Below are 57,671 nucleotides of genomic sequence, written 5' to 3' on the forward strand. Positions count from 1 at the left end.
TTTGACCCAAATGGCCACCGTCTGGAATTGGCCTATGACGATGAAGCCGCCCCGGCCAAAATTGCCATGATTACCGAAGCCATGAAGCATGAAATGCTGGAGCAATGGTCACAAACCAAGCGCGCGCCCTCCCACACGCATTTCCTGCATGCGGCTGAACTGGACCAGCATGCCGGCGCGGCAAAGATAGGCGCTTAAGCCTTGGCTAAAACATGGAAGAATTTGAGTCATGAATAAAATTTTTGCAAGCGCGGATATGGCCTTGGCGGATATCGCGGCGGACAATCAAACGCTGGCGATTGGCGGTTTTGGCCTATGCGGGATTCCTGAGGCGCTCATCGAAGCGCTGAAAAATACCGGCGTGAAAGGCTTAACCTGCATTTCCAACAATGCCGGAGTCGATGATTTCGGTTTGGGCAAGCTGCTGCAAACCCGGCAGATCAAAAAAATGATTTCATCTTATGTCGGTGAAAATAAAGAATTTGAACGCCAGTATTTAAACGGCGAGCTGGAAGTCGAACTCACCCCGCAGGGCACACTGGCGGAAAAGCTGCGCTCAGGCGGCGCAGGCATCCCGGCTTTCTTTACTCAAACCGGCGTCGGCACATTGATTGCTGAAGGCAAAGAAGTGCGTGAATTTGACGGCAAGGAATACATTCTGGAGCCGTCACTCACGGCAGATATTGCATTAGTCAAAGCCTATAAGGCGGACAAAGCCGGCAATTTGGTCTTCCGCAAAACTGCGCGCAACTTTAACCCTGAATGCGCCATGGCGGGCAAAATTACCGTTGCGGAAGTTGAGCAGATTGTAGAGCTTGGCGAGATTGATCCGGATGATATCCATTTGCCGGGCATTTATGTCAGCCGCATCGTGGTGAATGCTTCGCCTGAAAAACGCATCGAACAAATGACTTTAAAGGCGGAGGCATAAAGCATGGCCTGGACACGCAATGAAATGGCGCAGCGCGCCGCCTTTGAACTGGAGGACGGCTTCTATGTCAATTTAGGCATTGGGCTGCCCACGCTGGTCGCAAACTATATTCCTGAACATATCAGCGTCTGGCTGCAGTCGGAAAATGGCTTGCTGGGCATTGATGAATTCCCCACCGCTGAAACTGTCGATGCCGACCTGATTAATGCCGGCAAACAAACGGTCACTGCCCGCAAAGGCGCTGCATTTTTTTCCAGCGCAGAATCTTTCGCCATGATCCGCGGCGGCCATGTCAACATTGCGATTTTAGGCGCAATGGAAGTATCGCAAACGGGCGACTTGGCGAACTGGATGATTCCGGGCAAGAAAGTCAAAGGCATGGGCGGCGCCATGGACTTGGTCGCAGGCGTACAGAAGGTTGTGGTGCTGATGGAGCATTGCGCCAAAGACGGCAGCCCTAAAATTGTCAGCCAATGCACCCTTCCCTTAACGGGAAAAGCTGCCGTAAACCGCATCATCACTGACTTAGGCGTGATGGATGTGACCGCGGAAGGCGTGAAATTGATTGAACTGGCAAAAGGCGTCAGCCTTGAGCAAATTCGAACAGCGACGGGCACAGCTTTAATTACCGCAGGCTTTGAAGCAGCTTTAGCCTCATGAGTTGGCAAGGGCGATTATTCTTAATTAAATTACGCATTAAGTAATTAAATTATGCATTGAATAATTTCAAAACCTTGCTATCATGAAGAAAGAATTATTTTTCCCGTTTTTATTATATCTTGAAGTCAAAGCGGAACGGGAAATGCAGAATTGGGCAAACGGATCTGTCATAGAAATTTTGTAATTTGATGCGGTTTTCCGTCTGTCTAAAATCAAGTTAATTTGAAAAAAACAAGCAATCGGATTGCTTAAAAAGAATGAGGATGTTGTATGAATGAGCTAGCCAACCCTTTGGAACTCTGCGGATTTGAGTTTATTGAATTTGTAGCTAAAGACAAGGAACTGGATGAAATTTTTCAAACGATAGGTTTCAGCAAAGTCGCCAAGCATAAATCCAAAAATGTGTATTTATGGCGCCAAGGCAATATTAATATTATTCTCAATTATCAGCCTGAATCCGCAGCCGCTTATTTTTTCAAAGAGCACGGCCCTTCCGCATGCGCAATGGGCTTTAGAACCAAAGATGCAGCCAAGGCATTTCATAAAGCGGTTGAATTGGGCGCAGAGCCTATTTACTCAAAAATCGGCCCTATGGAATTGAACATTCCTGCAATTAAAGGCATTGGCGGATCGCCGATTTACTTGGTCGACCGCGACATTTACCAAAGTGATTTCATTTTCTTTGATGATGCGCCTGCGCATCCAGCCGGAACTGGCTTAAAGGAAATCGACCACTTGACGCATAATGTCTACAGAGGGCGCATGCAGTATTGGGCAGACTTCTATGAAAAGATTTTCAATTTCCAGGAGATCCGCTATTTTGACATTAAGGGTGAATATACCGGCTTAACCTCAAAAGCCTTAACCGCGCCGGATGGCAAAATCCGCATTCCGCTGAATGAAGACTCAGAAAAAGGTAATGGTCAAATTGCCGAATTCCTAAACGATTTCAATGGTGAAGGCATCCAGCACATTGCATTCATTACCGATGACCTTATCGGCACATGGGATAAGCTGAAAGCGCTGGGCGCCAAATTTATGACGCCGCCGCCGAACACCTATTATGAAATGCTTTCAGAGCGCCTGCCCGGCCACGGCGAACCGACCGAAGAGCTGCAGAAGCGCGGCATTTTATTAGACGGCAATACACAAAATGAAGACAAGCGCTTGTTGCTGCAGATTTTTTCAGAAAATATGCTCGGCCCTGTATTCTTTGAATTCATTCAGCGCAAGGATGATGACGGCTTTGGCGAAGGAAACTTTAAAGCCCTATTTGAATCGATAGAGCGCGATCAAATTAAGCGCGGTGTTCTGAATATTTCAAATGCCTGACATTTAGGCCAGCATGATTTCTTATGCGCCTGAAGGCATGGGCGCATAAGAAATTTATAGATGATTTGAATCATTTTAATAAAATTTCTGATACTGCTCTGATCATTCAGCAGAATAAAAATAAAAAAGCATTGATCGCCATACAGGGCACTGTCTCAACATGGATGAAGATAGAAAATGCAGCAAATTGAACAAGGAAACCTCAAGAAAGGTTTAAGCAACCGCCATATCCAGCTGATTGCGCTGGGCGGCTCGATCGGCACAGGGCTGTTTCTCGGCATTGCGCAGACCATCAAACTCGCAGGCCCGTCTGTAATTCTCGGCTACGCCATTGCAGGGCTGATTGCTTTCTTAATGATGCGCCAATTAGGCGAAATGATTGTTGAAGAGCCTGTCAGCGGCTCATTCAGCCATTTTGCCTACAAATATTGGAGCAAATTTGCAGGCTTCATGTCCGGCTGGAATTACTGGGTATTAAACATTCTGGTCTGCATGGCGGAATTAAGCGCCATCGGCTTGTATATTCACTATTGGTGGCCCGAAATTCCAACCTGGGTTTCAGCATTGGGCTTTTTCATTTTCATTAACGTCATCAACCTTTTGCATGTAAAGCTGTTTGGTGAAATGGAATTTTGGCTCGCAATCATTAAAGTGCTGGCGATTATTGCCATGATTGCATTTGGCAGCTATTTATTGGCGAGCGGCAGCGGCGGTTCACAATCCAATATCCAAAACTTATGGGAATTAGGCGGGTTTTTTCCTAATGGCGTAATGGGCCTGGTCATGGCGATGGCAATGATCATGTTTGCTTTTGGCGGGATTGAACTGGTCGGCATCGCCGCCGCAGAAACCGATAATCCGCAGAAAACGCTGCCGAAAGCGATTAATCAGATTGTCTACCGCGTCTTATTATTCTACATCCTCAGCCTGGTGGTTATTTTATCGCTCTATCCATGGAATCAAATGGCGCAAGGCGGAAGCCCTTTCGTGCTTATTTTTGATTCTTTAGGAAGCCAAACCGTTGCGACTATTCTGAATTTTGTTGTATTGACCGCGGCCGTTTCTGTTTACAACAGCACCAACTACTGCACCAGCCGCATGCTGCTAGGCCTGGCTCAGCAAGGAAATGCGCCTAAATTTTTAAGCAAGATCAACCCGCGCGGAATTCCGGTAAATGCGGTTATGGTTTCGGCATTCTTTACCCTGCTATGCGTACTGATCAACTACCTCTTTCCTGAAAAAGCCTTCAGCCTGCTCATGATGCTGGTCGTCGCCGCAATCGTGATTAACTGGGTGGTCATCTCATACACCCATTTGAAATTTAAAAAGCATATGATTCAAATGAACGCTGCAACCCAGTTTCCAAGCATCTTCTACCCTTTCAGCAATTACTTATGCATTGTATTCATGTGCGGCATTTTAGTCATTATGAGCCAAACTCCCGGCATGCATATCGCTGTATTGATGATTCCGGTCTGGATTTCAGCGCTGCTGATTGCCTATTTCTTTAAGACTAGAAAAATAAGCGCCAATCAGTTAGTTTCAAAAGATAAAATCCGCTCCATACCGAAAGCTTGATTTAGGCACTATACAACAAAGGATATATTGATGTTTCAGCATGTTGACACTTATGCAGGTGATCCGATTCTTTCCTTAATGGAAGAGTTTGGCAAAGATGAACGGACACAGAAAGTCAATTTAAGCATTGGGCTTTACTACAATGAAGACAGCATTGTTCCTCAATTAAATGCCGTTAAAGCCGCCTACAAGCAGATTGAGCCGGCCAATGACAAGGTAAAGCTGTATCTGCCGATGGACGGCTTAAAGTCTTACAATCAGGCGACGCAGGCTTTGGTTTTAGGGCAAAACAGCGCAGCGCGCCATGCCGGCCGCGCGGTCACCATTCAGACTTTAGGCGGTTCCGGCGCGCTTAAAGTCGGCGCAGACTTCTTAAAAAAATATTTTCCCGAATCGGATATTTGGGTCAGCCAGCCGACTTGGGAAAATCATATTGCCATTTTTAATGGCGCGGGAATCAACTCCCACTTCTACCGCTATTTTGACGCAGCCACCAACGGCGTCGATATTGAAGGCATGCTGCAGGATTTAGAACAGCTGCCGGCCAAAGCGGTTGTTCTGCTTCATCCATGCTGCCACAACCCTACAGGCGCAGACTTAACGCCTGATGAATGGGATCAAGTGATTGCAGTCTTGAAACAGCGCGACCTGATTCCATTCCTGGACATCGCCTATCAAGGCTTTGGCCAAGGCTTGGAGCAAGACGCTTACGCGATTCGCGCTTTAGATCAATCAGGCATGAATTTCATTGTCAGCAATTCCTTCTCTAAAATTTTCTCGCTTTACGGCGAGCGGATTGGCGGATTGACCTTTGTCTGTGACGACCAAGCCACTGCGCAGAAAGTTTTAGGCCAGCTCAAGGCCACGGTACGCCGCATCTATTCCAGCCCGCCGACAACCGGGGCTTTAATTGTAGATCAGGTGTTAAATAATGCTGCATTGACTGAAACATGGCAGGCGGAATTGCAGGAAATGCGCGAACGCATTATTCGCATGCGCCAAATTTTAAATGAGAAATTAAGCCATGCAGTGCCTGAACGCGACTTCAGCTATCTGGTAAAGCAGCAGGGAATGTTCAGCTATACCGGCTTAAGCGCTGAACAGGTTGATATTCTGAAAGATCAGTATGCCATTTACCTGCTCCGCAGCGGCCGGATGTGCGCTGCCGGTTTAAATCTGAATAATATTGATTATGTTGCAGATTCAATTGCAGAAGTGATTAAAGCCACGGTTTAATCAGCGCCTATTGCCATTTTATGATGGCAATCAAATACAGAGATAAGCTAGGGCAATGGAGCTTTTGCAGTTCCGCTTTAGCTTATCATAATGCGCTGCAACTCTTCTAAAATGTGCTCAAGCAGGGCGAATGCACTATCAAATGAGGGACTTTAGCAGCAATACTAAAATCAGCATTGCTGCTAAAGCTCATCACGGCACTTGCACAATGAATATTCAAAAGAATATCTATTTTATTTTCGATAGTTCAGATCTTGGTGGTGTATCAAAAAGTATGCTAAAAAAAAGCAGGTTGAATTTTGATAAAATAGAGAAATGCAAATAACTCTAGAAATCAAATGTCCAACCTGCCTCAGTGACAGTATAAAGAAAAATGGCATCAAAGTAGATGGGAAACAAAACTACCAATGCAAAGACTGCAAACGTCAGTTTATTGGTGACCATGCTCTGAGCTATCTAGGATGTAATTCTGGCATTACTCGTAAAATATTACAGTTAATGGTCAGAGGCAGCGGTATACGAGATATCGCTGAAGTTGAGCGCATTAGTATCGGTAAAGTCTTACGGACTTTAACTGAATCGGCCTATCAAATTCAGCCTAAACAAAGTCATTATGAATCTCTCGAAGTAGATGAATTCTGGACTTTTGTTGGAAATAAAAATAATAAACAATGGCTTATTTACGCCTACCATCGAGAAACAGGTGAGATTGTTGCTTATGTTTGGGGTAAGAGAGATTTAGCTACAGTCCAAAGGTTGAAGACAAAGCTTAAACAATTAGGTATTCACTACACCCGAATTGCAAGTGATCATTGGGACAGTTTCATCACTGCTTTTAAAAACTGCAAGCAAAGTATTGGTAAGTTGTTTACTGTAGGAATTGAAGGTAATAATTGCAAAATAAGGCATCGAATAAGGCGTGGTTTTAGAAGAAGTTGCAATTTCTCCAAAAAGCTTGAAAACCATTTTAAAGCCTTCGACTTAACCTTCTTTTACATCAATAATGGCTTCATTTAATGTCAGCATACTTTTTAAAACACCACCCAGATCTTTTTTCAGCTTAAAGTCATGGAAATTGAACCCGTTTTGAATAAAGGATTCTTCTTTCTGAGTCGGCAAAGCCTCGGTAAAAAGGATTTTCTTATCAAAAACAGTACGATCACCGAAAGGTGCCCAGCTTCCAGTTAAAGCAACCATCGCAGAGCCCTCTTTTAAGCCCAGCATTTCATGATCATAGTACGGGCTATGAAAATATGTATTTCCTGCCTCTGCAATATATTTCTTTTTATTAATCTGCCATTCGGTTTTTCCGCCTAAAATATAATAAAACTCAGGCGTCGCGTGGGAATGGGTTACATATTTACCTCTTGGCCCAATCGATAAATATGACAGATTAAAATCATACAGCTTATTCGGGACAATTGCTCTAAACACCCCTTTCATACGGGCAATCTTATTCCATGTATGAAGTAATTCTTTATTTTTTTCTGCGTCTGCGGCAAAGAAAAAACCGCTGGAGGCTGTTAATTTACTGAAATCAATCCACTGTCTATCTTTTTCAAAAAGAAATGCTGGCGTGCCTGGATACAAAGGAAGCCCATGATTCGCCTTTTGCTGCAGGCTGTTCACAGCCAATAAATTCTGCTTATACACATTATCGCCAGCCGCAGTTTTTAGCTCTTTAAAAGGCAATACCTCATATTTCTTTCGCACAGCGTCATCCCACTGTTCAAAATTGTCCGGCATATTGGCTTGATAAGGCTGAATGTGAAAATTCGTCCCCGTAAGATAATAGCCATAATTCAAATATGCTTCCTGGCCATTCGGCGCCCAGCGGAACCAGAGCAGCTTTAAGGGTTCTTTGGACTTAACTTCAATTCTGCGCAGGCTCAAAGGCTCGAGTTTAATCGATGTTCCTGTATAGGCATGAACCGTGTTTTCACCGACAGTAATCTCTGCATCGCCCCCCAAAATATGAAAGGCGCCAGGCGCAGGATCAGAAAATTGCGGAAGGATTCCATTGGGGCCAATTGCAACTTCGATAATTCTCAGGTCAGGATGGTTCATAACCGTTTTCACTTTAACCGTTTTGGCAAGATCTTGAAGCTGCCGTTGAGAGGATTTATTCAAAGCCGGCCAATCGGCTGGAAATACATCTTCAAGCTTATTCCATGGCTTTTGAGAAGATATAAATTCTGGACTAATATTATTCAAACCTTCAAACTTTTTAGGAGAGTTCGGATCGCTTAAATCACGTTTCTTCTTGCTTCTCATCACTTCCAAAGCAGAATCCGCTCTGTCCATTTTTCTATTTTCTGCATTTTCATAATATATTTCTGGAGAAATATCTTTAAATGAAATATGGCTATAATCATGCTTATGTAAATCACTTGCAGAATATACATTTGCAGTCAAACTCATTAAAATTGAAATCTTCAAAATTTCACTAATATACTTACGTTTCATCCTAAAACACCTAAATATCCAAAAAATTAAAATAAATGCCATGAAATCTAAAACAGATTAGAAGAAGAACCTTCTTATTTTAAAATTCAGAACATTATCATTAGACTTAACTTTAAAGCCATCAATGCTTGTTTCATTTTCCTTATGGAAAAGCTCTACGATATACCACCATTTTTTATCCTGAGTTAACGTAGAACCAAATGTGAAGTTAATATTTTTTTGCTCATAATCCACACCATCTCCTTTTAATTTATAATATTCAGGATATACCATGACATATGAGCCTTTTTTGCCGATACCTTTCGATAAATATATAATAGACATAATGCCGTCAGGGTTGCATTCCCTGCGGCCCTTAAAATCAAAGGTAGACTGCAAATAGGCAATTTGAGGCGACAGCGTCACTTTCGAATTTTTCCCTAAAGGAATAGTCGATATAGAACCTATAGCGTGCATGTCTACATTCAGGCTATCGTTATCTTCTTCAAGGCGGAAATAATCATAAGAGAGTGCGGTTTTCGGAACATACTTAAAGCCGGTATTGGCTAAATTATAATATTGAAATCTGGCGCCCGAATATTTTTGATCCTCATTCCACTCACCTTCAGCCTTCAGCATATAGGAGAAAGTCGGGGTATAATTTCCCGAAATATCGGCACTTGCCTTTCCGCTGCCATCATCGTTAATTCCGAAGGTTAATGCAGTCCTTACATTTGCTACATTTACAGGGTCAGGCACGTTTTTGCTTTCTTCTGCATACAGAGAGCTGCTGATTGCTATCAGGCCCAATGCAGCCATATAACTTTTATTCATAATCTATATCCATATAATTCAGCTTAGGCATCATGCTTAAGCTTTCTTATTATTGGAAAAGATAGGAAATTTTCGCATTGGCAATCTTTTACATAGTCAATAAAATAATTTTATTGACAAAGCTCTAGGCGTTTAAAACAATGAGCTATGTTCCAATTTCAGGTTTCAATGATTTTTCTAATTCTTATTCAAAATAGGCCATTAAAAAAATTGAAATATGAGTAATTTACTTAACATACACGTCGTAATAAAATGATCTAGACCATTAACCAAATTCAATTTTATGAGCATGGAAGCTATTAAAATGATAAATGAATGGATTAAAAAAAATCACTTCCGTGAGCTGCACTGCCTAACTGAATACTGTCAAAAGGTAACTGAAGGCTTTCTATATAATTACCGCATTAGCTATAATGCATATATTATTCTCAACTTCATTCATGACCTGCCAGAAACAACCCAGCATGAAATCACAAAAAATACCTTATTCTCGGCACAAAGAGTTAACCAGTTAGTAAATACTCTTTATAAAGAAGGAATGATCAATAAAAGCTCCCGGGATATGAAACTGAAAAAACTTTCAATAACAGACTTAGGCCGATCTACTGTTGCAGAAATAGAAGCTAAACTCATTAATCACTTTATAAAACTAGGTATTACCGGAAATCAAATGAGCGATCTGGCAAAATCTTTAAAAGTTATAAACTTCCAAATTAGGCTAAGTGATCATTGAAATAACTGACTATTACAAAAATAGCCATATCAGCCTTCTTTTTATAATTTTCAGCAGAGGCTGGATAAGATTGGCTTTGTGAGAATCTGCTTGGATTTCCGGCAAGCCCACATATATTCGTAATTTATGCAATCCAATCCTAATTTTTATACAGGCGAATGCGCCCAGCAAAACAGCGGCAATAAAAAACCCCGATCAATGATCGGGGTTTTTCGTATCTGGCGGAAGCGGTGTCCGTCTAACAGTATTCCTAAGCAATCCTAGACAATATTATAAATATATATTTTTCAAATACTTAATAATTTAACCATCCTAAGCCATCTTGTTTAATCCAACCATTTCCAGTATCTTATGAGGGGTAGGTTGTGGGGTAAATAAAAGCATGCCGAAAAAATCTAAAGAGCTATCCGCACTCAGTGTAGCAAAAATTAAAGAGACTGGGCGATATTCCGTAGGTGGCGTTGATGGCTTGTGTTTGAATATCGAAGGTAATTCCCGTGTCTGGATTTTGCGTGCTGTCGTGGGAAAACGTCTGGGCAAAGATGGGAAATTGAAGCCTCATCGCCGTGATATTGGTCTTGGCCCCTACCCTGAAGTTTCTTTAGCTGAAGCTCGTGCTAAAGCGACTGAACTAAAATTGCAGATTCGAAATGGCATTGACCCAATTGCACATAAACAAGCAGAGCTCGAAAAGCTACATATTCAGAAACTTCGGGAAAAGACATTCCGTGAATGTGCAGAAGTCGTTATTGCCAATAAAACCCGTGAACTCAAAAATGAAAAACATATTGCCCAATGGGCATCAACATTGGAAACCTATATCTACCCGACTTTAGGTGGTCTTAGTATTGGCGGCATTACCAAGGTTGATATTGCCGAAGTTCTTAAACCTATCTGGATTGAGAAAAATGAAACTGCCAAACGTATTCGTGGCCGCATAGAAACCATTTTTGATTATTCTAAAGCCATGGGATATTTTGCAGGTGACAATCCTGCTGAATGGAAAGGGAATCTTGAACCTATATTAGGAAACTTAAAGCAGGAATCACGCCCCCATCCATCATTGCCTTATGAACAAGTTTCTGAATTTATTCAACACCTGAAACAGAAAAAAGGAATTTCCCCTAAGGCTCTGGAATTTGCAATTTTAACTGCGTGTCGATCTGGTGAAATTTTCGGGGCTAAATGGCAGGAAATTGATTTTAAGAATAAAATATGGATAATTCCTAAAGAACGAATGAAAGCGGATAAAGAACACCGTGTTCCTTTATCCCTGCAAGCCATTAGTTTGCTTGAATCTATTCAAGATCATACTCAGCTACAAGATTTCATCTTCCCTGCCCCACGCAATGGACAAATGCTTTCTGATATGTCTTTAACTACATTGATCAAACGCATGCATGAACAAAAGCTAAAAGAAAATGGCTTAGGCTATATTGATCCCAAACAAAACCGAGTGATTACAACACATGGTTTCCGCTCTACTTTCCGTGATTGGTCAGCTGATAAAACGGAATACCCTCGTGAGGTCTGTGAGCATGTTCTTGCTCATAAGTTACCAGATGAGGTTGAGGCAGCCTATTTACGTGGGGCTTATCTCAAAAAACGTAAAACATTAATGGCTGATTGGGCTAATTTTTGTAACGAGAAATATAATTGTTAATTTTCTTAAATTATAAATTGAAATCACACAAAATAATTTACAGACTCGTATCTGAATAAGTTTGATTGTGGCCTTGTTTGCCTTTAGGTTGTAAATACTATTGAGCAGCAAGATCAAACCAAATCGAAATATTTCACCGATTTATTAAGGTCCGATTATAAGAAGATCACTTCGTTGTGCAGTAAATTTTAGGTACAGACTTATTTATGTGAGAATTATATTACTGAGTAAGGCTTCTACAATAAGGTTTGCAATAAAGCTAGCTCATGCAAAAAGCTTTTTTTATGCAATACACTTCCTTGTTTCACACAAAATTCACTATTAAATGAATATTATCTAACTGAAAGTTTAATTCAGCGTATGTTATCTATTATCAAGATATAGGTGGATAGTCCAGTGGCTATAGAATTTGTTTCCAAATCAAAGTTACCTACTGCGTTTGGCGATTTTGAAATTATAGCGTTTCAAGACCAAAGTACTGGTGAAGAACATATCGCTCTTGCCAAAGGCATGGATACTATTTCTAATCAACCTGTACTCGTCAGAATTCATTCAGAATGCTTAACAGGTGATGCTTTTACTTCACTCAAATGTGACTGTGGTCCACAATTACATTCAACCATGAAAATGATTCATGATGCAGGTCAAGGTGTGATCTTATACCTGCGCCAAGAAGGCCGTGGCATAGGATTAACCAATAAAATTCGGGCCTATGCACTCCAAGACCAAGGACATGATACCCTTGATGCCAATTTATTATTAAATTTACCGGCAGACGCCCGTAAATATGACATGTGTACCATTATGTTAGATTATTTAAAAATAAAGAATGTAAAACTCATTACAAATAATCCGCTTAAAATTAAATCTTTAACTGATTTAGGAATTAATGTTGTTGAACGTATTCCTTTAAAAGTTGGCTTAAATATCGTTAACAAAGCTTATCTAGAGACAAAGCAAAAACGTATGTCACATCTGTATGATAATAGTGATTTTTAAAAAGCGATCACTTTCAGTAAAAAAATCCACATCCAAAGTTCCATCTCCCTTACGGGAGACGGTTTTATCACATATGGCTCTTGTAAAATTAACTTTAAAGGTACTGATTAAAAAACAGGATATTATTTATTTTCTTTAAGTATTTGCGAAAAAACTGTGACTTTTTCTAAAGTCGCATTCATCCCCTTATTAAAAAAAGTATCGACAAGCGCTGAACCGATAACAATAAGATCTACTTTATTGGCTAATGCTTTAACATGACTTTCATTTTTGATCCCAAAACCAATTGCAACTGGAATATTAAAAATAGGCTTGATTTCAGACATCTTTTTCTCAAGATTAGGTAGATTTAAGTCTCCCCCTGTTAAGCCATTTTCTGCAACATGATATAAAAAACCTGTCGCACGCGCTGAAATTTGTTCTAATCTTTCAACTGGGGTGGTCGGCGCTGTCATTGCAATTAAATGCATATTTTTTTCATTTAATTGCACTTCAAAGTTTTCTTGATACCCATATGGAGCATCTAAAATCAATATTCCGTCTATAAGATTTTCCGTTTCGGCGACAAGTGTTTCGAAACCATATTGCATAATCGGATTTAAATAAGTCATAAAAATTATTGGTGTCTTGTCATCATGCAGCCTGATTGCTTTTACCAACTCAATGGTTTTTTTTACCGTTTGACCTGAACTTAATGCTCTAAGATGTGCTGCCTGAATAATCTCTCCATCTGCTACTGGATCTGAAAATGGCATGCCAACTTCAATAATATCAGCCCCAGCTTGACCTAATTGGCTTAACAGATGACAACTTTCTGCGAAATTAGGATCTCCAGCAGTAAAATAACAGACCAGACCGCTTCGATTTTCCAGTTTTAATTGTTCTAATTTTTGATCTAGACGGTTCATGCTGTAGCTCCTGCAAGATATTTTTTTACCGTGTTTAAGTCTTTGTCACCTCTGCCACTTAAATTAACAATAATGATCTGTTCTGGCTGCATTTCTTGAGCAAGTTGAATCGCATATGCAATCGCATGAGAACTCTCAAGAGCAGGAATAATGCCCTCCTGTTGGCTTAAAAGCTGAAATGCATTTACGGCTTCTTGATCGGTTATAGCCGTATATGTCACACGTCGTGTTGCAAACAGAAGGCCATGTTCAGGGCCGACACCAGGATAATCTAAGCCAGCCGATATAGAGTGCCCCTCTAAAATCTGTCCATCTAAATCTTGTAATAAATAGGTTAAATTGCCATGCAGCACCCCGACTTGACCTTTGCAAATAGAGGCGGCATGTTCACCGTGATTTGTTCCTTTTCCCCCTGCCTCAACGCCAAACATTTTGACATTCAGGTCTTCTAGAAAAGGATGCATCAACCCTAATGCATTTGATCCACCACCAACGCAAGCAACCAAAGCATCAGGCAGTTTATTTTCTTTGAGGAGTATTTGGTTTCTGGCTTCTAGACCAATAATTTTTTGAAATTCTCTGACCATGATGGGATATGGATGAGGACCTGCACCAGTACCCAACAGATAATAGGTTGTATCAACATGACTAATCCAGTCACGTAATGCTTCGTTCATCGCATCTTTTAAAGTCCCACGACCTTTTTGAACACTTCTGACTTCAGCACCGAGTAATTTCATGCGTTCAACATTCACTTGTTGGCGCTGAATGTCTGTTTCTCCCATAAAAATGGTACATTTCATCTTAAACAGTGCACAAACAGTTGCTGTTGCAACACCATGTTGTCCAGCACCAGTTTCTGCAATGATTCTAGTTTTCCCCATAAATTTGGCTAATAAGATTTGCCCAACACAATTATTGATCTTATGCGCACCCGTATGGTTCAAATCTTCTCGCTTGAGATATATTCGAGCACCTCCCGCATAAGCTGTTAGGTTTTTTGCATAAAAAAGAGGACTAGGACGACCAACAAAGTCCGTTAAAATCTGCTGATATTCAGCCCAAAATTCAGGTTTGTGCCGAACAGTATTAAAGGCTTGCTCTAATTCTTGAAGTGCTGGCATTAAACTCTCTGGCATGTAACATCCGCCAAATTTACCAAAAAATCCCAAGTCATCAGGACCATTACCTGTATAAGGGGTTGTCATCTCATATCTCTTACTGTATCCATTTTTTTCATCTTAAAATATTTTCATTTTTCTGATAATTGATATATTTTGAGCTTATGGTGTTAGAAAATTTTACAACATGAAACGTAGAACACTCCCTCCCCTTAATGCTTTAAAAGCATTTGAAGCAGTCGCCAGAAATAAAAGTTTTAGCTTAGCTGCGGAAGAATTGTGTGTCACCCATAGCGCGATTAGCCATCAAATAAAGCAGTTAGAAGAATGGTTGGATAAAAAATTGTTTATTCGACATTCCTCTACCATCTCTCTGACAACGGATGCCGAAGAATTATCTCGAGTTTGTACGCATCTTTTTAATCATTTAGAACAATGCGTCTTTGAGTTAACAAATAAAACGTCAGAGGTAGAAGTGGTAATAGGCGCTTCTCATAGTTTTATGGCAAATTGGCTGATTCCCCGATTAGAAAAGCTCGAAGTCATTTATCCCAATATCCATATCAAATTAATGACATGTAATGACTTAAAATTGTTAGAAAAAGAGAAAGTTGACATATTTATCAATAGCATCAGTGAGAATCATATACTTCCCAACTTTTTGAATAAATATCTTTTATTTCCCGATAACATGGGGCCTGTTTGTAATCGTGAAATAAATCCTCTTCATACAGAACATGATCTTTTAAATTATCCATTACTTCATACCCACTCAAATAAAAATGCATGGCATACATGGTTTGATCAGTCCAAGATTCACTTTTCCCCAAAAGCGAATGATCGTTATTTTGATAGTCTCAATTTAATGATAGAGGCAGCTGTGTCAGGCTTAGGAATTGCGATAGCACCTCAAATTTTAGTAGAAAAAGAAATACTAAATGGAAGAGTCATTGCCCCTTTTGGTTTTATCTATTGTGACTATAATTTTTATGCCATAGTCAGAAAAAATAATGAGAATCCTGATGTCATGAATATCATTGATTGGTTAATGGCTGAGGAAAAAAGAGAAAGTGAAATTTAATCCTTGATCACCAAAATTCTATTCAATGCACGGTCTTTAGTGTCTATCTTCACATTCTGTTCACTCTAGCCTATCTAAAGTGTGAGGATAAACGCTGAAGATGGACAGTGAACATGAATCAACTCAAAACGTTAATGGTAGTTGCCTTATCCTTACCAGTGCTTTTCCTGTCAGGATGTAAAAGTGTTCCTCGTTATTCCTCTGATTATGCAAATGCCAGAGCGAGTATTCAGGGAGTACCCTTAGATGATGCAAAAGCACTAGAAATCGGCACTCGCTTCACTTCTGCATTTAATACCTTGGGCACCCCTCAATTCGTTGAAAACGCTGGAGCATTGTATGCAGATCAGCTTTTTATTAACGATACTCTGTCGCAATTTTCATCGCGTAAAAAACTGCTTGAACATTTTCAAAGTATGAACCAGCGGGTGAGTAATGTAACTGTCAGCCTATTAAATACTTCATATCATCAAGACTCTGCCTATGTGCATTGGCATATGGTTTATGATTTTAAAATGTTCGGCAAAACGCGAACGATGGATTCTTTTGGCATCAGTGAAATAAAGGTCAACCCAAACCATAAGATTATTTTCCAACAAGATTTCTGGGATCCTGCCAATGGTCTGTATCGTTCTTTGCCCTATGTAGGAGGAACCTATTCATGGGTACTGCCTTTCAAAAAGGAGCTATAGTCATTTGTGGTGTATGAGGGGAAAAGAGGGTGGCGTATCCTGTTGATTGTTTCCTCCAAGAAATAATTAACAGTAGAGCGATACGCCATGACAAATATTACCCTGAATGTTCTTTCACAACCAGATGAAACTGGCACTGATGTGCTAACTGCTTTATTGCGTAATGGTGCTCGTCAGCTCATTGCGCAAGCAGTTGAAGTAGAGCTGCAGCAACTGCTGCAAGCTCATGAAGAACTGCGTTTACCCGATGGCCGCAAAGCTGTGGTGCGTAACGGCTATTTGCCTGAGCGCAGCATCCAAACGGGCATTGGCGATGTTGATATCAAGGTGCCAAAAGTGCGTGATCGTAGCGGCTCTGGTATTCGTTTTACCAGCGCACTGCTACCGCCATACCTCAAGCGTGCCCGCAGCGTTGAAGAGTTATTACCGTGGCTGTATCTCAAAGGTATTTCCACTGGAGACTACCAAGAAGCCCTTGCAGCCTTGCTGGGTGAGAATGCCAAAGGTCTGTCAGCTAACACCATTTCCAGGCTCAAGGAACGCTGGATTGATGAGCACCGAGAGTGGCGACAGCGCGATTTGAGTGACAAGCGCTACGCGTACCTTTGGGTTGACGGTATTTACAGCAACGTCCGCCTCGATGACCGTTTGTGCTTGCTGGTGGTGATGGGCGTGACAGAGCATGGTCGCAAGGAGCTGATTGCCGTTGAGGAAGGCTATCGCGAGTCTGAAGCCAGCTGGCTTGAGCTGCTGAATGGCCTGGTTGCGCGTGGGCTTACGACCTGCCCAAAGCTGGCAATAGCTGACGGCGCCTTGGGCTTCTGGAAAGCCCTGAGTAAGGTCTATCCGCAGACCAAACAACAACGCTGTTGGGTGCATAAAACGGCCAATGTGCTCAACAAACTGCCCAAAGCAGTACAGCCCAAAGTAAAAGAAGCACTGCATGATATCTGGATGGCAGAGACGCGTGAGAAGGCTCATAAAGCCTTTGATATAGCGCTGGAAAGGTTTACTGCTAAGTACCCACGCGCAATGGAATGCTTAGCTAAAGACCGTGAGAGCATGTTGGCTTTCTACGATTTTCCAGCAGAACATTGGGTGAGTATACGCACCACCAACCCAATTGAATCTGCCTTCGCTACAGTACGTTTAAGAACCAGCAAAACCCGCAATTGCGGTTCAAGAAACACAACCCTAGCAATGGTTTATAAATTGCTGCAATCAGCGCAGAAGCGCTGGAACCGCCTGAAAGGATTTCAACTGCTAACCCTCGTGGTCAATAACGTTAAATTCCAAGACGGCGAACAAGTAATGGAGCAATCAGACAGGAAAACCGCCTGATGCTCGTACACCAGATTTGACCATAACTCTTCAAAAAGTAGCCATAACCACTGTACTGATGCTCGGGAGTTTTGGTTCTTGGGCTCATGCGCAGAGCTTAAATAAATGTGGTAATGGTCCACTAATGGTGGGACAAAAACAGGTCGGTGTGGCCAGTTACTTTGCACAAAACTGTAATCAGCCTTGGCAAGGCCAAAACATACAGATGGATTTTACCTATACACAGAATATTCCAGAATGGGCATTTAAACGTGCGGCCACACATCTACTCAAACGTAATATCAAAGATCAAAAAGTTCAGGCTGTTTTCAATCCAATCACCGATCTGTATCGTCCAGTGAACTCAGGAGATCTATACCAACTAAAATATAGCCATGCCACACACACATTAAGCCTATACTTAAACCAGAAAATGCAGGGACAACTCCAGAACCCATTGGCCCAGCAATATTTTAATATATGGCTAGGTCCTCAGCCATTTAGTGCTAAATTAAAACAGCAATTAATAAAGTAGTCCCTACAGTTATGTCTAAACATTTTATTTTGATGGTTGAAGATCATTATGAACTGGCATCTACCTTATGCGAGTTTCTAGAAGAGCATGGTTTTGTGGTCGATCATGCTCGAAATCTAAATGCTGCGCGCCAATTGCTCAAGCAGCAACGCTATCATATTTTACTTTTAGATATTAACTTGCCTGATGGCTCGGGTTATGAACTATGTGAATGGCTACGAAATAAAGAAGGTATGGACCTCCCTGTGCTGATGCTCACCGCACGCGATACGCTGAATGACAAACTCAAAGGTTTCAATTCAGGCACGGATGATTATCTAGTCAAGCCATTTGACTTTAATGAGCTGGTGGTTCGAGTCAAAGCTTTGATCAAGCGTTCACTGGGTGAAGTATCCTCTGGTCGTCTTCAAATTCATGATCTGATTCTGGATCCGGCAACACAGCAACTGACTCGTGCAGGACAAACCATTGAACTGCCCCCCATTCAGTTCAAACTGCTCAAACTACTGATGCGCCATTCGCCTAAAGTTCTGACTAAACAGGAAATTATGATAGAGCTTTGGGGGGATGAAGAGCCTGAAAGCGATGCCCTGCGTAGTCATATTTATAATTTGCGTAAAATGGTCGATAAGCCTTTTGAGCAAAAGCTAATTCATACCATATCTGGCGTAGGGTTAAAGATCACTTTAGAAGCTTAAGCTCTCGAAGCCCAGCCTTAATTTAAATACAAGACGACAATCAGTCCAGTCGTCATCGCTAGATCAACATCTTGGTGAGTATTGAGATAATACTGCCGATCAAACAACTCGACCCGCCAGCCAAGCTGCTTGCACAACTTCTGTACTAATTGCAGTCCAATGCCATGACCTTTGATCTCTAATTGCAATTGCTGCCCCGATAGTTCTTGCACCTTGGAGTTATTAGGTAAAGGAATGCCGACACCATTATCTGCAATCAATACTGTATTTTTTTGCAGAATGACATCAATTTCTGTGCCTTGTGAATAATTCAGTGCATTCCGCAAAATATTGCCGAATACCATTTTGGTCATTGACGGGTAAAGTTTACGTGGCTGTTCGTTTAGATCTTTTTGAAAATTTATCCGCATGCCTTTGTTATGGCTAACACTATCCAGATCCTGAACTAGATTTTCCAGACATTCTGAAAGCATAGTCGATTCAGCGGTTAAAGTATTGGTGGCATTGCGGGCAATAGCCAGTAGTGTGTCAACTAATAGTTGCATGTCTTCAATGGTGTTGTTCAAGCGAGTAAATGATTTATTGTCCCCATAGCGTGCCTGACACAACTGCACATTGCCTTTTAAGATGGTGAGTGGTGTGCGAAGCTCATGACTGACATCACCAGTAAATTCACGTTCACGCTGAATAAACTCGCTTAATACCTGATGATATTTTTCTAGCGCCTGCTTGAGATATTCCGCTTCCAGATTTGAATCAGTCCGGATGTCATGAAACGGTGAAGCCTGATTTTTATAATCTTCCCAATCAATATGTTCCAGTGCGTTGGCAAGTCTGGTAATTGGAGAAAAATAGCGCCGAGCACGGCGATTCCACCACCACAGCACACTATAAAGCACAAACAAGCTGACCATCAGTGGTGCCAGACCAAACAACCAGACCAGTTTATTGACATTGCTTTCGCCAAACACCAACAGCACATGCTGCCCGTCTTTTTCACCATACACGGTCATGCGTTCCTTACCATCAACAAAATGCCGATTCACCCCTTGCTCAAGCGGCATATGCTTAAATTGGGAGGGTGGCACAATGTTCCAGCGGTAACCATACAGGTTTTTGGTATCGGGCAATTCTGCGGCAGGATTGCGTTCCAGTCGCTGCCAGTAGTGTGACATTTCCTGTTCCAGCGCGGTTCTGAGCAAGGAACCTTTAATCACCCACGCACTGAAGCCAATCCCGATCACCACAGATAGGCCAATGAATCCGATTTGCAGCCAGTAGTAGCGGTTAAACACTTCACCCAGAGGATGATCGCGTTTGTCCCTAAAGAGCCTTAACATTGCTATATTCCCCGCTGGCCCACCCGATTCATCGTTCAATTATATGGCTTTTTTAAACAGAAAGTGGCCGATCACCCACTCACGTCCATGGTCATAACCGAACAGCTCTGCACAGGCCATAAAGAAAATCCGCCAGCGCTGCCACCAGATTGCCACATCTGCGCCATAGGTCTGTTCAAACAGGGGCTGCAGCTCGGCCTGCTTCTGGTCCATATTCTCCAGCCAGGCATTTGCAGTGCGTTCATATTGGGTGCCGGCCCATTGCCAGTGCTGTTCAAGCTGCAAATGCTGCTGAAAATGTAGGAAAGTTGAGGCTGCCGGCATCAAACCACCACTGAAGAAATATTGCGACATCCAGTCAAACTCATTTTTGACTTCAAACGGATAATGCAAGAAACGATGACAGAAAATATGACACCACAATAAGCCATCTGATTTGAGCCAAATACTGATATTTTCAAACAGTTTTTGATAGTTGCGTACATGCTCAAACATCTCCACCGAAACCACACGGTCAAATGACACAGGTTCAAGTTGCAACACATTGACATCACAAGTGATCACATTAAGGTTATCCAGTTTTTTTAAACGGGCTTTTTCCTGAATATGCTCGCGCTGCGTTGAAGAGTTTGACACGACCGTAATACGGGCAGTTGGATAATGCTCGGCCATATACAGACTTAAAGAGCCCCAACCGCAGCCAATTTCTAAAATATCCTGCCCGTCTTTCAGTTGCGCTCGCTGGCAATAGCAGGCAAGAGCAGCTTCTTCAGCTTGATCTAGCGTCGTATCGGCATGTTCAAAGAGACTCGCGCTGTATTTCAGGCGCTTACCGAGTACTGCCTGAAAAAATGCAGTCGGCAGTTCATAGTGCTGCTCATTGGCTTTGTCTGTCTCAATGGCAATTTCGCTGTTTTTCAGCATGGTCAGCACATCCATATAGCGCTGCGCTGCCAATGCGGGGTCAAACCGACCTTCTTGTGCCAAACGTTTTTTGCTCAAGATTTTAATACCAGCACGAATCACTGAGTCTGGCACCTTGCCATTTTCGATCAGTTCTAAAGATTTTTTAATCATAAAGTCCATGTATTTACCTACTCTTTGGGTGGCCACGGAAAAAATATTGAAGTTCGTCGTTGATAGTCTTTATAGTTGTCACCACGGTGAGTGAGCGCCTGTTTTTCACTAAATGGAATACCCGTAAGGTAGTACAGGAATAGCCACATCAGCAGCGGATAAATCCATAATTCATAGCATCCTGCGGCCAGACCGAGCACTGGATAGGCAAACCAATGCAGCCATTCAAAAAAATAATTCGGATGACGTGAGTATTTCCACAAGCCCTGATCCATGGTTTTACCTTGATTCTGTGAATCTAGCTTAAAACGGTAAAGTTGCTGATCGGCAGTGCTTTCGCCTATCAAAGCCGATAGCATGATCATGCCCGCCACAATCACAGTGACCAAAGTCCAGTCATTCCACTGCTGGGTCGGAAGACTCAACAACTTCAGCATTGGGTAAGAAAACAGTAGAGCCAAACCTGCCTGAAATATAAAAAACACCAGAAAACCAAGATGCTGATAATCCCCCATCGCTCGGCGCATGTTGGCATAACGCGTGTCTTCTTGGATTTCATTGGTATAGCGCCGTAACAGATGCCAAGTCAGCCGTGAAAACCAGATCCCACTCGCCAGTCCCAGAAATAACCGAACCAACATCGGTGCACTGTCAATCGCCCAAGCAGCAATAATCACATTAAGGGCAATACTGAAACTCCAAGCGACATCGACCAACCCTGCTCTGCGGTTATAGGTCACAAACACCCAGCTACAGAGCATGATGAAGACATTGAGCAAAAATAAATCTAGCAGCATGTCGCCCTCCTGTTTTATTTCTGCTTAGTAAGCACTGGCTTCAAACAGCAAATGGACATCACTGATCACACCTTCCCTAAAACCACCTTCGCAATAACACAGATAAAAATCCCACATGCGGATAAAACGCTCATCAAAATCAAGTTGCAGCACTTGATCACGCTGCTCCAGAAAACGCTGGCGCCAACACTTCAGGGTTTGTGCATAGCTTTGACCAATATCTTCCAGATGTTTGAGACGAAGTTTTTGCTCAGAAGCCGTTTGCGTCATCACACTGATACATGGAATAAAACTACCGGGGAAAATATAACGCTTAATGTAATCCACCGTATTTAAAGCTTTAACATAGCGTGCATCTTCAATCGTAATCGCCTGTATCAAGGCTAGACCATTCGGCTTGAGCAACTCGCGGCATTTTCGGAAATACGTTGGTAAATACTGCTCACCGACTGCTTCAATCATTTCAATGGACACCAATTTATCGTATTTACCTTCGAGTAAACGGTAGTCCTGAAGCTGTACAAACACCCGATGAGACAGTCCCGCTTCAGCAACTCGAGCGAGTGCTTCATCATACTGAGCCTTGGAAATGGTAATGGTGGTGACCTTACAGCCATAATGCTGAGCCGCATAAATGGCAAAGCCTCCCCAGCCACTACCAATTTCGACCAAATGGTCCATCGGTTTCAATTGAAGTTTCTGGCAGATCAATTCTTTTTTATAATCTGAAGCTTGTTCCAAGCTCATACAAGGGTCTTTAAAGACAGCACTGGAATACATCATGCTGGAATCTAAGAACAATTTAAAGAACTCATTGCTCAAGTCATAATGCTCAGCAATATTCTGACGACTTCCATCAATCGAATTCTTACGGGATTTATACCAAGCCTTGAGTACCAACTGGCTGGCTTTTGCCACTACATTTTGATTCATCCGGTCCAGTACATCGCGGTTACGTGCCAAAATGCGGATCACATCCACCAAATCTTCACTGCTCCAGTAACCGCGGATAAAACCTTCTGCCGCACCAAGTACACCATTACGGAATAACAATTCCATCAGACGGGTATTATGCACCTGAATCACGGCCTGCAGATCACTGTTTTCTCCGACCGCTCCATTCCAGACGCCTTTAAAAATCAGCTGACCATGGCGTAATTTAAGGAGGTGGCGCAGTAGCGCCGGCAGTGTGCTTTGCTCTCCCATTAACAGTGTTTTCATCGCAATGTGTTTCCTTTTTCTTTTTTAGGATGTCGGTAAAACGGAATTTTCTTTTTCCATAAACGGAAGGCATGCAGATAAATTCCGCTGACCATTCTGAAGGGTTCAAGAACTTTCAGCACAGCATAGCGATAATGCTGTGAAGGAACCGTGATGGCCTGTAGAGAAAATTTCAGGGTGGCATCAAATTGCAGCACGCCCTGCTCAAACAGCTGCATATGAATCACGTTCTGCTGATCAGAGAAGCTGAAGCGCCAGCGGTAATCCAGTGCCATCGGCATGAACGGTGATATATGAAAGGCCTTTTTAAAATCAAACTGGTGACTCTGGTACGGCGCATATTCAGTTGTATTGTGCCGGCAGTCATGGATATAGACCTGACGTTCATTCCACGGCGTATTGGTAATTTCACTCAGTACAAAGAGCAATTGGTCGGTGGCATCAAAGACTAGATAAAACACCACGGAATTGAAACGAAAGCCGAGTGTGCGTGGCAAGGCCAGAACCCGGATGGACGCGGCATGCGGTAACAGATAGTTTTCCCGCTTGATCAGCAGGCGTGCGACCTTCTGCCGAATCGAACCACATTCCATAGTCAGAAAATCACGCTCATCCAGGGTCAGGAAATTCCAGCGCTTGGAAGACCATAGCCAGGACTTTTGGGTAAAGCTTGAGAGTTGATCAGGATCAAACCATAGATAGGTCAGCTGAGTCTCAAAAGCATGGGCTTTGGGCAAATAACGGCGATGCCGGATTTTGGCAGCGGCGATCGCCAGTGGATACATCTGCATCATGCGCTCCTAGCTGCCTGCTCGGTCTGCTGCAATAGCTGATCGACTACCCATGAAGCGCTACGTGCCCCATCCTCATGAAAGCCCCAGCCCCAGTAAGCGCCACAGTAGGAGGTGCGGTTCTGAGCATTGACCTCGGCCCAGCGTTGTTGCGCCTCAATCGCGGCAGCATCAAACACCGGATGACGGTAATGCCGTTCTACCCAGACTTTTTTAGGATCTAAGGCAAAATTAGGATTCAGGGTGGCAAAGACCTGGGTTTTGCATTGCAGGTTTTGCAGCTGGTTCATCCAGTAACTGAAACCATAGTGCATACCACTGTGCTGGAACGGGGTCTGTTCAGTTGCCTGACTCGGGGTCACATGCACATGCCAGCTGGCCCACTGACTTCTGGATTTGGGCATGATGCGGGTATCGGAATGCACCACCATGCGGTTATCCTGATAGCGAAACTTGCCGAGTACTTCCAGCTCCTGCGCGGATGGGTCTTTCAGTAACTTTAGGCTGTCGTCAGCATGGCTGGCAAATACCACCCAGTCAAAACGTTCGCTGCCCTGGGTCGTTTCAACCAGCACATCATTGGCACTCCGCGAGACATGCAGAACGCCGGTCTTGCGGAAGATAATATTGGCCTGGGACTGAATGGCACGGACGTAGTGAGCTGATCCGCCCTTGACCGTGAGCCATAACGGCCGGTCTTTCAGTTGCAACATGCGATGGTGCTGGAAAAAGCTCACCACAAATTTATAGGGAATCTGTCCAGCTTGTTCCACCGGACAGGACCACAGCGCCCCACACATCGGATAGAGATGTTCCTGACGGAAGGCTTCAGAATAGCCATGCTGATTCAGATACTCATCAATACAGAGTTGTGCATCAACCTTCTCGACATCCAGATCTTTATTGGCGGTATAGAAACGGAACAGATCCGACAACATTGCGCGAAAATCAGCATTCAGAAAATTTTGTGGGCGAAACAGCAGCGAGAATTTTTTTGACGGATTGTACTGCAAGCCGCTGACCTGATTATTCACGGAAAAGCCCATGTCACTGCTTTGTGATTGAATTCCGAGTTCTTTTAGCATCGCGCAGAACAGCGGATAGTTATGCTCGTTAAACACAATAAAGCCACTGTCCACTGCAACCTGTTCGCCATCTATATTCAGCTGATGAGTATCGATATGGCCGCCAAAGTAATTATTCTTTTCAAACAGCGTGACCTCATGCACTTTGCTGAGTTTCCAGGCGGCATACAAACCGGAAATACCTGAACCAATAATCGCAATTTTCATGGTGATTCCTTCGATTGAATCGTGTGAGTGCCTGCCGTAGCGGCTTTTTTCTGTTTTCGAGCCTGGCTAATTTTACTGGCTTCATAGACCCGTGCCGGAATTGGCTTGAGTCCCCAGACCAGCCCGAGCCAGGACATGAGTTTCAGCAGGTAATAGGTGATATCAACCTGCCACCAGTAAAAGCCTTGCCGGGTACTGCCAGCATAATAATGATGGTTGTTATGCCAGCCTTCGCCCAAGGTAATAATGGACAGGAATAAGTTGTTGCGGCTTTGATCTTCAGTGTCAAAATCCCGGCTGCCGTAATGATGCGCCAGTGAATTGATACACAAGGTGGCATGGATCAATAACACGGTGGAAACCATAAATCCCCAGACCAGTAACTGCAGGCCCGAAGTGCCCAGTTGTGGCCAGGTGATTGCCAGCCATTCCCCTAGTGCATAAATTCCGCCCGCGGTCAGCAGCACCACAATTAAACTGAAACGATCCAGCCAGATCAGTTCCGGATATTTCAGCCAGTCCTTGATTACCTCTTTACGCGTAGCAAAGTTGTATTCATTTAAAAACCAGCCGACATGGCTATACCAAAAACCATGCGTCGAGGAATGCGGATCTTGCAAGGTATCGGTATAGCGGTGGTGATAGCGGTGATGTGCCGCCCACCACAGTGGGCCACGTTGTACACTCATGGTGCCAATCAGCACAAACAGGAACTGCAGCGGACGCGAGGTCTGAAAAGTTTTGTGTGACAGATAGCGATGGAAAAAAGCGGTGATGGAAAACATGCGGATCAGGTAGAACAGTAGCATAAAGCCCAGTGCAAACCAGGACACTCCCACCCAGAACACTGCTAGACAGGCCAAATGCAACAGAATAAACGGCAAAATCCTAAACCACTGAATCTTGCTGTTTTCAGCCGTCAGTGTTTCAGGCGCTGTGAGTGTAGACCAGCTGTCTATCCATCGTATCAGGCTTTTCAACATGGACTCATCCTACTTTTAAGCGATTGTCTTTATTCTATTTGATGAGTGTAATTAGTCAGATATCAATTTTATGTGAAGTGAAATAAAAAAAGCCGAACTGTAGAGAGACTTAGTAGTTCGGCAAAAGGGTAGCAGATTAATGTGGTAATTTGATTAGTTTTGTCACGTCATAACCATAGTGTTTCGCTGTATCTAAATAGGACTGATAAGTCGCTTCATCCAGTTGCGGTTCACGCGATAATATCCATAGATATTTATTACTCGGTTCTCCAACCAGTGCCACTTTATATTCCGGATCTACGCGTAATAACCAATAATGACCTTTGCTAAATGGTATCCATCTTAAACCTTGAGGTAAAAAACTGACTTTCAGTTTGCTATTGCCTTCATTTTGTGGATAGGCAACCCCTTCAGAACTAATCATTTCGCCATTGGCAATCCGGCAGCTATTCAAGACACGCATAGTCTGATCGGCATTGACACGATATTGTGCCATGATATCCGATATGCATTTACGCTGAAAATACATCGGTAAATGCGCGATTTCATACCACTTGCCCGCATACTGCTGAATATCAACCTGATCGACTGCCCGAGGTGCAACAGTTTCTGCTTGAGTCATTGTGCTGATGATGGCCAATGCTGTGGCTGCGAAAACAGACTTGAATAGTATCTTCATTTTTTAGCCTTGTTGGATTTCAGGCTTAAGATAACCCAGGTGGGTGTGAACAAAGCGTGAAGACAAAATTGTGAAATTCAGTATTTGGGATTGAATAATTTAAGCTCGATTAACCTTATTGTCCGTACAATAATTTTATGAGAAAAAAGTAGCTGTCCTATAAGCATCTTTGTATGCAGGTTTAGCTAACACAATCGCAAATGAATGGATTTAGTCCTAGCCGCTTGGTTCGGTGATTTTTTCCCTACATCCCATGATCATTAATAGATAGAGTCAAATTTGAAAGGTGATCTAAACTTAAGCTTTGTGCATATGTAAAAAATCATCATCCCTGAAATTAAAAACATCAATATTATTATTACAGAGCTATGTAATCACATTCATTTACTGTCAAATTTATTGGCTAAGTAGATTAACTATGTTTGGCTATAATTACAATAAAATATATAAATCAGTTAGATAACTAAATTTTTAATAAGATTATAAAATATACATATAAGAAAACTTGATTATTCTAGTTTTTAGGGTATAGTTAACTCAACTAGAAAAAGTCTTGTTTCACTAAATCTCTCTTAAGTATCGTCGTTTTATTCATAATTCTTCGTTTTTTTCAGATTTTAAGTTTCATTCTTTATTATTTCAAAGTTATAAGCAGTCAATAAAATGACTAAAAATTATTAAACAATCAGTAGGATTTATTATGTCAAACTCAAATGTTGTTAAAGGTACCGTTAAATGGTTCAATGAAACTAAAGGTTTTGGTTTTATTCAACAAGAATCAGGTCCAGATGTTTTTGCGCACTTCAGTGAAATTGCTAACTCAGGTTTTAAAACCTTATTTGAAGGCCAACAGGTTGAGTTTAGTGTTGCTCAAGGTCAAAAAGGCCCCAATGCAGTCAATATTGTTGCTATATAAGTACTAATACGAGTTGAAAAAGCACTACTCAGTGCTTTTTTAATTTTAAAGAAAAATTATTTTCTATATTGGAACAAACAAAATCATAAAAATAGGATACAAATTGTTAAAAGTTAATGAATTAATTGCAAAATCTCAAAATGGCACTGAAATTATCGTTTCTTTAATCCCCTTAAATAAAATGCAGAATACCCGTCAAGGTTTCAAACAGATTGAAGTCGGTAAAAAAATTCTGCTTGAATCTGGAATTGAGGTAGATTTGAATTTAGATGGTCGTACATTTTATACGTCTTTAAATAAACTATTTAAGCTAAATCAAAAAGTTACTTAAATAAAAAATACTTTATTAATAATCACTTAATTTAATTTACTCTCTGCCATCATCTTATTAAAGGTAAACTAATGTTTAAACAAAATCTAAATGTAAAAGATCAATTCGGTATTAAATATTCTATTCAGGCGACGGTTGAGCCCCATTTTAATGCTAGCCAGCCTTGTTCCCATGTTCAATATATTACCGTGGATGGTGAAGATATTCGGCCCAGCTTTGAAATGTTTTTTCAAAGTACTACTAGCGGAAAAATTTTCAAGATTATTTAAGTGTTCAAACCCTACTTGGAATTAGGCCTCTTCATAAGATTATATCAAATAAAGAGACTGCAAATTATCTATCCATTATTTTCCACTAAGAAATTATTCAGATATATCTATTTCAAAGCCATTCTTTGCTGTCATCTGCAACAGGTGTTCCATGCATCACATGCTGAATCATGGCGTAGGCGATACTGCCCTTGAACGGAATCTCTGGTAATTGATCAAACTTGAAAAATTGCGCATCGCTGAGTTCATTTTCCTGAATCTGAATTTCCCCTGCGTGATATTCTGCCTTGAAGGCCATCATCAGATTGCTGGGAAACGGCCACGGCTGACTGGCCAGATATTGAATATTTTTGATCTGCAGCCCTACTTCTTCCAGCGTTTCACGGCGGACTGCCTCTTCCAGGGTTTCCCCGACTTCAATAAAGCCTGCAATCAGGCTGTACATCTGGGTTTTGTTGCGAGCATTTTTTGCCAGCAGGATTTCATCTTTACCCCGGGTAATGATGGTAATCACACAGGGATTCACCCGCGGATACTGATTATAGCCACAGGATGGACAGACCATGGCATACTGGCTGGCGTGCTGTTGCGTAGCATGACCACATTTACTGCAAAAGCGGTGATTACGGCGCCACTCCAGTAACTGTACCGCACGGCTGGCCTGTTCAAACTGCGGCCTGCTCCAAACTTGTACCAGTTGTCTGATCGGTACCAGCTGATAGCCTTCCAGCACTGGCTCGTTTTCTTTCAGGTCACGGGCAATGACCTCGCCATTTTCCCTCAGGTTCAGGTCGTGCTGCAGTCTGGCTACCTGCGGTAACTGAAAATACTCATCCACCAGTAATTGCTGCTCTCTAAAAATATACGCTTTTGAATGCATGCTCATGACAATTCTCTGATTAAAAAAAATCCCATACAAAGGCGGGTATGGGACAAAACTAAGGAAGCTTACATAGAGCAACTTCTAGCCAGATACTAGGCGCAAGTTGCCTGGATTACAACCATAATAATTTGTATCTTTTTGATTAAAATCACATAATTTTCACACCACCTATGTATTAAGGAATCATGCTAAGTGATTTTCATCAACTGGCTTTGGCGTTATACAGATGAATAGTATTTTACTGCAGTACTCAAGATTCCTCTGCTATGTCAGAAGATCATCTGGCCAAGTTATATTGACTCAACATGCGGGTTGATCTTTATTTTCACAAAAAATTGAACTGTCTGGATTTACACTGCGCTATCTTTCATCGGGTCTGGAATGGCTATGCGTTTCGGTTTAATTCTGGGTGACCAGCTTCATCATCGGCTTGCTACGCTCAAAGCGCTGGACCGTACCCGGGATGTGATCCTGATGGCCGAAGTTGTTGAGGAAGCTACTTATGTCGCCCATCATCCGCAGAAAATTGCCCTGATTTTTAGCGCCATGCGTCATTTTGCCAAAGAACTCAAAGCAGAAGACTGGCGTGTACGTTACCATGCTTTTCAATCTGATAGTCCGATTCGTAGCTTGCTGGATTTCGTAGAGTCACAGCAACAACTCTTACCAGTCACAGAACTGGTCATTACGCACTGCGGGGAATATCGTTTACAGCAGCAGATTGAACAGCATTGGAGCAAGCAACTACAACTACCAGTACAGTGCCTGAATGATGAACGTTTTTTCTGCAGTCCGGAGCAGTTCCGGCACTGGGCCAGCCGCTACCAGACACTGCGTATGGAATATTTTTACCGGGAAATGCGCAAGCAGACCGGCTACTTGATGCAGAGACAGCAGCCGCTTGGACAACAGTGGAACTATGACAGCGCCAATCGCAAGGCCTGGGCTGGCAATCCCCCTTTGCCTGCACCACTTCACTTTGAACACGATCAGATTGATCTGGATGTACTTGAATTGGTTGAACGTGAATTTTCTCGTAACTCTGGCAGCCTTGACAATTTCCGCTGGGCCACCACGCGCAGCAATGCCCTACTTGCACTGGAGCATTTCATTATCCACAGTTTGCCACATTTTGGCAATTATCAGGATGCCATGGTTCAAGACTCAGACATGCTGTTTCACAGCCTGCTCTCACCTTATCTGAACTGTGGCCTGCTGCTGCCCAGAGAAGTCTGTGATGCAGCAGAAGCTGCCTACCATGCCAGTCATGCACCACTGAATGCAGTGGAAGGTTTTATCCGACAGATTCTCGGCTGGCGCGAATATGTCCGCGGAATTTACTGGCTGTACATGCCAGAATATGCCAACCGCAATGCGCTACAGTATTCAGCACCGTTGCCACAATTTTACTGGACAGGCCATACCCGGATGAACTGTATGGCTGAGTGTTTCCGTAATACCTTTCAGCATGCCTATGCACATCATATCCAGCGTTTGATGGTGACTGGAAATTTTGCCTTATTAACTGGTGTAGACCCGCAGCAGATCAGCGAGTGGTATCTAGCAGTCTATGCCGACGCCTATGAATGGGTAGAACTACCGAACACGCTGGGCATGGTGATGCATGCCGATGACGGCTTGATGGCTAGCAAACCCTATGCCGCCTCGGGCAATTACATCCATAAGATGTCCGATTACTGTAAGCACTGTAGCTACAATGTCAAAACTCGTACCGAGCTGGATAGCTGTCCGTTCAATAGCCTGTACTGGTATTTCATGATCCGGAATGAAGCGAAATTTCGTACTCATCCACGTATGGGCATGATCTATCGACAGCTAGATAAACTTAAAGATCGGCAGCAGATTATCAGCCATGCCCAGCAACTTCTTAGCCAAATCAATGAGTTATAAACGATGAAAAAACAGCATCTCCCTGAAAAAATCTGTATCCACTGTTTACGCCCTTTTACTTGGCGCAAGAAATGGAACCGCTGCTGGGAGGAAGTACAATATTGTTCTGAACGATGTAAACGTGAGTCCAGACGGTAAGCAAAATCAAAAACTTAGAAACGCTTGTATTGGCGTGAACAATAGGCCCGTATCACATCAGGTAAACGCAGCTGCAGATGCTTGGTTTTTCGGCCTGTCACACGTGCACGCCACATTTTAAAGCTACTGGGTTTCATATTTTGCCGCATCAAGCGGATCACCGCCGCTTCATTCAAACCATACTCACGTTGAATAGCTTCAAAAGGAGTTCGATCCTCCCAGGCCATTTCGATAATTCTAGATAAATCTTCTTCGGAAAATTGATTCATGCCATTCTCATTTTTAATTACTATGAAGCTTCAATAAGCTCTATCAACTCATTTACATAACTTGAGTCAACTTTAATTCAACTAAAAGCATAATAATACGATCATGAATTTTTTGTGATTTTTCTCTAGTTTACGGACTCAGCACAAATAAAAGGGCTAGTTAAACTAGCCCTTTTAAATCTTAGTTACCTCTATAAGTCGAATATCCATAAGGACTTAGAAGTAGAGGAATATGATAATGGCTGACACTTCCATCTACCTTAAAAATTACAGGAACTTCAGGAAAGAAAGTATCTTGCTTATTTTTTTTAAACCAGTCCTCGGTTTTAAAGGTAACTTTATAAATACCAGCTTCAAGCTTCTGATTTTCAGGAAACAATCCAGTAATACGGCCATTAGGGCCAGTATATTGCTGATTTAATTTCACCCATTTATTCCCAGTACTTTTTTCGAGTACCACCTCGACTTGAGCGGAAGGCAGACCATTTTCTAGATTCAACACATGCACACTTAATGGGTTATTTTGTGCAAACGCCATTGATGCCAATAACAAAGTGGAAAGGGGTAAAAATTTCTTAAACATGATGGAATCCTTAATGGTTAAAACTAGACTGAATGGCTGCTTCAGCGCAGTACTGGTCATTTTTGGCACCACCTGCGCCTGCAACGCCAATTGCACCGACCACCTGATTTTCATAACGCACCGGCAAGCCGCCACCTAACAACAGTAAATCTGATACGGTGGTTAAATTTTTTGCATCACTGTTTTCATGGGCATTTTGACTTAACAACAAGGTTGCTGTTTTGGTGGATAAAGCGGTATAGGCTTTCTTTTCAGCCGCGCCCAAATTATGCGGGCCCACAGTTTCATGCCTACTCGCCATCAAGGTATTTCCTCCCCGATCAACCACCACCACAGCAATGTTGTGCTGTATTTTTTGACAAGCCGCCACCGCAGCATCTACTAGGCTTTGAGCAGCTTTAGAATCGAGTGAATAAACTTGATTCAATTGAACGGTTTGTGCAAAAGTACTGCTACTCATCAGCATTACTGTTAAAACAAGCCCTGTAAGTTTGTTCATCATGATTGCCCTGAATTAAGTTTTAAAAAATCTTATACAACCTGAATGCTTTGAAGCATGACAATCACATTACAAAGTTGTCATCTTCAAAATGAGTCTGAGCAAAATGTGTATTCTGATTATCGAAGATGAAGTGAAGATCGCCTCATATCTGGTGAAGGGCTTAAATGAATCTGGCTACGCGGCTGAATGTGTTCATTCAGGACTTGAAGGCTTGGAGAAACTCAAGATGCAACCTTATACTTTGGTCATACTCGATGTGATGCTGCCCGATATTGATGGCTGGGCAGTGTTAAAAATATTGCGTCAATTTTCCCAAATACCCGTGATTTTTCTCACCGCCAAAGACCAGATTATTGACAGAGTCAAAGGTCTGGAACTGGGGGCCGACGACTATCTGGCCAAGCCTTTTTCTTATATTGAGTTACTCGCACGCATTAAAAGTCTGCTGAGACGGCAACAGTATGTGCAGGAAAATGAGTTATGGATCGGCAACTTAAAAATGGACTTAATCCATCATAAAGTGTGGCGGAATGAGCAGTTAATTGAACTCAGTAAAAAGGAATTTAGTTTATTGCGCTTTATGCTACAACACCCAAATGAAATTATTACGCGCAGGCAAATTGCGTCCGAAGTTTGGCATATCAATTTTGATACCGATACGAATTTTATTGATGTGGCGGTACGCCGCTTACGCAGTAAAATTGATGAGGGACATGAGATAAAACTCATTCATACCGTTCGTGGCCTGGGCTATAAAATTTCGGTTGAAGCCTAATGTTCAAGCGCCTTCGCTCTTTAGAACTCCGATTAACGCTATTGGTCACATGGTGTGCTGCCATGGTGTTGTGTGCTGTGGCATTTATGACCTATCTGGGTATCAATCAAATTTTAATTGCCCAGCAAGATTGGGCTTTGGTTGAACGTATTGAGCGGCTAGAAATTTTGCTGCAAGACAGTCGCAATATCGAACAGATTATTGCTCGCCCGAAGCTGTATCAAAATATGTTGGGAAATCAGGATAATTTGTTTTTATTGATTCAGGATGACCAGATTCTGATTAATATCAATCCACTTGGCATTCCGCTGCCCGAATTTACCCATCAGCCCCAGATTCAATTCCGTGATTTATCGGCTCATGCTTACCCGACCCGTATTGCGTGGAAAACCATTCAAATCAATCAGCAACCCTATTTGTTAATTGCAGGCAAACAGTGGTCTGAACGTTTAGCCATTATCTCACCTTTTCAAAAGCGTCTTTTCCTCTATGTGTTTACAGGTATCTTGGCCATTTTCATACTCTGTGCGATTGCTAGCCGTCTGGGATTGAAGGCTTTAAGAACTCTGCGCGAACAAACCCATGCCATTAATATTCAGCAACTTGAGCAGCGACTCAATCTGATGCATCCGCCTCAAGAGATTGAACAGCTTGCATCCGATATCAACGCCATGCTTGACCGTATTGAAATGGGATATAGCCAACTGAATCGTTTCTCTGAAGACATTGCGCATGAATTTAGAACCCCACTGAATAATTTAATCGGGCAAACCGAAATTTTACTCATGAGTGAACGCAGTCCCGCACAGTATCAGGAACTCTTGATTTCCAACTTGGAGGATTATCACCGTTTAAAAAGAATGATTGACAGTATGTTATTTCTCGCCCGCGCAGATGCGCATAAAGTTCGCTTAAACAAACAGAAAATTCAGCTCCAATCCTTTATAGAACATATGTGCAGTATTTTTGAATATCAAGCCGAAGAGCAAGACTGCCATTTTGTGTTCAGGCTGGACGCGACTGAACTCTGGGCAGATCCAGAACTGTTACAACAAGCCCTGTATAATCTGATATCAAATGCACCGATCCACGGCGGTAATCACCGAAGCATTTATGTGGTAAGCCAACGAAAGATGATCAATCACATGCATATGATTGGATTATCTGTGATCACCAGTGGCTTAGAGATTGCCCCTGAGCATTTGCCGCATATCTTTGAGCGCTTTTATCAGTGCAATTCCAGCAGACAAAACCCTCATCAAACGGGTGGTTTAGGGCTGTCGATTGTGGCATCCATTCTGACACTTCATCAGGGGACGTATCAGGCAGTCAATAGTGCAGAAGGCGTATGCTTTGAACTGCTATTCCCAGACGTGTGATCTACATTTGTCCCTATTTCATCTCGTTTTTGGAATCACTCTGAATTTTCCCATCCACCAGATTAATGGTTCGGTCACAGGTTGCCGATAATCTGGGATCATGCGTGACCAGCAATACAGCACAGTCATGTTCACGATGTACTTTGCGAAATAATTCAAACATTTCCGCAGCAGTTTGAGTGTCCAGATTGCCTGTCGGTTCATCAGCCAACAATAGTGCAGGCTTGGTTATCAGCGCTCGAGCTATCGCCACACGCTGCTGCTGTCCGCCAGAAAGCTCATTTGGTTTACGATCCGCAAATTTTTCCAATCCTACTGCGGCTAATAATTCATGCGCATATTGCAGTGCAGATTGATCAGGCTTACCCTGCTTCAGCATTAACGGCATGAGGACATTATTTAAAGCAGTAAATGCCTGTATAAGATGATGGAACTGAAACACAAAACCGATGCTGCTCCCCCGCAGCGCAGTCCGTCTAACATCATCCATACCGCTTGTGGCCTGACCGAGCAAGTACAACTCGCCACTGCTTGGCTGATCTAATAAGCCCAGAATATTCAATAAAGTACTTTTACCTGAACCTGAAGGACCTATGAGCGCGGCAAAATCATTGCGCTCAATACACAGATCAATCCCGTGTAGCACCTCCACTTCATTGGCTTGCCCAACGTTATAAGATTTTCGCAATGCCTCTAAACGCAGCACTTCCTTAGACTGATCAGACATGACGAATCGCCTCCACAGGGTCTAATGCCGCAGCTCGTCGTGATGGGACTGCCGCAGCCAACACACCTGTCAATGTCGCCAACAATACTGCCAAAAGGATGAGCTGGATTGATATTGAAATATGAAACAAACGTGGACCAAACTGATTAAATACCCAGACTAAACCACAACTGACCACACTCCCTAAAATCGAACCGAGCAGCCCAAAAATTGCCCCTTGAAACAAGAACACTCTTAAAATCTGCGATTGGGTCGCCCCCGTCGCACGTAAAATCCCAATTTCCCGCGTGCGTTGCACCACGCTTACCGACATCACACTGGCAATGCCAAAAGCGACTGAAATCCCCACAAAAACAATAATCATATTGGTCGAAAGGCTCTGAGCGGTGATCGCATTCATGAGTTGGGCATTGGTTTCAATCCAGCTTTCAGCTTTTAATCCCGTCAGGCGTCCGACTTGTACGGCAATTTGATCTGCCTGAAAAATATCTTGGATCGTCAGATCAATTACGGTCACGCCACCTGGTAAATTGAGTAAAGATTGCGCCTGTTTCAAATCCAGATAGACATAGCGTGCATCCAATTCACGCACGCCCAGTTCAAATATGCCCGAGATATTCACCACCGCATTTTTCTGCTGCCCAGTATCTAGCCTTAATTTGCTCCCGACTTCTACCCCCAAATCTTTGGCCAATTGACGCCCAATCAAGACATTATCCGCACTGACACGTAATTGACCACTCACCATATATTGCTTGAGTGGAATAATTTGTTGATAACGCTCCAAATTAATACCAACCAAGGCGACAGATTCAATTGCATCACCACGCTGTACAAATGCAGGACCAGAAACCACAGGAGAAACAGCCGTCAATACTGGTAACTGATCTAAAGTTTCCGTAATCTGCTGCCAATTATTAATCGAGCGTAAGCGCTGCGCCCGTTTATCTTCTTGTAACAACTGAAGTGTTCGGGCTGTTGGCGGCACAATCTGATTCACCTCATCTGGTGAGAGCAAGCGAATATGTGCCTGCGTACCTAAAGTCCTTTCTACAATATTCGACTGTAAACCTTGAATTAAGGCACTGATGAATACAATTACCGCCACCCCTACGGCGACGCCAATGGTAATCATCATCGACTGGGTACGACCCTCGCGCAAAAAACTGATTGCGATGGTCCACTCTGTCCAAAGTCGCCCAAAAAAGTTTTTCAATCGAATTTCACCGGTAATTCATTTTTGCTATCTGTCTGATCCGCTTGATGCTGCAATCCACGTTGTTTTTGCTCTAGGCGGACACGGGTGCCATCTTTAAGTGCTGATTCTGCATCGGCAAGGACTTGATCACCTTCTTTTAATCCAGCAACAACTTCCGACATGACCAAACCACGCAATCCCAGTGTGATGGAATGACGTTGAATTTTTCCATCTCTTACCAAAATAACCATGGCTTTTTTTCCACTGATACTGCTTAAAGCATCATTTGGAATAACCAAGGTCCGCTCACGCTTATTGGTTTCAACATTGACCGATACCGTCATGTCTTGACGCAAAAAATCAGGGACTGGATCCACTGTTAATCGGACGTCGACTGTGCCACGCTGAGCATCAATACTTGGGGCAATAAAATTAATATGGGCTGGAAAAGCTTGATCTGGATAGGCATCCGCTATCACTGCCGCTTTTTGTTGTAAAGCCAGCAGCGGTAAATTGCGTTCATCAAAGGGGACTCGAATTTCGGTTGCACCATCCAGCGCAATGGTGAAAAGGGTCTGGCTAGGTTGCACCAGATCTCCGGGCTCCACATTCCGAGTTAAAACGGTACCTGAGACTTCTGCACGAATTTTGGTTTTGGCAAGTTGCGCTTGTAATGCGGCTAGTCGTTCACGCAGCATTGTCTCTTCAGCTTGCCCCGGAGCCAGTGCAGCAACTTTTAAGCGAGCCAATTCCAAATTATTACGAGCGAGTCTTTCTGCCTCTATCGATTTCTCTCTTTCCTCAGCTGATAATATGCCTAATTCGGTATTCCTTCTCCGCGCTGCTTCCCGCTCAGCTTGTTGTAACTGCACTTTAGCATTCGCCAAATCAACTTCCGCTTGTGGACGTCTACTGGCCGCAAGTTCGGTCAATTCTGCTTCTGCTTGTCGTACCTGCGCTGCAATTTCATCCGATTTGAGTAGCAAAAGCAGATCCCCACGGGAAACCCGATCGCCTTCTTGAATCAACCGCTCAAGGACCACCCCTGTAATTTCACTACCAATCTGAGCCCGAGATACCGTTTCGACCCGTCCTGAGGCAACCACCGTCTGAACCAGTGGACTAGATACAACCTCATAACCAGATAACAATGGCCCCTGCCACCAGCGAAATAGAAAAAAACCAGCTAAAAAAAAGAGTAATACAATTATTATCAAATACTTATAGCGATTAACAAGCAATTGCATTCTCCAAGTCATTAAAAAAGCGAACATTTATATAAAATCATCTATCTTAATTTATAACGTATACACAAATATTTATATTACTTAGTACTAGGGCGTGTCCTCATTTGGCTTTACATCAAATAAACATGCAAGCAATGTAAATCATAGACTGATAATTTCGTGCAAGCTTATCAAATCTGGTTGCAACCGCTCTATACTGACCAATTGAAAATTTGATAAATTTTAGGTACAGGCTTCTTCATCTAAAAATTATATTGCTGATTAAGTCATTAATGATAGATTTATGCAAAAAAGCCATTTCTAAATACTTAGAAACAAATCTAACAAGTAGCCTTTTAGCGAACTGGATTAGTGTACTTTTTCTAAATCAGCTATAAAAGATAGAACACTTTACGGTGTTCTATCTTATTGGAATAGAGGTGGTCCCACTTGTTTGAACAACTAAAAGCGTATTTATAAGTGATATTCCGCTCTAGTTAAGCCACCTTGTTTTGTTGGGGTAGCTGATCATAGTAAAACTCATTTGGTGTCATTTTGTCTAGACTCGAATGAGGTCGTTTCAAATTATAAAACTCAAAATATGCACTTAATTGCTTTTTCGCATCTGTGACACTGCTATAAGCTTTGAGATACACCTCTTCATATTTAACGCTCCGCCATAATCGTTCAACCATCACATTATCTACCCATCGACCTTTACCATCCATACTGATTTGAATGCCATTTGATTTCAATACATCAATAAATGCATCACTGGTAAACTGGCTGCCTTGGTCTGTATTAAATATTTCAGGTCGACCATATTTTTCAATCGCTTCATTTAAAGCCGAAATACAAAAATCCACCTCCATACTAATCGATACTCTATGCGCAAGTACCTTGCGGCTATGCCAATCAATCACAGCACATAAATAAACAAAGCCTTTTGCCATAGGGATATACGTTATATCCGTAGACCACACTTGATTACTGCGCTGAATAGCCAATCCTTTGAGCAGATATGGATATTTACGGTGAGCTTGATTAGCCTGGCTTAAATTTGGTTTGCAATATAACGCCTGAATACCCATTTTCTTCATTAAAGTACGTGTATGACGTCGTCCTATATGATGTCCTTGACGATTCAACAAATCACGCATCATACGACTGCCTGCAAAAGGATATTGCATATGTAATTCATCAATACATCGCATCAGCTTCAGATCTGATGCACTCACAGGTTTTGGGCGATAGTAATAACAACCACGGGAGACTTTCAGCAGCTTAGCTTGCTTAGATACTGAAATCTGAAGTGAGTCGTCGATTAACTTTTGTGGTTGAAGCGGCCCAGTTTCTTCAACACACCTTCTAAAAAATCAATTTCTAATGCCTGCTCACCGATTTTTGCATGTAGTTTTTTTAGATCGATGGGTGGTTCTGTTGGAGCTTTTGATTGATCGAAAGCTTGCGAGGAAGCTGAGATCAATTGATTTTTCCAGTCAATAATTTGGTTTTGATGAACATCAAACTCAGCACTCAATTCAGCAAGTGTTTTTTCTGCTTTAATCGCAGCAAGTGCTACCTTAGCTTTAAAATCATTTGAATGATTTCTTCTTGGTCTACGTGCCATAAAATACTCCATATATTGATGTTTATAACATCATTTGAGGAGCAGAATATCACTTATAGGAGTTGTTCAAATTTACGGATCCATCTCTGAATGTTTAGGATGAGATATTAAATATGCATCGTTATGCCTAATTGAAAAGCTCTGCCTGGTAATGGCGCAATATATTTCAATGGGGAGTTTTGCGGCCGTGCATCTTCATCGAGCAAATTAGAGCCATTGATAAACAGATCAAAACTGGCGTTTTTCAACGTCACTTTTTTACGAATATCTAAATCAAGCAGATTGTATGCAGGCAATGGGACTTCCTCACCCACATTTTTACCTAGGTAACGAGGCTTGTCGTAATAAATACTAGACAGGCGCGCTGACCAATTCTCGAATGTCCACTCAATATTTGCGCCATAGCGGTTGGTTGGCATATTGGGCAAATAGATTCCATCATTGGCTAAACGTAAACGATCGGGATTTGTCGCTTTATTCTTGACCAAATCTGCAAAGCCACCTACTTTTAAATCCCCTAAGTTGTCGAGGGAAAACGTATGGTTCATATCCAACTCAAAGCCATTCACTTGTGTATCGGTTTGCTTCCAATACTTCAATGGTAAACGGTTCCGCATAGAGGCACCTGAGTGGGACAAATACAAATAGTCCTCAAAATCCATTTGGTACAATGAAACCGCAATATTGGTCGAATCCCAATTCAGAGTAGTTGTAAACTCTAAACCCTGCATGACTTCTTTATTTAGTTTTTGATTTCCTTCTTCTTGGGTCATCACTGAGTAGTGAGGGTTACTGGCATAGAGTTCATTGATTTCGGGTGCCCGTTCAGACTCACTGTACTGAAGTCTGAAACCCAAATAATCTGTAACTCTAAACTCTGATCCGATATAGAAACTATTCAGATCAAAGGACTTATCTTCAAGCGTGCTATTTGAAGCATTACGTGCCAACTTAAAGCTCTGGTCCTGAATCTCATGTTTGACTTTCTCGACACGATAACCGGCATCAAAAGAAAGTTTATTGAAATCTAGTTTTTCCAGTATGAATATTGCATGAGAAGCTGTATTTACATTTGGCAAATAACGTTCTGCACCTGAGCCTTTAACCTGTCTGGCATTTATAGAAGCTCCTATTTCTCCGCTGAGGCTTTTATAAGGCTTGTGTTCAAATACCAGCTCTGCAGTATCAGTATCAAATTTATATTCATTGGCATTTCTCGCACCAATGTACTCCCCAGATGTGTTTGACAGTCTAGATGCTTTCAGCTGCACACTCTTCAGCAAACTTAATGGCTCTCTAAGCAGCGAGTCTACGGCAAAACGATTCTGTTCGATTTTTACACCCACTGGCAAGCCATCGCTATAAGAGCTCTGAAAAGATTTGTTTTCCATAGAAAAACCCGGAACACCATATTCACTGCTTTTATAGTCAGCACTCACGCCGATATAGCCATTGTTTAAGAAATAGGTTGTCCCTATCGCCATGTTTTCATTTCTGGCATAGCTGTTACCTAGTTTCTTTTTATAATTCGGCGTTACATCATTGTTAATTTTATTCTGTACATACTTAGCCGTGTCCGGCACATAATCAGGGTTCGGGTCATTAATAAACTCTTTCAATGAACCATTTACATACCGTTTTGAGATTGCCTCATCTGTGTATTTAGCAGACTCTAAACCATCATAATAATCATAGAAATTTTCTGGGTTCTTCGTGATATCTTCTAAAACGTGCTTATTTAAATACTGATTATGCGCTTTATTAAACACATTTGAGATTCTAGAGTCCTTTTGACATGCATCTGCCAAAGCAGAATTTACGCCGCCAGTACTCGGAAAAACAGCTGTATCGCATACTGCGGCTTTGCTTGATCCAGGTATTTTATATGAAGAAATACTTTGGGTTGAGAACTGAATATTTGTGCTTAAGTTTTTTTGATTGTTTACATTTAAACGAATACCGTGGGCATTAAAATCATTAAACCCTTTTTTATAAGCGATATCTAAACTTCGACTTTTATCCTCCAACTTTTTTGAAATCAGTCCAGTATCAATATCCACACTGCCCCCAATGGAATTCCCCCCATATCTAACTGAATTTGTACCTTTATGAACAGTGACACTTTTTGTAAAGAGTGGATCAAATGGAATATTAATATCACCACTTATTGCATTCATTCCATTAATCGTTTGCCCATTCTCAAGGATGCTCACTCTATTGCCTGATAAGCTGCGTATCACAGGTGCGCCAGCATTTGGACCAAAGGATGTGCTTTGTACCCCTGAGACATGCTTAAGCGCATCCCCCAGTGTATTTGATGTTTCAATTCTCTCTTTTTCCACAATCACTGAAGTCTTTTCAGTTTGTTCCGCATGAAAAATAAGAGTATCTAAAACCAGAACATTTTGTTCTGCTTGCGCTTGTTGAATAGCCAACAAAATTAAAGTCATTAGAGTTGTGTACTTCATGATTCACCCAAAAAAGAAACGTTATAACATAACACCAAATAGGTTTTAAAAATAATTTAATACTCTTAGTATTTCTGTCTAGGTGTTTAGTCCCGGCATTTGATGGATCGGATCAAATTTAAAAGGTTCAGGTTCATCTGCCCACTGTTTGCACATGAATTCGTAGGGAGTCAGACCCTTAAGTGTTTTGAGTCTGCGGCCGAAGTTGTATGTGGCAATAAAATCAGCAAGGTGAATACATAGCTAAGTGTGATCGTCGTAATGGAACCGTTTGACAGCAACTTCCTTAATCGTTCGATTCATCCGCTCGACCTGTCCATTGGTCCATGGATGCTTAACCCTGGTAAGACGATGTTCAATGCTGCATTCAGTACAAACCCGATCAAAGATGTGCTCAGAGGCATAGCGATCACAGGTGCGGTTCGTGAACTGGATACCGTTATCCGTCAGCACCGTATGTATGCTGTAGGGCACAGCCTTAACCAAATTGCGCAGGAACTGCGCGGCTGCCATCTTACCGGCTCTGGTATGCAATTCAATGAACGCGAACTTGGCAGTGCGATCAATGGCAACGAAGAGATAAAGCTTCCCCTATGCTGTTTGCATCTCAGCGATGTCAATATGGAAGTAACCGATGGGGCAGTTCTTGAAGCACTTCTTGACAGTACGATAACCCTGCACCTCAGGAAGCCGTGAAATACCATGCCGCTGCAAGCAGCGGTGTAACGAGGAGCGCGTCAGATGAGGAATGCTCGGCTGAAAGGCATAAAGACAATCGTCTAGCGGCAACAAAGTGCTTTTTCGAAAAGCAACGATTGCCGCCTCTTCTTCAGGCGATAACACGCTTGAGTGAGGATTCTTTGGCCGGGTTGTCAGATCATCTACTGAAGTGCGTTTCTTCCACTTTGCGACAGTCTTTTAATTGATGCAGTAATGCTTGGCTAGCGCTCTTAAGCTCTCTTGACTATTTTGTATTGCTCGACGCACTGCCTGTGTCGTTGTGGCGCTGCTGTGTAGAACTTATCCCATAGTGCTTCCTTCCATTTATGTGAGAATATTGCACCATTAAAATCTGGGACTAAACACCTAGAGAAAATTGCTACGGGAGAAAAAACACTTCGAGGTAATTAACCGCCACAATATAATCTACTATGTTGAAGGTATATTAAATTGGCGGATTATTACTTGAATCCTTCCAGCTCTTGTGCCCGAGATGCTGTCGCCGACATGAAGCAGTCATGACTGCTGAGTGCTGCTAATGTTCCCCCATCAGGGTCAGCATAGAAATTGCAATTTACATCGCGATACTTAATCCATACACGCTGAACCTCCTGCAGCTGCTTCTTGCGTGCGGGGGTAAGCGAGGCCATGACATCTTTATAAGCCTTATTGAGACGTACATCCTGACGTTTTGTCTCTACTCCAATGCAGTCAAGCATCTCTGCCGTTACACCATTTGACCTATCGATACAGATCGAAAACTGCTGAGTTAGCCCAACATCATTAGCAGACGCTGTCTGGGAAATACAGCCCATCATTAGACCCAACACGAATAATTTATTTGAAATCACAACACACCTGCTTTTTCTTAAAAGGCCATTCATAATGGCAAGACCAATACAGCATCAATGGCAGACCATGCAAAACTTAGCCGTTATTGCAATTGCTGAAAATAAAAGGCCCCTATCTTAGGCTGCTAAAACTTATCACTTTTAGTTGCTGGGCTGAATAAATTTACAGAATCAGCTTAATCCCATGCCCAAGCTGTATCTAAAAAATACGGATGGAAAACTCCTAACCTCTAAAAAGATTTATGCAGCCAAGCCCTCAAAATACAAGCACTGATTAAATTCGGCAAATCTTTGCAGCTCTATGTTTAATTCTAAGAGAAACAAATTTTTGTCCTGTATTTTGCTATCGTCCAGATGTAAATTTAAGACAGCCAATCTTTTCTCAGCGCGATAAGCTTTACAATCTATCCGCCCAACGAGCCCGCCCCGATACAATATAGGTAAACAAAAATAACCATATACTCTTTTAGATGCTGGAACATAGCATTCCATTCGATAGTCAAATTCAAATAAAGTATTCAAACGATCGCGATGAATAACAAGATTGTCAAATGGTGAAAGTATCTTCAAATTAGTCTGATACTTTAATTCCCGCTCCAGATTCGCCATATCAATATAAACCGCCTGGCCATCCGGCATTTTTAGCGCTTCTATCATCCCTGCGGACAGCCGCTCATTCAATATGTTACGCATAGCTTCACGTAAATCTTTTCCTCCCTTTAAATGCAATAGCTGTTTCCATGTAAATACCCCATGCGCCCTGAGCGTAGCGTCAAACAAATAGAGAGCATATTCCTGAAGTGTTGGTGTGCTTAAATCGATATTTTCAGGCAAGCAGCGTTCCGTCAGATCATAGACCTTTTCCATGCCATGACGTTCACACACCATCAAATCTCCCTGCATGAATAACTGTTCAAACGCCCGGCGGTTTGGTCCAGAATTCCACCAGTTTCTCTGATTTTCATTATTCACTTTATCAAGATCACGGAGCCGAATTTTTCCTTCAGCATTAATACGAGCCAAAATTTCATGCATTAAGTGCTTATCACCTCTGTTAAAATAGCGGTTTTCACCATTTCGTACAGATGCCATAAATGGAATTGTATAACGGTAATCCCGCATTGGAAGGTAAGAGGCAGCGTGATGCCAATGCTCAAAAATTTGTTTTTCCCGAATCAGTGTATTCAGATAAATTAAATCATAATCAGGCACACGGCTCCACAGAATATGATGATGGGCCCGCTCAACTACAGATATCGTATCAATTTGCACATAGCCAAGATGCTCAATAACCTGCAATGTTCCAGATATACCTTTTCCATATAGTCCCGGTGCTCCCAAACCCTGTCGAAATAAAGTTAAATTTTTCAATAATTTAATCATAATAGTTTATATTTTTATGGCATTGTTAATTAATATCTAAGGAAAATTACGGTTACGCTTCAAACTCTAAATCCTCTTTGCATACTCCTCTAGCGCATTCTTTTAAGGTTATAGGTCACCACTCCCCATATTTCAAACTCCTGCCCTTCTTCAATATAGATATTTTTAAACTCAGGATTCTCAGCCTTCAGCCATATTTTTGCAGGATGAAACTTTTGTTCAAGAATTAGCCGTTTTACCGTAAAGTCATTGTCGATACGAGCAATTACAATATCTCCTGATTTCGCGGTCAGGCTCCGGTCAACAATCAAAGGATCATCAATATCAATGCCGGCATTCAGCATGGAAAGTGAGTTTGCTTTAACAATAAACGTACTATTTTGATTCCGAATCAGGAACTCATTGAGATCCAAAGACTCCTCCACATCAGTTTGCACCGGGGCTGGGCATCCTGCAGCAACTCGTTCCGCAGCGAGCGGAATTTGATATACCTTATCATTCGCCGGTTTCACTGTATGAGCTCTTAGGACTGGACTTAAATCATCTAAAGCCGAGGTGTTGAAATTTTTCAGCAGCCATTGCTTGATAAACTCAGCCTGTGATTCAGGCACCCGAATAACTTTAGTCGGTTCATTAAACTGAGCTTTTCGCCCGGAATTTGCTCTGGCGCCGCCATGCTCAAGTTTAGTTTTCTTATTCATTGTGCACTCTTCTTAGATTTAAAATTTCTTTAAAAATAATATATCTTGAAAAAGTTACACATTCAAGTTGACGGATAGCAATTTTTGCATAACAATGATTTTAATCAGATCAAATTATCTACAAAACAACCTGATGGAAAATTCAAATATGAAAAATCAACGTGATGCAATTTTAGGTTATGCACAAGAACTACATACCTACTATATTCAGTTTATTGAGAATAATACCGTCTTGGACAATCGTTATGGTCTTGCCTGCCAAGACATCAGTGATGATCAGGCAGAAAATATAATGACGACTTTGATTCTTAAAAAGTCTTTCTGGATTAATGGCTCCAACCTTCAGGATATTGTTAAAGGCTTAAAGCCTTTAACAGCAGGATTCAGTCATATCAGTTAAACAGGTATTCTTTTATTTTTAAAGACACAATAAATTTGCTTGGACCTGTGCCAGATTCAGATTGACTCGCTACTTTGAAGGCTTATCGCTCTCATGAAATATTTGGCGCAACTTGGCCAGAAATTAATTTTAAAGCAAAAATTTGGATTGTTCCCAGAGAACGTATGCGTATGAAAAATAAAAAGAGCATCGTTTCCCATTGTCAAATGAAGCCATTGATTCATTAGAATCCATTCAAAGTAAGCTCAATTCCAAGGTTTTATTTTTCCTGCACATCGAAATGGCAATATGCTGTCTGATATATCTTTAACGACTTTAATCAACTACATGCATAGGCAGAAACTGGAAACAAATGATTTTGCCCCTATTGACCCAAAAACAAGACTTGGGATATAACAGCACAACATAAAAAAATCATTAAATTTCCCCTTTTGAAAATTCAACTCTTACAATTAATCCTCCGGCCACATTGTTTCGGTACACTTTAATATTGGCTTGATGTGAATCAACGATTTGTTTAACAATTGATAAACCCAAACCACTACCAACTACAGTACTGGCTTGATTTATCCGATAAAAACGATGAAATATCAATGGTATTTGTGCTTCATCCAAACCAATACCATTATCCTCAACTTGTAAAAAACTGCTATTTCCAACAACCCCACAACTGACTTTGATTATCGATGCATGATTTGGGCTACGGTAGATAATGGCATTTTCCAGTATATTTCTCAGCATAATTTCCAGCTGATCTGGTTGGGCCCAAACCGGTGCTGAAGCCAGTTGCAACTGCAAATCTATACCCGCTTGACGGAACTGAAAATCCATCATCGCAACTATACTGTTAATAATATTAGCTAGATCAAAATTGCTTTTGGTCTGTGCCGCATTTGGTTCGAGTCTTGCTAAGGTGAGTAACTGAGTAATCATCCTTGAGGCTTTATCAACACCTGTAATAATATCCTCTGCAGCCTCTCTTGACTCCTCCGCAGAACGCGCGCTTTGCAATACTTGGGCATGCAGACGTATAGCAGCCAAAGGAGTCCGTAACTCATGTGCAGCATTAGAGGTAAAGCGTTTTTCACGCTGCATGCTTTCCGTTATTTCACGAAGTAACGTATTTAACGAGCTTACCAGCGGCTCAATCTCTTTAGGCACCACCGGATTGATCGGGTTTAAGTGCTCAATTGATTGTTTTTCCAGATTTTGACTGATGCTATATACTGCAGACAAGTGATTGCGAATGGTGCGAATAATCAGCCACGACAATAATGGTAAAAATACTGCTGAAACCAATATCAAAAATAACAACATGTCTTTTTGGATATCTTGCCGAATCGTCCAAACCTGTGCGATTTGCACCTGTATGGTATGCGTACTGTCCCAGACCGAATAACTGCGGTAGGTTTTATTGTGCATCTTGATCCAGCCAAAACTGGCTTGCTGAACAAAAGGCTGAGTTTCAACCCCCACCGAACGATAAATCAATTGGCCATCACGATGCCAAATTTGAAATATAATCTGATCATAATGCTCACCTTGGATTTTTTCGATGACCGTATGTTCAGGCACTCTCCCATCGAGGGTACTTAAGGTCGTAGACAACAAAGCATGGGCAGTTTCAGCCAAAGATTTATCAAAGATATTATTAGCTGTTCTTTGCATTCCCCAATAGATACTGCCCAAGCTGCCGAGCCAAACACTGGTAGTAATCACCAGTAAAATCATAGATAAGCGCTGAGTCAGTGAATAACTTCGAATCGGATCAGCCATTAATGCTGCTCATCCATGACATATCCAAAGCCTTGTACTGTGCGTACGATATTTTTACCCAGCTTACGGCGCAAATTATGGATATATACTTGCACCACATTACTGCTAATATCAGCATCATAAGTATAAAATGAGTTTTCTATATTTTCACGTGAGATCACACGGCCACGGTTTAAGGTAAGCAACTCCAACAAGTGAAATTCTTTATGGGTCAACTCAACTTCAACCTGATCTAACAGCACTCGTTTACTGGCCTTGTTAATACTAATATTGCCAATTAAAATCAAATCACTGACTTCACCTGAAATACGGCGAAGTACTGCATGGATCCGCGCCACGACCTCATGCAGATCATAAGGTTTAACCACAAAATCATCTGCACCCGCTTCTAAGCCAGCGATACGGTCTTCGATTTGGTCTTGGGCGGTAAGGATAATGATTCCAGCTTTATTTCTTTTTCGGCGCAGCGATTTTAAAATTTCAATCCCGTTACGGTCAGGCAAGCCTAAGTCAAGTAAGATAAAGTGGTAATGATAACTTCCTAAAAAATGATATGCATGCTCTGCCGTACCAGCTATATCCACCACAAAACCGGCTTGATCTAAACCGCGTGCAGTAGCTTTAGCCAATAAGGCATCATCTTCAACCAATAAAACCCTCATACCTGACCTCTTCTCTCTCTAGCTAAGCAATTTGCACGATACTTGATGATCAATATACTTCTCTCTCAGTTTAAAATTTAACCTCATGATCATCATGAAAAGGCCACAATTGATGTGAATTGAGCAAGAGCATGCTGAGGCTCTCAGCATAATCAACTTTGCTCTGATCGACTCGGCTGCGTGCTTCAATCAACTGCTGTGAATGCAATAAAAGTTCATTTAAACTTAACTCACCCAGTTTATAGGCTTTTTGCATCAGAGAATGCTGTTGCTGCAACTGTGCCAAGTTTTGCTGCGCCTTAGTACTCCTCACAGTTGCAGACTCCATTTGAGTAGACCAATATTGTGCTTCTTGGCGCAAACGATTTTCCACGCGTATTATCTCTATATCAGCTTTATGTGCCTCTGCTGCTGCCATTCCCGAGGCTATACGCACATGCCGGCCAGCAAATGGTATTGAAACGGTTATCCCTATTAGGTTTTCAGCGCCAGATTGCTCTCTACTATAGCCCAAGCCAATAGTTGGATCAGGAAGCTTATTGAGCTGCTCTCTTTTCAATAAAATATGCTGCTGTTTAGCCTGCATCCGCACTAGCTCCAACTCATGATTCGTTGACAATATTTGCTGTACCCACTCAGCTTGGCTATATTGCAACTGGCTAAGCTGTATAATATCGGCGCTCCACTGGTCAGGAATCTTGCCTTGATAATCACGGGCCAATAATTGCTGAGCTTGATAATAGGCAGCCTTAGCTTGCACATATTTCTCTTCAACCTGCCGATATTCGTTGCTCAACAACATCAACTCCAGTCGCGGTGCGTCTCCGGCACGAATACGCTGTTCAGTCGTCTGCATATATTTCTGAATTTGAACCAACTGCTCCTGCAGCCGTGTCAGCTGCAAAGTACAACGCATATAAGCAAACCAATTGTTCAACAAGCCTTGGGCTACTTCATGTTTGGCATCTTCATATTTTAACTCGGCAATACTTAGACCACGCTGGGCCAGATCCTGATCAAGCCTATACTTATTGGGCAACCGAATTTGTTTTTCTATGCCAAAACTGGGTTCATAGCTGTTGGACTGCTGCTGATCTGGCTGTGCATCCGTCTTACGCAATTGCATCCCTGCTGTGGCTGTCCATGGATGCTGTCCCAATTTCAGCCCCTGTCCGGCAAAGCCAGCAAAATTTTGATCAGAAGCTGCTGCGCGCACACTAGGATGCTGTGCCAGACTCTGTTTTACTGCATCGAATGGCGGCAGCACCATATCTAGATGCGACTCGGCTGATACAGTTGAAGCCATAACAAAACAGCAGCCTAGTCCAAGTAAACGTAAAGCCTTGCTGAGCAAGGCCGGTTGAGTATTGATATCTAATTTCATCAGTCAGATGCTCCTTGACCAACATAGCCAAAGGTAATAGTTGGTAAAACCCAATATAAACAATCATTTGATTTAAATTTTTGATTAATATGCGCCAAGATCAGTGACACTGAGGCTTCCGGTACAATCAGCAAGATCATATTACGTTCCGTCGCACCACGAATTTTTTCTTGAATATTGCGATAATGCTGACGGCTGCCAAAGCCTCGTGCTGGCACACAGGTACAACCTGTAACCAACTCCGGAATTAGCCATAAATGGCTCATCAATTCTTCAGCAATATCAATCGATACATTAATAGAGAGTTGGCACATTTCAGACATGATGATCTCGCGCTAAACCAAACTGTTTAAAAAGGTTGGGAAGTAAAATCAGGGTCAGCATGGTGCAAGAAATCAGCCCCCCAATCACCACAATAGCCAATGGGCGCTGGATCTCAGCTCCGGGGCCTGTAGTAAATAACAATGGAATCAAACCTAAGGCTGCAATACTGGCAGTCATCATTACTGGGCGCAAACGACGCATGGCGCCTTCACGGACCACGGCTTCAATCGCAACGCCACGGGAAATTAACTGATTAAAATAACCAATCATCACCAAGCCATTAAGCACGGCAATTCCCATCAGTGCGATAAATCCTACCGAAGCAGGCACAGATAAATACTCGCCGGTCATAGCTAAAGCCAGCACCCCGCCAATCAAGGCAAACGGAATATTGACAAAGACCAAGACCGCTTGGCGCACAGAACCCAAGGTAGTGAACAGTAAAAAGAAAATTATGGTTAATGCGGCTGGCACCACCAACATCAAGCGAGCGGCTGCACGCTGCTGGTTCTCAAACTGACCACCCCATTTCAATGAATAACCTGGGGGTAACTTAACCCTTTCAGTAACCAACTGTTTGGCTTCATCAACAAAACCAACCAAGTCTCGATCACGAACATTCGCACGTACCACTGACATTCGTGAAGCATTTTCCCGATCAATTTTTACCACACCTTCAGTCTTGACCATTTCGGCCAAAGATGACAGCGGTACTGCAGCTACATTTTCAATAGGTAACGCTATATTGGACAATTCAAAACTCGACTGTCCCAACTGGGGATCGCCTTTCATCATCAATGGGACTGGACGGCCTTGCTCAATAATCGTCCCAATCTCTTTGCCTTCTATTAACATTTTGAGCTGGGCTTGAATACTCTGGCTATCCAGCTGATTGCGGACTGCCATATCACGGTGAATGCGTAATTCCTGGTATTGCACCCCCGAATTTTCCAGCGTCATTACATCTTCACTGCCTTCGATACTTTGCAATACTGACGCGATTTGTTTAGATAAATCATTAAGTTTATCTAAATCACTGCCAAAGATTTTGACCGCTAGATCCCCCCTCACCCCAGACAGCATCTCCGAAGTTCTCATTTCAATCGGCTGGCTAAAAGTTAAATTCACCCCAGGAACATCAGCAAGCACATGACGAATTTTTTCTAAAATTTGTTCCTTGCTTTTCCCCTGCCACTGATCTTGCGGTTTAAGCACGATGAAACTGTCCGTTTCATTTAAGCCCATTGGATCCAGACCTAACTCATCCGAACCTGTACGCGCTACGATCCGCGCCACTTCAGAAACCTGTTGTAAAATACGTTTTTGGATATCTAAATCCAATGCAATCGAGTTCTGCAAGCTAATCGAAGGGATTTTTTCCAGCTGTAAAATGGTATCCCCCTCATCCATAGTCGGCATAAATGACTTGCCAATGAATGGAAAAATCAGAGCCGCCACCAACAATAAACTGCCTGCCAAGACATAAACTTTTTTCGGATGAGCCAAACTAGCATCCAAAACTTTGCTATAGCCGGCTTCAAGCTTGGCCACCAAAAACGGTGTGTGATGCGCTTGTGATTTGAGAAAAAAAGAACACAACACGGGAATCACTGTAAGTGAAAATATCAGTGAACTTGATAGAGCAAAAACGATAGTCAATGCCACTGGAGAGAAGAGCTTGCCTTCTAAACCCTCTAGAGTCATGAGAGGAATAAAAACCAGCATAATGATTATCATCCCTGCTGTTACCGGTACTGCAACTTCACAGACAGCACGATAAATCACATTTAACGGGGGTAAAAATGAATGCTGCTCTGATTCATGTGCATCAGCTAATTGCATTTCTATATTTTCAACCACCACCACAGCAGCATCAACCAGTAAACCAATAGCGATCGTCAAGCCGCCCAGTGACATTAAATTAGCGCTTAAACCAAACTGACGCATCATTAAAAAAGTGCTCAATGCAGACAGCGGTAAAACTGTTGCCACGACCAAAGCCGATCTGAGATTACCCAAAAATAGCAATAGTAAAATCAACACCAAAATAATGGCTTCAAACAGGGTTTTACTTACAGTACGAATGGCTCGATTTACCAATTCGCCGCGGTCATAGAATGGTTCTATCGTTGTACCCTGCGGTAAGGTTTTTTCTATTTCTTGCAAATGCTCACGCACATGCTGCACCACTTGGCGGGCATTAGCACCTTTTAAAGTTAAAACAATACCTTGAACCGCTTCACCTTGACCATTTTCAGTTACAGCGCCATAGCGAGTAAGCGCACCAGTATGTACCTCAGCGATATCTTTAACTTGTATTAATGTTCCCTGATCATTGGAGACAATAATATCACCCAACTCTGCTAAGCTGCTGACACGGCTATCACTGCGTATCAGCAGCGACTCACCATTTTCATTGAGCCGTCCAGCACCATCACTGGCATTGTTAAGTTCAATTGCCTGCTGCAGTTGAGTCAAAGATAGGCCGCGTGCGGCCAATGCTTCCAAATTTGGTGTAACTTCAAAAGTACGGACTAAACCACCCAACGCATTGACGTCCGCGACCCCTTCAATTTTCCGCAGCTGCGGACGAATCACCCGATCAAGCAGGGTGCGTTTTTCCATATCACTTAGTGGTCCATGAAGAGTGAACATAAATGACTCACCCAATGGTGTCGTCATCGGTGCAATCCCACCCGAGGCACTGCTTGGCAGTGCTGGCATTACCCCGCTTAAGCGTTCATTGACCTGTTGTCTGGCCCAATATGGATCAGTGCCTTCGGCAAAATCCAAAGTAATGATGGCAATAGCATATTTAGACTGCGAACGCAGTACAGTTTGATGGGGTATTCCTAACATGTCCTGTTCGATTGGCATCACGATCCGGCTTTCCACTTCCTCTGGAGTCATGCCGGGTGATTTCATCACAATCTGAACCTGAGTACTTGATACATCCGGAAAAGCATCAATAGGCAGTTTGGTAAAAGCCAAGTACCCAGCTACACTTATAGTGAACCCAAGCAACAGCATCAGGATGCGCTGGCTCAGTGAAAATGCAATGATACGTTTTAACATGTGCTCAACCTCAATTTGCTGCAACACTGCTGACAGCTGGCGCTTGCTCTGCACCAAAGCCAGACCACACTGCCTTGAGGCGCTCTACACCGCTAACCGCAAACTGCATTTCTGGCCTTAATGCGGCAGCTGCAATATGACTTTGCTGTTGATTGACACCAATCAGGTTAACTGACATAGTAGAAAAACCACTTTTATTTTTGATAAATATCATATGCTTGCCATCTTTTAAGGCCACCGCAGCACTTGGCACAGACCATGCAGCAATTACTGTTGGGGTATAACTTTGAATATGAGCTTTTACAAATTGCTGTTCCCGTAAGCAGCTGTCTTTTGCATCCATTTGCACCAAGACATTTTGAGTTTGAGTGTTGCCGGTAAGCGCTGGCGCAACCTTTTGAACATAGCCTGTGATTTCACAGCCCTCAACTTTGACTTTATCCCCAGCATGAATATATTTGCTGTCAGCCAAACTGGCTTGCAGCAGCAGCTGCAGCGGTAAATCGCTATTAACCAATTGTCCAAGTACTGTGCCAGTTTCGACATACTGACCCACAGACACCTGTAAACTTTCTACGCTACCGTTGGCTGGGCTTTTAACATAAACCACCGGATTTAAACCATTCGCGCTACTACCTCCCATAAACTGCAGCATTCGCTGCTTTGCACTCAAGTCAATATTGAACCGCTGTACTTGATTTTGTGCTTCTTGCACCCGCTTTTCAGCAATGATTCCCTCTACATATAAGCTTCGTTCTCGTGCTAGGTTTTGCTGTGCAAGTTGTTGCTGGGCACGAATTTGCAATATGTCATTTTGAATCTGAATTAAATTCGGGCTATGCACAGCCAATACATTGCTATGGCGTGCAACGTCAGCCAAAGGCTGCACCAATACCTGCTGTACGACCCCTGACACCGGGCTGGTTAGCACAACCTTACTCTCTGGTGACCACTGTGCCTGACCTTGTAAAACGAGTCTTGTTTGCACATCCGCCGCGGCTGGCCCTAAAGTTTGCAGCTGGATACCTGCTTGCTGGATTTGCTTTGAAGAAATGAGAATTTGACTGCCTGAAGCATCACTGCTGATCGAAGCTTCTGGAAGTTCATCTTCCGCTTTAGCTTGAGCTGCCTTGTTCTTATTAGACAACACAGTGCTTCCCCACAACAGCCCAAGGCTGACTAGGACTAATGCGCCGATTGCAAATAACAGTTTTTTTGAACGCAGTACACTAACTTGCTGACCCACTGGCCTAGCCCTCAAAGATATTTTTCTCCATAAGGCTAAGATCAAGTTCTTAAGATCTGATTAAGTTTATACAATACTTTATGCTGCAGATTTCTTATTATTACTGATAATTTAGGTCAACTTGAATTCGGCTATGGCCTCTTCATCTGGATAAAGGCTTTCGCCTAGAACAGAGCCAATGCCATGGTAGGAAATTTTATTCAAAACAATATTTTTAGAGTTTGGAACAGCGTATCCGCTGATTACCATTAACATAGATACAAGAGCAGATATCAAGCTAAAGCGCATCGGTCGATGAAGGCCTGGCATTAACTTTCTCCCTGCTGCATAACACTGCTGCAGAATCACATTAATTTTTTTTGTTTATTTCCTATAAATGCCACATCTATTTATATAAATATTCAACATGATTTATATTGATCAAGCATATTGTTCTCAGCTAAAAAATATATCTGTTTTTCAAGTTATATATCTGAATCACTTATTTCGATTAAAGAGCATACTTTTCAATACATTATCTTTGAAAATAAAATGGTGCATTAATGCAGCACTGGCATGTAATCCTACAATTGCAATAAAAGCATTGCCTAAAAGCTCATGCAATTCACCAATATATTGAACATCTCTAACACTGCTTAAAAGTGGCAAGTTTAAAAATGATACTTTGAAATTATCAGTAAAACTTGATAATGCAAGCCAACCAGCGATTGGAACAACACATAAACTTAAGTAAAGAGAAAATCTAACAATTTTAAATAGATTTTTTTGATATTGATTAATTATTTTATTTTGAGGAATACTTTTCTTATAGACAAAAACAAAAACTAACCTAATGAAAAATAAAATAAAGATTGATATCCCACCTATGACATGAATCTGCCCAAGCAAGCCCGTTGTTGTTGGATTTCCACCAGTCAAATACACAGTTGCAACCAAAAAAAATGTAATCCAATGCATTATTATTATCGGTTTTGGATAGATATTCTCCATGATTCCTCCTAATTTTTCAGACATTTATATCAAGCTTAATTAAGCGTTCCAAATTAAGATAAGCAGCAAGCAAACCTTGAAGAATATATCTACGGCAAGAAACCTTATTAAGCACAGCTTGCTAAGCTAGACACAGCAAGCCAAAGCAGAATTAAAAGAGTCAAATTATCTTTAATGGCGACCAAACTAAACAATAGAATCTTGGGCTTAAAATAAAGTAGGCACTGCTATTTTAAATTCAACTCCATCATGTCTCATTGCAGGATTTTGCATAATGCTGGATTGTGGATATATTTTTCTCAATAGAGCCTGAGACTACATGAGGTAAAAGTTGATTCACTTTTACAAATATCTTTTCTGGATAACCAACCTGATAAGACTGCTGATCACGCTGAAGAAAATTATATAACTCTTCTGCAACCAGCTCAGGGCTGTCCATTTGCACTCCCAATTGCTGATTCATCTGAATCACCGCAGGGCTATTCATTGCTGTGCTGGTAGCGCGGGGAGAGAAATATCTGAACTTAATCGCCGTTGTGCAGTATTCCCGCGCAAGCGCTTCTGTTGCTCCCCTGAGTGCAAATTTACTCGCGCAGTAGCTGACATAGCCAGGATAGCCAATGCTTCCGAAAGTGGAGCCAATATTGATAATTTGACTGGGGTTCACTGCCGACATCAGCGGGATAACTTGCTGAATCAGTTCCAGCGGATACGCTACGTTTACCATCATCATTCTTTCAATCATTGCATCCTGCTGATCTGAGAATAAAGCAAAATCATTTATTCCGGCATTATTAATATAATAGTTGATCGGCGTATTCATTAGGGCCAGCGCCTGTATAAAATGCTGACGGCTTTCCGGTTTGGATATGTCACAGCATAAGCAGTTTAACTTGATGCTTGGATAGCTCTTCGCAAGTTTAGCCTGCATCTCTTTGAGCATGCCTTCATTCCTGCCCGATAAAACAAGGTTAATGCCTTTTTTTCCTAAAGTATTTGCAATGGCTTGGCCAATGCCCCCTGTTGCCCCAACAATCACAGCTGTTAAATTAGACATAGTTTTTCTCACTGAATATAAAAATAGTTATGCAATATGCGCACGCCAAATTAAAAGTTATGATTCATTCCTAGGCCCATGCTGATGTACAGCTTCCGGTTTTCCAGCGGGACAAGAATTTCACGCCTGCCGTGCATAAAGCGCTTATTGTCAATAATGGCCAGATCACCGTCCTGCCAATTAATTTCAGCAGTAAATTTTTCACAGAGGCCGGCCAGTTCTAAAATTAAATCCGGGCTGATTTCCGAGCCATCAGCAAAATGGTAGCGCGGTTTTTGATAATTATAGGATGGCCCTAATAATGTATTTGCAAATGCAGGAATGCCCTTTAAATTATCATGCCGGATCATATTCACCTGTAAGCCATATTCAATTCCGCCATTTTCTGCAGGGCTGATGCTTTGGCCGGGAATCATGTCTGCAAAACGCTGCAAATCATTCCAGGTCGTCTCTTCAGGCATCTTGATATTCAAAGCTGCTGCAACATATTTTTGCCAAATATTTTTGGGCAAATACCGGCTGATCGTCATCGGCGCTGAAAATTTTTCCTTTAAGCTATCCGGCAAGTTCAGCCAAACCAAGTGACCATCGCATACCGTAGTCTGAGAACCCTGCGAAGCGCTTAATGCACTGAAAAAGGCAATAATATCCGGCGGCAATGGCGTAGTTCCATTTTCAATATGCAGCCCTACAGCGTGAGTGCCTGCATCCACTTTTTGCGATTGCTGCGTGATATTTTCACGCGCCGGGTCGTAAGTCAGCTTTTGGCATAATAATGCCATCAGCTGGCTGAAACTGGCCACGTCATAGTTTTCATTCCTCAGCAGAACCCAGCCGTTTTCGGTTAAAGCGGCTTTGATTTCTTTTCTTGCAGACTTTAGAAGAAGCTCTTTCTCATCCGCACTCATCACAGCTTGTTTCATATTCATATTTCTATCTCACTGTTGCCGC

Annotated in this window: 58 protein-coding genes and 3 pseudogenes (1 of these 61 running past the window's edge); 26 read left to right on the forward strand and 35 right to left on the reverse strand. The window is 42.2% G+C overall.

All coding sequences use genetic code 11. The features are described 5' to 3' along the window. The 9 genes from BEN74_RS05705 to BEN74_RS05740 form a co-directional block, all read left to right on the forward strand. On the forward strand, positions 1–198 hold the 3' end of the coding sequence (locus BEN74_RS05705; RefSeq protein WP_068911158.1) for a VOC family protein. Its footprint begins 378 nt before the window's first position; only the last 198 of its 576 coding nucleotides appear in the window; its start codon lies beyond the left edge, outside the window; it ends in the stop codon at positions 196–198. A 31-nt stretch (positions 199–229) separates the two neighbouring features. Then, positions 230–931, forward strand: a complete 702-nt coding sequence (locus tag BEN74_RS05710; protein ID WP_068911157.1) for a CoA transferase subunit A — start codon at positions 230–232, stop codon at positions 929–931. Between the two features lie 3 nt (positions 932–934). After that, the gene (locus BEN74_RS05715) at positions 935–1,591 is read left to right on the forward strand and encodes a 3-oxoacid CoA-transferase subunit B (RefSeq protein ID WP_068911156.1); all 657 of its coding nucleotides are present in this window, start codon (positions 935–937) and stop codon (positions 1,589–1,591) included. 270 nt (positions 1,592–1,861) lie between these two features. Next, positions 1,862–2,923: a 4-hydroxyphenylpyruvate dioxygenase gene (gene hppD / locus BEN74_RS05720; RefSeq protein ID WP_068911155.1), complete on the forward strand. Its 1,062-nt coding sequence runs from the start codon at positions 1,862–1,864 to the stop codon at positions 2,921–2,923. A gap of 23 nt (positions 2,924–2,946) precedes the next feature. Then, positions 2,947–3,114: a hypothetical protein gene (locus BEN74_RS19325; RefSeq protein WP_162898147.1), complete on the forward strand. Its 168-nt coding sequence runs from the start codon at positions 2,947–2,949 to the stop codon at positions 3,112–3,114. Beyond that, the gene (locus BEN74_RS05725; protein WP_068911154.1) at positions 3,101–4,501 is read left to right on the forward strand and encodes an amino acid permease; all 1,401 of its coding nucleotides are present in this window, start codon (positions 3,101–3,103) and stop codon (positions 4,499–4,501) included. Before BEN74_RS19325 ends, BEN74_RS05725 begins: the two co-directional genes overlap by 14 nt. Before the next feature lie 30 nt (positions 4,502–4,531). Continuing rightward, the gene (locus BEN74_RS05730) at positions 4,532–5,737 is read left to right on the forward strand and encodes an aromatic amino acid transaminase (protein ID WP_068911153.1); all 1,206 of its coding nucleotides are present in this window, start codon (positions 4,532–4,534) and stop codon (positions 5,735–5,737) included. A 130-nt stretch (positions 5,738–5,867) separates the two neighbouring features. Then, positions 5,868–6,062, forward strand: a complete 195-nt coding sequence (locus BEN74_RS19550) for a hypothetical protein (RefSeq protein ID WP_068911152.1) — start codon at positions 5,868–5,870, stop codon at positions 6,060–6,062. After that, positions 6,053–6,754 (forward strand): IS1 family transposase, encoded by a 702-nt coding sequence (locus BEN74_RS05740; RefSeq protein WP_005005861.1) that lies wholly within the window; start codon positions 6,053–6,055, stop codon positions 6,752–6,754. The genes BEN74_RS19550 and BEN74_RS05740 overlap by 10 nt, the downstream gene beginning before the upstream one ends. Here BEN74_RS05740 and BEN74_RS05745 read toward each other — a convergent pair. Beyond that, entirely contained in the window at positions 6,719–8,203 is a 1,485-nt protein-coding gene (locus BEN74_RS05745; protein WP_162898109.1) for a cupin domain-containing protein, read from the reverse strand. The two genes, BEN74_RS05740 and BEN74_RS05745, sit on opposite strands and share 36 nt — an antisense overlap. Positions 8,204–8,260: 57 nt before the next feature. Then, a complete protein-coding gene (locus BEN74_RS05750) occupies positions 8,261–9,016 on the reverse strand; it encodes a hypothetical protein (protein ID WP_068912226.1) in 756 nt (251 codons plus the stop codon). Positions 9,017–9,320: 304 nt separating this feature from the next. Here BEN74_RS05750 and BEN74_RS05755 point away from each other — a divergent pair, with 304 nt between their 5' ends. Then, the gene (locus tag BEN74_RS05755) at positions 9,321–9,749 is read left to right on the forward strand and encodes a MarR family transcriptional regulator (RefSeq protein WP_068912224.1); all 429 of its coding nucleotides are present in this window, start codon (positions 9,321–9,323) and stop codon (positions 9,747–9,749) included. A gap of 382 nt (positions 9,750–10,131) precedes the next feature. Further along, positions 10,132–11,412 carry a tyrosine-type recombinase/integrase gene (locus BEN74_RS05760; protein WP_068912222.1) on the forward strand — a complete coding sequence of 427 codons (1,281 nt, stop codon included), beginning with the start codon at positions 10,132–10,134 and terminating at the stop codon, positions 11,410–11,412. Positions 11,413–11,512: 100 nt separating this feature from the next. Here the strand turns inward: BEN74_RS05760 and BEN74_RS19855 are convergent. Continuing rightward, positions 11,513–11,620: pseudogene (locus tag BEN74_RS19855) on the reverse strand (IS5/IS1182 family transposase); the annotation flags it as partial. 188 nt (positions 11,621–11,808) lie between these two features. Here BEN74_RS19855 and ribA point away from each other — a divergent pair. After that, positions 11,809–12,411: a GTP cyclohydrolase II gene (gene ribA, locus BEN74_RS05770; protein WP_068912230.1), complete on the forward strand. Its 603-nt coding sequence runs from the start codon at positions 11,809–11,811 to the stop codon at positions 12,409–12,411. A gap of 122 nt (positions 12,412–12,533) precedes the next feature. Here ribA and trpA read toward each other — a convergent pair whose 3' ends face one another. Further along, a complete protein-coding gene (gene trpA, locus BEN74_RS05775) occupies positions 12,534–13,319 on the reverse strand; it encodes a tryptophan synthase subunit alpha (protein ID WP_068912220.1) in 786 nt (261 codons plus the stop codon). After that, entirely contained in the window at positions 13,316–14,527 is a 1,212-nt protein-coding gene (gene trpB, locus BEN74_RS05780) for a tryptophan synthase subunit beta (RefSeq protein ID WP_068912217.1), read from the reverse strand. Before trpB ends, trpA begins: the two co-directional genes overlap by 4 nt. Positions 14,528–14,627: 100 nt before the next feature. On the opposite strand from trpB, the gene BEN74_RS05785 reads away from it, so the two are divergent. The 5 genes from BEN74_RS05785 (at position 14,628) to BEN74_RS05805 (ending at position 18,766) form a co-directional block, all read left to right on the forward strand. Beyond that, a complete protein-coding gene (locus tag BEN74_RS05785) occupies positions 14,628–15,521 on the forward strand; it encodes a LysR substrate-binding domain-containing protein (protein ID WP_068912214.1) in 894 nt (297 codons plus the stop codon). Positions 15,522–15,634: 113 nt separating this feature from the next. Further along, the gene (locus BEN74_RS05790) at positions 15,635–16,213 is read left to right on the forward strand and encodes a nuclear transport factor 2 family protein (RefSeq protein ID WP_068912212.1); all 579 of its coding nucleotides are present in this window, start codon (positions 15,635–15,637) and stop codon (positions 16,211–16,213) included. An 87-nt stretch (positions 16,214–16,300) separates the two neighbouring features. Then, positions 16,301–17,554: an IS256 family transposase gene (locus BEN74_RS05795; RefSeq protein ID WP_000182043.1), complete on the forward strand. Its 1,254-nt coding sequence runs from the start codon at positions 16,301–16,303 to the stop codon at positions 17,552–17,554. A gap of 16 nt (positions 17,555–17,570) precedes the next feature. Then, positions 17,571–18,068, forward strand: coding sequence for a chalcone isomerase family protein (locus BEN74_RS05800; RefSeq protein ID WP_086374399.1), 498 nt, complete (start codon positions 17,571–17,573; stop codon positions 18,066–18,068). 11 nt (positions 18,069–18,079) lie between these two features. Then, the gene (locus BEN74_RS05805) at positions 18,080–18,766 is read left to right on the forward strand and encodes a response regulator transcription factor (RefSeq protein WP_068911393.1); all 687 of its coding nucleotides are present in this window, start codon (positions 18,080–18,082) and stop codon (positions 18,764–18,766) included. A 17-nt stretch (positions 18,767–18,783) separates the two neighbouring features. On the opposite strand, the gene BEN74_RS05810 is transcribed toward BEN74_RS05805, so the two are convergent. From BEN74_RS05810 to BEN74_RS05845, 8 genes are all read right to left on the reverse strand, one after another. After that, positions 18,784–20,106, reverse strand: coding sequence for a sensor histidine kinase (locus BEN74_RS05810; RefSeq protein ID WP_068911435.1), 1,323 nt, complete (start codon positions 20,104–20,106; stop codon positions 18,784–18,786). A gap of 39 nt (positions 20,107–20,145) precedes the next feature. Continuing rightward, complete coding sequence (locus BEN74_RS05815) at positions 20,146–21,192, reverse strand: SAM-dependent methyltransferase (RefSeq protein WP_068911396.1); 1,047 nt, start codon at positions 21,190–21,192, stop codon at positions 20,146–20,148. Positions 21,193–21,200: 8 nt separating this feature from the next. Beyond that, positions 21,201–21,980 carry a DUF1295 domain-containing protein gene (locus tag BEN74_RS05820; protein ID WP_068911398.1) on the reverse strand — a complete coding sequence of 260 codons (780 nt, stop codon included), beginning with the start codon at positions 21,978–21,980 and terminating at the stop codon, positions 21,201–21,203. Positions 21,981–22,004: 24 nt separating this feature from the next. After that, positions 22,005–23,201: an SAM-dependent methyltransferase gene (locus BEN74_RS05825; protein WP_068911399.1), complete on the reverse strand. Its 1,197-nt coding sequence runs from the start codon at positions 23,199–23,201 to the stop codon at positions 22,005–22,007. Then, positions 23,198–23,992 (reverse strand): DUF1365 domain-containing protein, encoded by a 795-nt coding sequence (locus BEN74_RS05830; RefSeq protein ID WP_068911437.1) that lies wholly within the window; start codon positions 23,990–23,992, stop codon positions 23,198–23,200. Before BEN74_RS05830 ends, BEN74_RS05825 begins: the two co-directional genes overlap by 4 nt. Further along, positions 23,992–25,284, reverse strand: coding sequence for an NAD(P)/FAD-dependent oxidoreductase (locus BEN74_RS05835; protein WP_068911402.1), 1,293 nt, complete (start codon positions 25,282–25,284; stop codon positions 23,992–23,994). Before BEN74_RS05835 ends, BEN74_RS05830 begins: the two co-directional genes overlap by 1 nt. Further along, positions 25,281–26,267 (reverse strand): acyl-CoA desaturase, encoded by a 987-nt coding sequence (locus tag BEN74_RS05840; RefSeq protein ID WP_068911404.1) that lies wholly within the window; start codon positions 26,265–26,267, stop codon positions 25,281–25,283. Before BEN74_RS05840 ends, BEN74_RS05835 begins: the two co-directional genes overlap by 4 nt. 136 nt (positions 26,268–26,403) lie before the next feature. After that, the gene (locus tag BEN74_RS05845) at positions 26,404–26,946 is read right to left on the reverse strand and encodes a lipocalin family protein (RefSeq protein WP_068911406.1); all 543 of its coding nucleotides are present in this window, start codon (positions 26,944–26,946) and stop codon (positions 26,404–26,406) included. 700 nt (positions 26,947–27,646) lie between these two features. On the opposite strand from BEN74_RS05845, the gene BEN74_RS05850 reads away from it, so the two are divergent. From BEN74_RS05850 to BEN74_RS05860, 3 genes are all read left to right on the forward strand, one after another. Next, entirely contained in the window at positions 27,647–27,862 is a 216-nt protein-coding gene (locus BEN74_RS05850) for a cold-shock protein (RefSeq protein ID WP_005093626.1), read from the forward strand. A gap of 103 nt (positions 27,863–27,965) precedes the next feature. After that, positions 27,966–28,193: a hypothetical protein gene (locus BEN74_RS05855; protein ID WP_068911408.1), complete on the forward strand. Its 228-nt coding sequence runs from the start codon at positions 27,966–27,968 to the stop codon at positions 28,191–28,193. A gap of 71 nt (positions 28,194–28,264) precedes the next feature. Then, positions 28,265–28,462: a hypothetical protein gene (locus tag BEN74_RS05860; protein ID WP_068911411.1), complete on the forward strand. Its 198-nt coding sequence runs from the start codon at positions 28,265–28,267 to the stop codon at positions 28,460–28,462. A gap of 112 nt (positions 28,463–28,574) precedes the next feature. On the opposite strand, the gene nudC is transcribed toward BEN74_RS05860, so the two are convergent. Beyond that, the gene (gene nudC / locus BEN74_RS05865) at positions 28,575–29,348 is read right to left on the reverse strand and encodes an NAD(+) diphosphatase (protein ID WP_068911413.1); all 774 of its coding nucleotides are present in this window, start codon (positions 29,346–29,348) and stop codon (positions 28,575–28,577) included. Positions 29,349–29,732: 384 nt separating this feature from the next. Here nudC and BEN74_RS05870 point away from each other — a divergent pair, with 384 nt between their 5' ends. Both BEN74_RS05870 and BEN74_RS05875 read left to right on the forward strand, forming a co-directional pair. After that, positions 29,733–31,256 (forward strand): cryptochrome/photolyase family protein, encoded by a 1,524-nt coding sequence (locus tag BEN74_RS05870; RefSeq protein WP_068911439.1) that lies wholly within the window; start codon positions 29,733–29,735, stop codon positions 31,254–31,256. A 3-nt stretch (positions 31,257–31,259) separates the two neighbouring features. Further along, positions 31,260–31,394, forward strand: coding sequence for a DUF2256 domain-containing protein (locus BEN74_RS05875; protein WP_086374398.1), 135 nt, complete (start codon positions 31,260–31,262; stop codon positions 31,392–31,394). A gap of 14 nt (positions 31,395–31,408) precedes the next feature. Here the strand turns inward: BEN74_RS05875 and BEN74_RS05880 are convergent, their stop codons facing one another. From BEN74_RS05880 to BEN74_RS05890, 3 genes are all read right to left on the reverse strand, one after another. Next, entirely contained in the window at positions 31,409–31,663 is a 255-nt protein-coding gene (locus tag BEN74_RS05880) for a TIGR03643 family protein (protein ID WP_068911416.1), read from the reverse strand. Positions 31,664–31,844: 181 nt separating this feature from the next. Beyond that, on the reverse strand, positions 31,845–32,246 hold the full coding sequence (gene uraH, locus BEN74_RS05885; protein WP_068911419.1) for a hydroxyisourate hydrolase: 402 nt from the start codon (positions 32,244–32,246) through the stop codon (positions 31,845–31,847). A gap of 10 nt (positions 32,247–32,256) precedes the next feature. Beyond that, positions 32,257–32,745, reverse strand: a complete 489-nt coding sequence (locus BEN74_RS05890) for a GlcG/HbpS family heme-binding protein (protein ID WP_068911421.1) — start codon at positions 32,743–32,745, stop codon at positions 32,257–32,259. 106 nt (positions 32,746–32,851) lie between these two features. On the opposite strand from BEN74_RS05890, the gene BEN74_RS05895 reads away from it, so the two are divergent. Beyond that, on the forward strand, positions 32,852–33,523 hold the full coding sequence (locus BEN74_RS05895) for a heavy metal response regulator transcription factor (RefSeq protein WP_068911442.1): 672 nt from the start codon (positions 32,852–32,854) through the stop codon (positions 33,521–33,523). Beyond that, positions 33,523–34,902 (forward strand): heavy metal sensor histidine kinase, encoded by a 1,380-nt coding sequence (locus tag BEN74_RS05900; RefSeq protein WP_068911423.1) that lies wholly within the window; start codon positions 33,523–33,525, stop codon positions 34,900–34,902. Before BEN74_RS05895 ends, BEN74_RS05900 begins: the two co-directional genes overlap by 1 nt. Positions 34,903–34,915: 13 nt before the next feature. Here BEN74_RS05900 and BEN74_RS05905 read toward each other — a convergent pair whose 3' ends face one another. The 9 genes and pseudogenes from BEN74_RS05905 to BEN74_RS05945 all read right to left on the reverse strand — a co-directional run bounded on the left by BEN74_RS05905 (position 34,916) and on the right by BEN74_RS05945 (position 45,806). Continuing rightward, complete coding sequence (locus tag BEN74_RS05905) at positions 34,916–35,629, reverse strand: ABC transporter ATP-binding protein (protein WP_068911426.1); 714 nt, start codon at positions 35,627–35,629, stop codon at positions 34,916–34,918. Continuing rightward, complete coding sequence (locus BEN74_RS05910) at positions 35,622–36,845, reverse strand: ABC transporter permease (RefSeq protein WP_068911428.1); 1,224 nt, start codon at positions 36,843–36,845, stop codon at positions 35,622–35,624. Before BEN74_RS05910 ends, BEN74_RS05905 begins: the two co-directional genes overlap by 8 nt. Then, on the reverse strand, positions 36,842–38,068 hold the full coding sequence (locus tag BEN74_RS05915; RefSeq protein ID WP_068911430.1) for an efflux RND transporter periplasmic adaptor subunit: 1,227 nt from the start codon (positions 38,066–38,068) through the stop codon (positions 36,842–36,844). Before BEN74_RS05915 ends, BEN74_RS05910 begins: the two co-directional genes overlap by 4 nt. Before the next feature lie 482 nt (positions 38,069–38,550). Further along, positions 38,551–39,683, reverse strand: a protein-coding gene (locus tag BEN74_RS05920; protein ID WP_223155595.1) for an IS3-like element ISAba14 family transposase whose coding sequence is annotated in 2 segments (ribosomal slippage) — positions 38,551–39,431 and positions 39,431–39,683 — 1,134 coding nt in all. Because the reading frame shifts where the segments join, the coding sequence is not laid out codon by codon here. Positions 39,684–39,790: 107 nt separating this feature from the next. Continuing rightward, a complete protein-coding gene (locus tag BEN74_RS05925; protein WP_068910523.1) occupies positions 39,791–42,151 on the reverse strand; it encodes a TonB-dependent receptor in 2,361 nt (786 codons plus the stop codon). 78 nt (positions 42,152–42,229) lie between these two features. After that, a pseudogene (locus BEN74_RS05930) lies at positions 42,230–43,138 on the reverse strand (IS481 family transposase). Between the two features lie 194 nt (positions 43,139–43,332). Continuing rightward, positions 43,333–43,722 (reverse strand): lysozyme inhibitor LprI family protein, encoded by a 390-nt coding sequence (locus tag BEN74_RS05935; protein WP_228200401.1) that lies wholly within the window; start codon positions 43,720–43,722, stop codon positions 43,333–43,335. A 240-nt stretch (positions 43,723–43,962) separates the two neighbouring features. After that, entirely contained in the window at positions 43,963–45,105 is a 1,143-nt protein-coding gene (locus BEN74_RS05940; RefSeq protein ID WP_068910525.1) for a winged helix-turn-helix domain-containing protein, read from the reverse strand. Between the two features lie 89 nt (positions 45,106–45,194). Next, positions 45,195–45,806, reverse strand: coding sequence for a LexA family protein (locus BEN74_RS05945; RefSeq protein ID WP_068910526.1), 612 nt, complete (start codon positions 45,804–45,806; stop codon positions 45,195–45,197). Between the two features lie 148 nt (positions 45,807–45,954). Between BEN74_RS05945 and BEN74_RS05950 the strand changes: the two genes are divergently transcribed. Further along, entirely contained in the window at positions 45,955–46,206 is a 252-nt protein-coding gene (locus BEN74_RS05950; protein WP_068910557.1) for a hypothetical protein, read from the forward strand. Positions 46,207–46,274: 68 nt separating this feature from the next. Then, positions 46,275–46,584: pseudogene (locus BEN74_RS19675) on the forward strand (tyrosine-type recombinase/integrase); the annotation flags it as partial. A 39-nt stretch (positions 46,585–46,623) separates the two neighbouring features. On the opposite strand, the gene BEN74_RS05955 reads toward BEN74_RS19675, so the two are convergent. The 9 genes from BEN74_RS05955 to BEN74_RS05995 all read right to left on the reverse strand — a co-directional run bounded on the left by BEN74_RS05955 (position 46,624) and on the right by BEN74_RS05995 (position 57,649). Beyond that, positions 46,624–47,982: an ATP-binding protein gene (locus tag BEN74_RS05955; RefSeq protein WP_068910527.1), complete on the reverse strand. Its 1,359-nt coding sequence runs from the start codon at positions 47,980–47,982 to the stop codon at positions 46,624–46,626. Continuing rightward, the gene (locus BEN74_RS05960; protein WP_068910528.1) at positions 47,982–48,644 is read right to left on the reverse strand and encodes a response regulator; all 663 of its coding nucleotides are present in this window, start codon (positions 48,642–48,644) and stop codon (positions 47,982–47,984) included. The genes BEN74_RS05955 and BEN74_RS05960 overlap by 1 nt, the downstream gene beginning before the upstream one ends. Positions 48,645–48,714: 70 nt before the next feature. Continuing rightward, positions 48,715–50,028 carry a TolC family protein gene (locus BEN74_RS05965; protein WP_068910529.1) on the reverse strand — a complete coding sequence of 438 codons (1,314 nt, stop codon included), beginning with the start codon at positions 50,026–50,028 and terminating at the stop codon, positions 48,715–48,717. Continuing rightward, positions 50,028–50,351 (reverse strand): DUF3240 family protein, encoded by a 324-nt coding sequence (locus tag BEN74_RS05970; protein WP_068910530.1) that lies wholly within the window; start codon positions 50,349–50,351, stop codon positions 50,028–50,030. Before BEN74_RS05970 ends, BEN74_RS05965 begins: the two co-directional genes overlap by 1 nt. After that, the gene (locus BEN74_RS05975) at positions 50,344–53,427 is read right to left on the reverse strand and encodes an efflux RND transporter permease subunit (RefSeq protein WP_068910558.1); all 3,084 of its coding nucleotides are present in this window, start codon (positions 53,425–53,427) and stop codon (positions 50,344–50,346) included. Before BEN74_RS05975 ends, BEN74_RS05970 begins: the two co-directional genes overlap by 8 nt. Positions 53,428–53,437: 10 nt before the next feature. After that, a complete protein-coding gene (locus BEN74_RS05980; protein ID WP_068910531.1) occupies positions 53,438–54,673 on the reverse strand; it encodes an efflux RND transporter periplasmic adaptor subunit in 1,236 nt (411 codons plus the stop codon). Between the two features lie 477 nt (positions 54,674–55,150). Then, on the reverse strand, positions 55,151–55,663 hold the full coding sequence (locus BEN74_RS05985) for a cytochrome b (protein ID WP_068910559.1): 513 nt from the start codon (positions 55,661–55,663) through the stop codon (positions 55,151–55,153). Positions 55,664–55,910: 247 nt separating this feature from the next. Beyond that, positions 55,911–56,720, reverse strand: coding sequence for an SDR family oxidoreductase (locus BEN74_RS05990; RefSeq protein ID WP_068910532.1), 810 nt, complete (start codon positions 56,718–56,720; stop codon positions 55,911–55,913). Positions 56,721–56,770: 50 nt separating this feature from the next. Continuing rightward, positions 56,771–57,649: a TauD/TfdA family dioxygenase gene (locus BEN74_RS05995; protein ID WP_068910533.1), complete on the reverse strand. Its 879-nt coding sequence runs from the start codon at positions 57,647–57,649 to the stop codon at positions 56,771–56,773. Positions 57,650–57,671 lie beyond the last annotated feature (22 nt).

Source organism: Acinetobacter sp. WCHAc010034, from assembly GCF_001696615.3.
Classification (GTDB): domain Bacteria; phylum Pseudomonadota; class Gammaproteobacteria; order Pseudomonadales; family Moraxellaceae; genus Acinetobacter.

Bases quoted from the DNA above. Each gene is read 5' to 3' on its own strand.
- BEN74_RS05835 (WP_068911402.1), bottom strand. From the start codon at position 25,284: ATGAAAATTGCGATTATTGGTTCAGGTATTTCCGGTTTGTATGCCGCC.
- BEN74_RS05795 (WP_000182043.1), top strand. From the start codon at position 16,301: ATGACAAATATTACCCTGAATGTTCTTTCACAACCAGATGAAACTGGC.
- BEN74_RS05895 (WP_068911442.1), top strand. From the start codon at position 32,852: ATGTGTATTCTGATTATCGAAGATGAAGTGAAGATCGCCTCATATCTG.
- BEN74_RS05715 (WP_068911156.1), top strand. From the start codon at position 935: ATGGCCTGGACACGCAATGAAATGGCGCAGCGCGCCGCCTTTGAACTG.
- BEN74_RS05750 (WP_068912226.1), bottom strand. From the start codon at position 9,016: ATGAATAAAAGTTATATGGCTGCATTGGGCCTGATAGCAATCAGCAGC.
- uraH (WP_068911419.1), bottom strand. From the start codon at position 32,246: ATGTTTAAGAAATTTTTACCCCTTTCCACTTTGTTATTGGCATCAATG.
- BEN74_RS05965 (WP_068910529.1), bottom strand. From the start codon at position 50,028: ATGAAATTAGATATCAATACTCAACCGGCCTTGCTCAGCAAGGCTTTA.
- BEN74_RS05950 (WP_068910557.1), top strand. From the start codon at position 45,955: ATGAAAAATCAACGTGATGCAATTTTAGGTTATGCACAAGAACTACAT.
- BEN74_RS05975 (WP_068910558.1), bottom strand. From the start codon at position 53,427: ATGTTAAAACGTATCATTGCATTTTCACTGAGCCAGCGCATCCTGATG.
- BEN74_RS05880 (WP_068911416.1), bottom strand. From the start codon at position 31,663: ATGAATCAATTTTCCGAAGAAGATTTATCTAGAATTATCGAAATGGCC.
- BEN74_RS05905 (WP_068911426.1), bottom strand. From the start codon at position 35,629: ATGTCTGATCAGTCTAAGGAAGTGCTGCGTTTAGAGGCATTGCGAAAA.
- BEN74_RS05830 (WP_068911437.1), bottom strand. From the start codon at position 23,992: ATGCAGATGTATCCACTGGCGATCGCCGCTGCCAAAATCCGGCATCGC.
- BEN74_RS05900 (WP_068911423.1), top strand. From the start codon at position 33,523: ATGTTCAAGCGCCTTCGCTCTTTAGAACTCCGATTAACGCTATTGGTC.
- BEN74_RS05955 (WP_068910527.1), bottom strand. From the start codon at position 47,982: ATGGCTGATCCGATTCGAAGTTATTCACTGACTCAGCGCTTATCTATG.
- BEN74_RS05820 (WP_068911398.1), bottom strand. From the start codon at position 21,980: ATGCTGCTAGATTTATTTTTGCTCAATGTCTTCATCATGCTCTGTAGC.
- BEN74_RS05850 (WP_005093626.1), top strand. From the start codon at position 27,647: ATGTCAAACTCAAATGTTGTTAAAGGTACCGTTAAATGGTTCAATGAA.
- BEN74_RS05995 (WP_068910533.1), bottom strand. From the start codon at position 57,649: ATGAATATGAAACAAGCTGTGATGAGTGCGGATGAGAAAGAGCTTCTT.
- BEN74_RS05805 (WP_068911393.1), top strand. From the start codon at position 18,080: ATGTCTAAACATTTTATTTTGATGGTTGAAGATCATTATGAACTGGCA.
- BEN74_RS05940 (WP_068910525.1), bottom strand. From the start codon at position 45,105: ATGATTAAATTATTGAAAAATTTAACTTTATTTCGACAGGGTTTGGGA.
- BEN74_RS05785 (WP_068912214.1), top strand. From the start codon at position 14,628: ATGAAACGTAGAACACTCCCTCCCCTTAATGCTTTAAAAGCATTTGAA.
- BEN74_RS05745 (WP_162898109.1), bottom strand. From the start codon at position 8,203: ATGAAACGTAAGTATATTAGTGAAATTTTGAAGATTTCAATTTTAATG.
- trpA (WP_068912220.1), bottom strand. From the start codon at position 13,319: ATGAACCGTCTAGATCAAAAATTAGAACAATTAAAACTGGAAAATCGA.
- BEN74_RS05725 (WP_068911154.1), top strand. From the start codon at position 3,101: ATGCAGCAAATTGAACAAGGAAACCTCAAGAAAGGTTTAAGCAACCGC.
- BEN74_RS05845 (WP_068911406.1), bottom strand. From the start codon at position 26,946: ATGAAGATACTATTCAAGTCTGTTTTCGCAGCCACAGCATTGGCCATC.
- BEN74_RS05960 (WP_068910528.1), bottom strand. From the start codon at position 48,644: ATGAGGGTTTTATTGGTTGAAGATGATGCCTTATTGGCTAAAGCTACT.
- BEN74_RS05815 (WP_068911396.1), bottom strand. From the start codon at position 21,192: ATGGACTTTATGATTAAAAAATCTTTAGAACTGATCGAAAATGGCAAG.
- BEN74_RS05925 (WP_068910523.1), bottom strand. From the start codon at position 42,151: ATGAAGTACACAACTCTAATGACTTTAATTTTGTTGGCTATTCAACAA.
- BEN74_RS05870 (WP_068911439.1), top strand. From the start codon at position 29,733: ATGCGTTTCGGTTTAATTCTGGGTGACCAGCTTCATCATCGGCTTGCT.
- BEN74_RS19550 (WP_068911152.1), top strand. From the start codon at position 5,868: ATGCACTATCAAATGAGGGACTTTAGCAGCAATACTAAAATCAGCATT.
- BEN74_RS05730 (WP_068911153.1), top strand. From the start codon at position 4,532: ATGTTTCAGCATGTTGACACTTATGCAGGTGATCCGATTCTTTCCTTA.
- BEN74_RS05875 (WP_086374398.1), top strand. From the start codon at position 31,260: ATGAAAAAACAGCATCTCCCTGAAAAAATCTGTATCCACTGTTTACGC.
- BEN74_RS05945 (WP_068910526.1), bottom strand. From the start codon at position 45,806: ATGAATAAGAAAACTAAACTTGAGCATGGCGGCGCCAGAGCAAATTCC.
- BEN74_RS05990 (WP_068910532.1), bottom strand. From the start codon at position 56,720: ATGTCTAATTTAACAGCTGTGATTGTTGGGGCAACAGGGGGCATTGGC.
- BEN74_RS05985 (WP_068910559.1), bottom strand. From the start codon at position 55,663: ATGGAGAATATCTATCCAAAACCGATAATAATAATGCATTGGATTACA.
- BEN74_RS05840 (WP_068911404.1), bottom strand. From the start codon at position 26,267: ATGTTGAAAAGCCTGATACGATGGATAGACAGCTGGTCTACACTCACA.
- BEN74_RS05810 (WP_068911435.1), bottom strand. From the start codon at position 20,106: ATGTTAAGGCTCTTTAGGGACAAACGCGATCATCCTCTGGGTGAAGTG.
- BEN74_RS05860 (WP_068911411.1), top strand. From the start codon at position 28,265: ATGTTTAAACAAAATCTAAATGTAAAAGATCAATTCGGTATTAAATAT.
- hppD (WP_068911155.1), top strand. From the start codon at position 1,862: ATGAATGAGCTAGCCAACCCTTTGGAACTCTGCGGATTTGAGTTTATT.
- BEN74_RS05760 (WP_068912222.1), top strand. From the start codon at position 10,132: ATGCCGAAAAAATCTAAAGAGCTATCCGCACTCAGTGTAGCAAAAATT.
- BEN74_RS05825 (WP_068911399.1), bottom strand. From the start codon at position 23,201: ATGAAAACACTGTTAATGGGAGAGCAAAGCACACTGCCGGCGCTACTG.
- BEN74_RS05710 (WP_068911157.1), top strand. From the start codon at position 230: ATGAATAAAATTTTTGCAAGCGCGGATATGGCCTTGGCGGATATCGCG.
- BEN74_RS05790 (WP_068912212.1), top strand. From the start codon at position 15,635: ATGAATCAACTCAAAACGTTAATGGTAGTTGCCTTATCCTTACCAGTG.
- BEN74_RS05740 (WP_005005861.1), top strand. From the start codon at position 6,053: ATGCAAATAACTCTAGAAATCAAATGTCCAACCTGCCTCAGTGACAGT.
- BEN74_RS05890 (WP_068911421.1), bottom strand. From the start codon at position 32,745: ATGAACAAACTTACAGGGCTTGTTTTAACAGTAATGCTGATGAGTAGC.
- BEN74_RS05970 (WP_068910530.1), bottom strand. From the start codon at position 50,351: ATGTCTGAAATGTGCCAACTCTCTATTAATGTATCGATTGATATTGCT.
- trpB (WP_068912217.1), bottom strand. From the start codon at position 14,527: ATGACAACCCCTTATACAGGTAATGGTCCTGATGACTTGGGATTTTTT.
- nudC (WP_068911413.1), bottom strand. From the start codon at position 29,348: ATGAGCATGCATTCAAAAGCGTATATTTTTAGAGAGCAGCAATTACTG.
- BEN74_RS05755 (WP_068912224.1), top strand. From the start codon at position 9,321: ATGATAAATGAATGGATTAAAAAAAATCACTTCCGTGAGCTGCACTGC.
- BEN74_RS19325 (WP_162898147.1), top strand. From the start codon at position 2,947: ATGCGCCTGAAGGCATGGGCGCATAAGAAATTTATAGATGATTTGAAT.